This window comes from Collinsella sp. AF31-11 (genome assembly GCF_003475605.1).
In the GTDB taxonomy this organism is placed as follows: Bacteria; Actinomycetota; Coriobacteriia; order Coriobacteriales; family Coriobacteriaceae; genus Collinsella.
Map to the genome: position 1 here is coordinate 19,712 of NZ_QRQS01000001.1, position 57,671 is coordinate 77,382.

Here is a 57,671-nt window from a genome sequence, read left to right on the forward strand (position 1 = left end):
CCCCGCCCGCCGACCTCAAGGCCGTAAACGCAGGGAATCCGCAGGGCGTGACGGGGCTTCTCTCCGGAACATTCCGCAGGACGCAAAGAGGCTCCGCAGCGCGAAGCGCGATGCGGAGCCTCTTTGCATGTCCGAGGACGTTCCGGAGAGAAGCCCCGTCACGCCCTGCGGATTCCCGGTGGGAGTTCTAGACCTTGTCGGCCTTAGTACATACCGCCGCCCTGCTGACCAGCGGTAGCAGCAGCGATAGCGTCCTCAAGCTGAGTGTTCTTGGGCACATCGGAGACGGTGGCCTCGGTGATGAGGATCAGGCTGGCGACAGAAGCAGCGTTCTGCAGGGTGACGCGGCTGACCTTGACGGGGTCGAGGACGCCCATCTCGATCATGTCGCCCCACTCGCCGTTGGCAGAATTTAGACCCTGGCCAGCGGGCAGCTCGGCAACCTTGTCGACCACGACAGCGCCCTCAAAGCCAGCGTTCTTGGCGATGGTGGCGACCGGAGCGGTCAGAGCCTTCTTGACGATGTCGACGCCGATCTTCTCCTCAGGGTCGTCGATCTCGACAGCATCGAGCGCAGGAGCAGCGTCCATGAAGGCGACGCCGCCACCGGCGACAATGCCCTCCTCGACAGCAGCGCGGGTAGCCTGCAGGGCGTCCTCGACGCGATGCTTGATCTCCTTGAGCTCGGACTCGGTAGCAGCGCCGACCTTGATGACGGCAACGCCACCGGAGAGCTTGGCCAGGCGCTCCTGGAGCTTCTCGCGGTCGAAGTCAGAGGTGGTGTTCTCCATCTCACCCTTGATCTGAGCGATACGGGCGTCGATGGCCTCCTTGGAGCCAGCGCCGCCGACGATGACGGTGTTGTCCTTGGAGATGGTGACGGACTTAGCGGTACCGAGCATATCGGCGGTGATATCAGCGACCTTCACGCCCAGCTCGTCCAGAGCGGCCTGGCCACCGGTGAGGACGGCGATGTCCTCGAGGATGCGCTTGCGGCGATCGCCGTAGCCCGGGGCCTTGACGGCGCAGACGTTGAGGGCGCCACGGATCTTGTTGAGGACCAGGGTAGGCAGAGCCTCGCCGTCGATGTCCTCAGCGATGATGAGCAGGCCGCGGCCAGCGCGCTGGACAGCCTCGAGAACGGGCATGATGTCCTGAACGCTGGAGATCTTCTGGTCGGTGATGAGGATGAACGGATCCTTCATCACGGCCTCCATGCGGTCGTTGTCCGTGACGAAGTAAGCGGAGACGTAGCCCTTGTCGAACTGCATGCCCTCGACGGTGTCGATGGTGATGTCGAACGTCTGGGAATCCTCGACGGTGATGACGCCGTCCTTGCCCACGACCTCCATGGCCTCGGCGATCTTCTCGCCGACCTCGGGGTCACCGGCAGAGATGGTACCGACGGAAGCAATCTGCTCCTTGGTCTCGACCGGCTTGGCCTGCTTCTTCATCTCGGCGACGGCGGCGTTGACGGCCTTGTCGATGCCGCGACGGATGGCCAGCGGGTTGGCGCCGGCGGCGACGTTGCGCAGACCGTCGTTGACGATGGCCTGGGCGAGCAGGGTTGCGGTGGTGGTACCGTCACCCACGGTGTCGTTGGTCTTGGTGGCGACCTCCTTCACCAGCTGAGCACCCATGTTCTCGATGTTGTCCTCGAGCTCGATCTCCTTGGCGACGGAAACGCCGTCGTTGGTGATGGTCGGGGCACCGAACGTGCGCTGCAGCGCAACATAGCGACCCTTGGGGCCCATGGTGACGGTAACGGCGTCGGCCAGAGTGTTGACGCCCTTGGCAAGCTTAGCGCGGGCATCGGTGTTAAACGTAATGTTCTTTGCCATGGTAGGTAATCCTCCAAAAGAAATGCGACTCGCGTCGCCGCTTCCGAGTCCTATGCGGCGGGCGCGTTCAAAGACGAATCAGAGATTCTGACGAGACTAGGCCTCGACGACGGCGTAGATGTCGTCGGCGCGCATCAGCAGATACTTCTCGCCGTCGACCTTGACCTCGTTGCCACCGAACTTGCCGTAGATGACAACGTCACCGACCTTGACGTCCATGGGGATGCGCTCACCCTTGTCGTTGACCTTGCCGGCGCCAACGGCAACGATGGTGCCGCGCTGCGGCTTCTCCTGAGCGTTGCTGGCGATATACAGACCAGAAGCGGTCTTCTGCTCGGCCTCGTCGGGCTTGACCAGAACACGATCTGCAAGCGGCTTCAAAGACGACATGCTTGTCTCCTCCTTTTTGGGCCGCGCGGTTATGCCACGCGAATTAACCCTTTTTGTTTGCGTACGCGTTGAATGGTACCCACGAATGGCGGGTTATACAACACGGAGTCAAAAAATCTTATTTTTTGGCACTTAGATTTTCTGAATGCCGGGGGATAACTTAGCAGTGGCTCCCGGGGCGGACCGGAGGGCATGAAGTTTGCTGCTCTACAGTCCTGCGCAAGACGGAAAGCACATTAAGTGCTTTCCTTTGCGTGCGGAACTCGCGACAAACTTCATGCCCTCCGGTCCGCCCCGGGAGCTGGGGTAACTTATCCGGGCCCGGCGTTCAGAAAAGTCAGTGCAGCAAAATGGCGATGCGGATGGGGTTAGTGCTCGTAGATCAGGTTGCCTGCCAGGTAGGTGGCCTGAACCTTGGTGGCTTGGAGTTCTTGGGGGTCGATGGTAAGCGGGTTTTGGTCCAGGACTACTAGGTCGGCATACTTGCCGGGCTCCAAGCTGCCGAGGTTTTGCTCGTCGCCCGCTGCATAGGCGCTGCCCAGGGTGTAGTTGCGCAGAGCCGTGGCCGCATCGATGCGCTCGCTCGGCAGCCAGCCACCCTCGGGCCAGTGGCTTTTGGGGTCCTGGCGCGTGATAGCCGTGTAGAGCACGTTCATGCTGGTAACGGGCGTGATAGGGCTGTCGGTACCGAAGGCTTGGCGAATACCGCGCTGCTTATAGGTCGCGAACGGCCACATGATGCGGCTGCGTTCCAGGCCCAGGTCGCGCTCCGGACCACCTGGGTCGAGCGTGATGTGGCAGGGTTGGCTCGAGGCAATGATGTTGAGCTTGCGCAGGCGATCGATGTCCTGAGGCAGCAAATTCTCCAGATGCTCGAGCGTGTTATGACCGTGCTGGGGCAGGCCGTACAGTTCCGCGGCCTCCTCAAAGATATCGAGCGCGGCATGGATGGCACCGTCGCCGATGACGTGGATGCGCACGGTGTGACCGCGCTCCGCGGCAGCGAGGACCAGCTTGCGCATACGCTCGGCAGGAACCGTCAGACGGCCCTGGTCGCCTGGGAAGCGCGGGTTGGTATAGGGCTCGGTGAGATAGGCCGTGTGTTCGCTCGACACGCCGTCGAAAAACTGCTTAAAACCCGGCGCCGAGAGCAGCGCGTTGTTCGCGTAGCGGGTCTGCAGCTCTTCCAAGCGCGACTGGTCATCCAGCAGCGTGGGGAACAGATGGGCTCGGATGCCCAGCTTGCCGGCTGCCTGCAGTTTGTCGTAGACGTCGTCGCGGATAAAATCGCAGCCCGGCATGGGCATGAGCGACATATCGCAGATTGAGGTGATGCCTTGCTCTGCCATACGCTTCATTTGGTCGGCGTAAGCGCTCGCGATGCGGTCCTCGCCCAGCCACTCCAGGCAGCGCGGCAGCAGCTGCATGGCAGCCGCCTCGTGCGCAATGCCCGTGAGTTCGCCGTTTGCGTCCTTGTCGTAGTTGCCGCCCGCTGGCGGCTCGCTGTCGCGTGAGACGCCGAGCGCCTCGAGCGCGCGGCTGTTGAGCCACAGCGTGTGCCCGTCGCCCGAATACATAACGCAGGGGCGATCGGGGAATGCCGCATCGAGCGACGCCTTGGTAGGATGCTCGGTCGGGTCCCAACGGTAGTCGCGCCAGCCCTGCGTCACAACCCAAGCGTCATCGGGCAGGTCCTGGGAAAACTCGAGCGCGTGCTGTACCAGTGCTGCCTCGGACGTGCCCATATCCATGAGCATGTACGGCGAGGCGCCAACCGAGGTATGGAAGAAGTGCAAGTGCGCATCGTGGAAACCGGGGCAAACAAACTGCTCGCCGTAATCGATAACCGGCGTGACGGCGGGAGCCGCGGCGATCACATCGTCGGGCTTGCCGACCGCGACGATACGGTCGCCCGCGATGGCAATCGCCAGCTCACGGGCATCATCGATGCCGTCTTGTGCGGTAAAGACGTTCTTGGAGCGGATTATCCGATCGATATGTTGCATGGGCATCCCCATCTCTGGCAGGAAATTCAACACCCCCGAGTGTACTCCCCCACTCTTGTTACTAAACCCCAAGCGGCAAACGGCTGCTTTGCCACGCCAAGTGGCAGGTGGCATACTGGAGGCAGCCTGTACGATTTTGCGATCAACCCAGCAAGGAGCAAATCGATCATGACGAAGACCAAGGCACAGCAGATTATGGCAGCGACCGGGGTGCGAGCGGCTGACGACATCACCGCAGCCATCCAAGATATCGCTGCCGAGTTTGAGCCCTACATCATCAAGCAGCGCCGCCACTTCCATAAGCACCCGGAGCTGAGCCTCGCCGAGGAGCGCACGACTTCTGACATCGCCAATCAGCTCGATGCCATGAATATCCCCTATGAGCGCCCCCTTAAGACGGGCCTGGTGGCAACCCTTCGCGGCACCGCGCCCGATGCCTACCGCGAGGACGGCACGCCGCGCCGCCGCATCCTGCTGCGCGCCGACATCGACGCCCTGCCCGTTACCGAGCAGACCGGCGAGGAGTTTGCTAGCGTCAACGAGGGCTGCATGCACGCCTGCGGCCACGACTGCCACATCGCCATGATGCTCGGCACGCTGCAGATTCTGCGCCATATGACCGACGACATCCACGGCGAGATCCGCATCGTCTTCCAGCCCAGTGAGGAAAACGGCCAGGGCGCCAAGCTCATGATCGGCACAGGTGTGCTCGACGGCGTCGATGGCGCCTACGCCGCGCATATCTGGAGCGAGGTCGATGCCGGCACCGTAAGCTGCGAGCCCGGTCCACGCATGGCCAACACCGACTGGTTCCGCATCGACGTACGCGGCACCTCATGCCACGGCGCCATGCCCCAGCGCGGCCACGACGCCGTTATGGTTGCCGCCGAGATTGTCAACGCCTTGCAGACTATCGTTTCGCGCGAGATTAGCCCCTACGAGCCGGCGGTCATCACCGTCGGCGAGCTGCACGGCGGCACCGCGCGCAACGTTATTGCCGGCACGGCCTACCTCGCCGGCACGGTGCGCACCTACGGCGATTCGACCCACGAGGAAATGCCGGAGCTTATGCGCCGCATCGTGGAGCATACTGCGGCAGCCTTGGGCGCCGAGGCAGAGCTCACCGACTACACCATCGCCAACTACAAGGTCGAAAATGACGCGGCCTCGAGCGAGCGCTGCCGTCAGGCTGTAATTAAATGTCTCGGCCCCGCCGGCCAAGGCCATTATCGCGGCACGCTCTCGGGCGAGGATTTTTCGGAGTACCTGCGCCGCGTACCGGGTGTGCTCGCCTTTGTAGGTACGCGCAACCCCAAGATTGGCGCCACGTACGCCCAACATTCCTGCTTTTACAAGATTGACGAGACCGTACTGGCCAAGGGTTCCATGGTGGCCGCCCAGTATGCCATCGACTTTTTGGCCGAGCCCACGCAAGAGGAGCTCGACGGCCCCACGATCGCCGCGGTTGCCGAGACCAACCCCGACTTGGCCGCCAGGCTGCGCTCTGCCAAGGCGACTGCCGCTGAGGCGCGCGACGCCATGCACGATGCTCGCACCGCCCGCCATGCCGCGATCAAGGGCATCCACGAAGCTCGCGCCGCCGCTCGCCGCGAGGAGAAGCACGACGAGTAGTCGATTCGCGACTATCTCGCAGTCATAGCCGCATCGCGATGTCAAAGCGGGGGCGAACGCTATCTCAACGTTCGCCCCCGCTCATTTGTCAGGCTCTATTTCTACCATTTCTCCCCGTCCCCAAATGGCAGGCGGCAGGGCTACTCGTCCTGCAGGTCCTCGTCGGAACTCGACTCGGGTTCGGGTTCGGGCTCAGGTTCAGGCGTTGGCTCGGGCTCGGACTCGGGCGCCGGCTCTGGTGCAGGCGCCGGCTCGGGCGCGGGCGCAGCATCCGGAGCGCTATAGCCCGAAGGAGCGGCCTTCTTCTCAAACGGCAGCACAAACGTCAGGACGTCGTCCTTGTCTTCGTCGGCCCACTCGCTTGCGTAACGCGCCACCCAGTAGCCAACGGCACGATGCTTGAGCATGCTGCCAAAGACCGTAAGAAATACGGTGACGAATGCGATCAGCACCAGAAACGGCACGAGCGTGACGCCGCCGCCGGAAACGATTGCCTCAATAACCGTGGGGCGGTAGTAGTAGCTATACATACCAACAGAGGCAATGGCGCCAAAGACGGCCGTCAAGATCCATGTGATGACGTTGGCGATCAGGCCCGTCAAAAACTCGGGAATAAACGAAGCGCAGAACAGCTTAGTCTTATTGTTCTTAAAGGCCGCCCAGACCTTATCGAGCGAAAACGCGCTCTCAACGCGACCGGTCACCGCAAAGTGCATCACGGCAATGTCGGCGAACATCTTAAAGAAGACGCCCAGGACCGCCGAAGCGATCAGAGCCAGGACAAGCAGGCCCAGCGAGCCAAACAGCGCGGCCTCGAGCGCATAGGAGCCGTAGTAAGAGTACGAACCTGCGGCGCCGAGCGCAACGCCCTCAATTACCGAGAGCACTACACCAATAACGGGAATGGCAGCAATGACCTTGAGCACGCTCGAGATGACGCCCGAAAAGACTCCGAGACCAAACGACGTGGAGCGCATCAACGGACGGTCGATGCCGTCATCGACCTTGAGCGACAGGTCGCGGCCCCATTCGATGCCAAAGCCAGAACCGCACGCGCTTGCCACACAGGCTGCCAAAAAGCCGATAGCAGCCGCGATACCGCCGATAACGGGAATGAACAGCACGAGCACCGACACGACGCAGATAAGCGCCGGCAAAAAGGCGATCTGGCACACGCGCTGTAGTACGCCCGGCATCTTGGTCATATCCTCAAACGCTTGAGCCACACAGCCCTTGGGCACGTTGACCACGGGCGGCTGCGTCATGACCTGCTGAGGCTGCCCCTGAGGAGCCGCACCGGCCGCTGCATTAGGAGCACCACACGCGCCACAGAACTTGTCGTTATCGCCCATGGGAGCGCCACACTGCGAACAGAACATCGAAATCATCCCTTCGTATCTTGAGCGAATCACCTGGATCGCAAACGATGTCTTGTCATCATTATCACCCAGTGTGAGGACAAATTCTCCTAGATGACGTTTTTGCAACGCGCAGGGCGTTATTTGATTGTTAGACGAGCGCGCTCGCGTTAGTTCGTTCCGCGGAAGCCCTTGCCGACGATCTCGGAGCTGTCAACGATCGTGATAAAGGCACCAGGATCGACCTCGCGCGCGTAGCGACGCAGCTGCACGGCCTCGCGGCGGCTTAGCACGCTCATGATCACCGTCACGCACTTGCCCGAGAAGGCGCCGTAGCCGCGGCTGATGGTCGCCGTACGGTTGAGATGCTTGACGATGAACTCCTCGACCTTAAGGGGTTCGGAGCAAATGATCGTGCAGACCTTACGAAGGTGAATGCTCTCGATGGCCTTGTCGACCACAAGCGTCTTGGCAAACAGGCCGAGCACGCAATACAGGCCGACGCGCGGGCCATACAAAAAGGCCGCGATAGTTACGATGCCGATATCGACCAGCAGCAACGCGCGGCCAATCTCGAGCGTGGTGCGGCGTTTGAGGATCATGGCCAGAATGTCCGTGCCACCCGTCGAGGCGCCAATATCGAAGACGATGGCGCTGCCGAGGGCCGGCAGAATCACGGCAAAGCACAGGTCGAGCCACATATCGCCCGTCATCGAGACATCGGTCGGGATAAAGAGCTCAAACAGCGAAACATAGGCGGAAAGCGCAAACGAGGCGAAGACGCTCCACAGGATTGCCTTACGCTCCAAAAAGATAAAGCCCAAGATGACCAGGACCGCGTTGATAATCCACATAAAGACGCCGACGGGCAGAGTCGGGAACAGCGTCGAAAGAATGACCGACACACCCGAGGTGCCGCCGAAGGCAAAGTGATTGGGCGTTTTGAAAGCCACGATGGCAAAGGCCGTGAGGATCAGGCCCAGGTTGAGCTCGGCAAAAAAGCGCGGAAAGCCTGGTTCCTGGCTGCGCTTGCGGCCGGCGCGTTCGCCTTGCTCAATAACATCGCGATCGACAACGCGCTCCATCGGCACCACCGGAGGACGATGCACCTCCTCGGCAGCACGCGATGCCGCCTCTGCCGCAGCGGCCTCAATCGCCCATGCCTTGCTTTCTGTTTCGTGCTCGTCAGCCATTACGGCAACTCCTCGTTAACAATTTGGAAACAATGCGCCCATTAGGGTAACGCGGAACGCGGCAATTGCAACCCTTAGTTAGACGAGCGGTATGCCCGCATCGGGGGCATACAAAGAACGGCCGGCCGCGCATGTTCCTGCGCGGCCGGCCGTTTGACGTTTTCGCAGATAAAACCTGCCAAAATAAACCTGTCCCTTTTTGGCAGGTTACTCGTGCTGGTTGGTGCGGCGTTCGTACTCCTCGGGGGTGATGACATCCTCGATGCGTAGGTTGATGCCCGCCACCTCAAGGCCGGTCATCGCGGCGAGGCGCTCGGTCACACGCGCCTTAACGTCGTCGAAAATCGCGGGCGCGTAGGCGCCATACTCGATAATGACGGAAATGTTGACGACCACGCGATTGTCATCGGTGACCTCGACCGTCACGCCCTTGGTCAGGTTCTCGGCACCAAACTGCTCCTGTACAAAGTGCATGAGGTTGCCCTTCATGCCCAAGACGTGCGGCACCTCGCGGGTGGCCATGGCGACGATCTTCTCGATCACACCGTTGGAATAGGTCAACGAGTCCTCGGACTCGTCCGCTTCCTCGTCATCCTCGTCCGCATCATCGGCGGGCTCGGCCTCGACGAGCGCCTCGTCCTCGAGCGTTACGTCCTCGGCCTCGGCGGTGACGGTCTCGTCTGCCTCGAGCTCGGTATCGGTCACATCGACCTTCGTGTTAAAAGCCATGGTTCCTCCTTATGCCCACCGCATACGCGGCGGTCGAATACATGCTAGCGACCGCTAAACAGGCGGCCGAAGAAGTTGACGATCCCGTTTTCGCCATCGCGAATCTGGCCGATCACAGCCCCGATCAGCACGAAGAATGCGATGACCAGCGTGTCCCACAGGCCGAGCGTGAGCACCAGCACCGCGAGCACAAAACCCGCGACGGCGCCGAGCGTGGTGTTGGGATGACGCACAGCATAGCTCCAGATGGCAGCGCCCGTACCCTTGATGAGACCCATAGCCTCGTCAAAATCCGCGGCTGCCGCGTCTTGTAACTCGGTTGCCTCTGCTTTGGAATCAACAGGTTCGTTCGCCGGCGTGGCGCTCTGGTCAATCGTCAGGCGCGGCGTACGAGCGGTCTTATCTTGATTGGTATCACTCACCGGAAACCTCCACGGTCTGGACGGTAGTCTTGGACGGCAAAAAACGGACGCGTGCGGTCGTGCCCGGCGTGCCGAGCATGGTGTCGCAGGCCTCCTCGATACGTTGCTGCATCGCGGCTGCAAGGGAGGCCACGTCCCGGTCGTCAAGCGCGATAGCCTCGACCTTAAAACGGACGTGCGAATCGTCGGAGCCTTGGACGCGGGCCTCGACATGCTCGACCATCACGCGGTCGTCGCGCTCGGCAGCGGCCCTGGCGCACGAAGAAAGCGCCGCAAGGGTAACCTCGATATTGCGCTCCCCCGCCGGATGCACGCAGGACGGTTCGCGACGGGCGAACATCAGGCGGAAGAAGCTTACCAGCACGCCGATCGCCACGACGCCGGCGCACGCCGTGACGACGATGCGCGGCATGGGGTCGCGCATCAGCAACATAAAGCGATACGTATACGGCCCCCAAAACTGGCAGACAAGCGTACCCAGCGCCACGATGGTGGCGGCAAGGTACACGATCGCTAGGGCTCGTTTGAGTACGCGCACGCGGCGCTCCCTTCAAATCTCGGCTCTCGAAATGCAAAACGGTTCGCATCATTATAAAAGAGCCGGGTCCGGTGCTCTACGCACGCGGATCCGGCTCATCTATTCCACGAGGCTTGCATGCTCGCTTCATTATGCCCAGATATGCACGGCTTAACCCGTGCGGGCGCTACTCCTCCTCGAGGGCAGCGATGACCTCGTCGGTCATGTCCATGGTGCTGTAAACATCCTGGACGTCGTCGAGCTCCTCAAGACGGTCGATGAGGCGCTGAACCTTCTTGGCGTCGGCGCCGGAGACCTCGGTCGGGGTGGTCGGGACCATGGTGGTCTCGGAGCCCTTGACCTGGACGCCCTGCTCCTCGAGCGCCTTGGAGACAGCCATGACCTCGTTGGCAGTAGTCCAGACGATCCACTCCTCGCCGGCATCCTCGTAGTCTTCGCCACCGGCCTCGGCGATGGCCATCATGAACTCATCCTCGTCACCGGCAGCACCGTTGGCGATCATGGTCTCCTTCTTGGCGTTCTCGTCCAGGATCTCCTTGGCGACGACGATCTGGCCCTTGCGCTCAAACTGGAAGGCGACGGAGCCGGAGGTGCCCAGGTTGCCACCAGCGTGGGAGAAGGCGGAACGGACATCAGCGGCAGTACGGTTGCGGTTGTCGGTCAGGCAGTCGACGTAGACGGCGACACCGGCGGGACCGTAGCCCTCGTACACGATGTTCTCGTAGACGGCAGCATCGGCGCCCGAACCAAAAGCCTTGTCGATAGCGGACTTGATCTTGTCCTTAGGCATGGACTGAGCCTTGGCCTTGGCAACGGCAGCGGCGAGGCTGGCGTTGTTCTCGGGCAGCGGGTCACCGCCGAGACGGGCAGCAACGGTGATGTTGCGGCTGAGCTTGGAGAAAAGGGCGGAACGCTTGGCGTCCTGCGCGCCCTTACGATGCTTGGTTGTGGCCCACTTAGAGTGTCCGGACATACGTGTCTCCTATCGGTTTCGACCTAAAGCCCAGCGCAGATGCTCGGGCAATATAAACAAACGTCGTTATGATATACCTACTGGCCTGCGAGATAAACCCCAAAATGAAGGCGTCGTGATGATGCCACCCTTTGGTGCAAAGTAACCTGACCCCAATGCACCAAGTTAGGACCAGAGGAAGTCGCTGCGGGTGACGGTGGCGCCGATGGCGAAGGGCATGCAGGCGATGGCCGGATACAGGTAGCGCATGTAGGTCGAGCCGTTGCACGGGCCAATCAGGCACACAGCGAGCACGCCCAACAGCGGCACCCAGATTGCCAGCGCACGCCATGAATGACGACGCAGCAGGTAGACCACCACGACGATCATGATCCACACATAGGTGGCCGAGCTCATGGTGAGCGAGATAAACGGGATGCGCTGCACCGCCACGCGATACAGGTTGATCAGGTGGTCGCACCAGCGCACAACCTTGCTATCGACCGGATGGAAGTCGAAGTACTTGAGATTATCGGGGCGCGCCATAATCTCGGCACTGCGCGCCGTGCTGTAGACCCACGCATCGCGGGCACTCGGATAAAAGTAGCCGTAATAGTTATTGATGAGCGCCGAGATATAGCACTCAGGATCCTTTTTGAACATCTGGGCCCACACCTCAAAATAGGCCTTGATGTCCTCCTGCGAGGCGTATTCGTTAAAGCAATTTTTGACGGCATCCGACTTATCCGGGTTGTAGCGGCGGCCCAGATTCTCGTACTTGAGCACACGGTCGATCACAGCGCGCTCTTCGTCGGTCACCAAGCCGTCGCAAGGAGCCTCCACGATGGTGCCGTCCTCCTTAACCGTGGGGTTGACGCCCGAGTTGAGTCCGTCGTGCTTTTGGACGAAACGAGCGGTCTGCTGAAACGGAATCGAGAGGATTTCGCGCTTGGAGCCGGGCGTAATGTCGTGCGTCGGCATAAAGACCTTGGTGAAGTACATATTAAAGGCAAGGCAGAGTGCAAGCACCGCAAGAACTCCCACCCAGCGGAAGCGCGAGATGGCGCCCGAAGGCGCAGCACCAGCCTGCTTGGCTGCACGACGAGCCACATGCGCGTCCCATGCGCAAAACGCCGACGCGATTACGCATGCCGCCAGGGGAAACACCAGGCCGCCGTTGCGCAGAAACGTGGAACCCATGGCGCCCAGAGCGAGCAGCAGCCAGTCGTGGCGCGCAAAGAGCACGGGGGCTTTCTCGCCCGCTCGCTCGACATTGGCATCACGACGGGGCAAGCCACATGCCACGAGCTTGACGGTCTGTACCAGCAGCACCAAAAACGCGTCGGCAAACAGCACATCTTTGGTGAGCAACGCCGCGTAGTTAGAGAACATCGGCATAAACGCAAAGAACAGCAAGATCACGCCGCGGACCGGCAGGCTCACGCCCAGTTTGCGCAGCGACGAAATGGAATAGGCCATGCAGGCAGCCGTGATGACAAATTGAGCGCAGGTATAGATGATGAGGCCCGCGTTAGCGCTGTTGAACAGCGAAAGCCCCAGCTGAACGCACGAGCCGATAATGGCCGTGTGCACCACGGGGTGATGTCCGTTGAGCAGCACGTTGGGGTTGAGTAGGCGCAGGTAGTCGCTCGTGCCGTTGGGATAGTTGAACCACTGGCGAATCTGCGCACCCGTATCTCCCATGAAAAGGCCGGGCAGCGAAGCGATGAGCGTGGGCGCCCAGGCGATCATAAGCACCAGGAAGGGCCCGGCAAAGGGATGGACCGAGAGTACGGCGTGAGCCACACGCCATATGCGGCCAAAGTGCGCTTCGGAAAACGGAATGCGCCGAGAGCTCAGCCAATCTAGACACTCAAAGGCAAGGTAGAAGGCAACGATCGCCAGGAGCATCCAGCCCGCGCCGCCAATCCAGGCGCAGATGATGCGAGCTTTGTCGCCAAGGACGATCTCGGCTGAATCGGTGAAGTCGTAGCTGCGGCCGAACACCATGCAGATGGCGAAAAACAGCGACGGCAGAATGATTGATGGGCGCCAGGTGTCGCCGCGGCCAAAGAACACGTAGCGAAACGGCAGCGTGAGCAGGCAGGCAAGTGCAAGCAGCATGACCGCGTCGGTATGGCCGGCAAACGAGAGGAGCACCTCGTAGCACACGTACAGCATGCCCGAGGCTTTGGGGTCAATCGCCAAGACTGCGTTGCTCGACACCGGCGCGGGATCGATGGAAAACGCCGTGGTCGCCAACAGCGCGAGCAAAAATGCGATGAGCGTCTGCTTGGCGGGATAGCGCTTAAACCAGACGATGCGAGCGGCATCGCGCGCAGCCGTTGTGGAGAGGTCGGAATCCTTCACAGTCCAAAGAGCCTTTCTAGAAACCTATCAAACTCGGCAAAACCACCACAAAGGTGCCTGTCCCCTTTGTGGTGGTTAGGCGTCGAGGTAGATGCGCTGGGGGCGATTGCGGTGTCGGGCGAAGATAATGAGCGCCAGGCCGGCGATCACGAGCGGCAAACTCAGCAGCTGACCCATGGTGATAACGCCACCCAGCAGATAGCCCAACTGCGCATCGGGCACGCGCACGAACTCGACGAGGAAGCGGACGATGCCGTAACCCATCACGAACACGCCCATAAACGTGCCTTGGGGCAGTAGCGGCTTTTTGCGGCTGAGCACCTGCAGAATGCAAAAGAGCACGATGCCCTCAAGAAATGCCTCATAGAGCTGGGAGGGGTGACGCGGCATATTGCCCGCGGTGCCACCGAAGACCACGCCCCAGGGCAGATCGGTCGGCTTACCCCACAGCTCACCGTTCACGAAGTTGGCGCAACGTCCCAGGCACAGCGCCAGCGGCGCGCCGATGACGGCAAGGTCGGCGATGGTCCAGGCGTCGAGCTTATACATGCGGCACACGATGATGCCGCCCAAGATGCCGCCGACCAGGCCACCGTGGAAACTCATGCCGCCCTCGTTGGTGGCAAAGATCTCGAGCGGGTGGGCCCAATAGTAACCATCACCGTAAAATACGACGTAAAACAGGCGCGCGCCGATGATGAGGCCAAAGACCGCGCCGACCACGACGCTCGTCAGGTCATCAATCGTGATGTCAAAGCCCCAGCGACGCTGCGTGCGGTACATGACGACCGCCGTGAGCAGGGCGCCGACCACATAGGCCAGACCGTACCAGTAGATCGTGATGGGCCCCGCCGAAATCGCGACGGGATCAAGCATATGGTAGAAGTCGTTGAGCATGTCGATCCCCCTGCTCCCTACATACAAATGCGGCCGCGGGCCTTGCGCTCGCAGCCGCAAATTTGGGCGCAACGTCTATGCGGAGTATGCCGTCCGCAGCTTTCGCATCTTAGAACGGCGCGTACTCGTCGTACAGGTCCTCGGCATCGCCGGAAGCATTGACCTGCTCAACGCGGGTAACGCCGGGCACATGCTCCTTCAGGATGCGCTCGATACCCATGGAAAGGGTTAGCGAGCTCATGGGGCAGCCGGCGCAGGCGCCCTGCAGCTCCAGCTTGACAACGCCCTCATCGTCGACGCCCACATACTCCATATCGCCGCCATCGGCCTGCAGGTTGGGGCGGATCTCTTCAAGAACCTTCTTAAGCAGCTCTTCGTTAACAGCCACAGGGGCTCCTTTCTCACAATAACGCGGGCACGCCCGCGGACAGGGGCTATGTTACTACAGCCATGTACCCGCTTAGGCGCCAGCCATGCGTGCGGACACGACTTTCACGAGCAGTCAATTTGGGACGGGGCCATTTTAGCTGCTTTTTGTTGCCAGCTGGCGTTGCCACGCGCTACTGCCGAGCCTGCCCCTCGGTGCCGATGTGAACATCGACGATAACCTGGCGATAGCTGATGCCGCAGGAGTCGAGAATGCGGCGGCTGATGCGGCCGTCGTCGGTGTCGGCGTACTTATTGTCCAGGTAGACAACCTCGCCCACGCCCACCTGCGCCAAAATCTTGGCGCAGTCGTGGCACGGGAACAGTGTGACGTAGACCGTGGAACCCTCGAGGTCCTTGAGCGAGCCACGGTAGTTGAGCACGGCGTTGGCCTCGGCATGGACTACATAGTTGTGCTTGTCCTGCAGCGGGTCGTCGCTCGTACCCCACGGGAAAAAGTCGTCGTTGAGCGCCGAGGGTGTACCGTTGTAGCCCACCGAAAGGATGCGGTGGTTGGTGCTGGCGATGCACGCACCCACCTGTGTGTTGGGGTCCTTGCTGCGGCGCTGCGCGGCGATGGCCACGCTCATAAAGAACTCGTCCCAGCTAATGACGTCCAAGCGCTTGCCTGACGAAGTTTGATGAAGATCGTCCGACATGGCAGACACCTCCGTAATCGCAATAGTTTGACCCATTGTAGCAGGTGAAAGGTAGGGCGTTTGTCCCACCGGCGCCCTCACATTTACACGCGGCGGGGCTTTTGGTTGATGCGGTACAGCTCGGCGAGACCCCGCAGCGTCAACGCGTCGTCGACCGTCAGGCTGTGACCGACCAACGCCGCGAGCGGGTCGGCATCGTCGCCGGTGATGACGATGGGCACGTCGCCCTCCCCCGCGGCCTTGGTCGCACGCATCTCGGCGAGCACCATGTCAAGCATGCCGTCGATGCGGGCCACCTCGCCCAAAACCACGCCCGAGCGCATGGCCTCACGCGTGTTGCGACCGATGACGTGCGTTGGCGCCGAGGGCTCGACCTGTGGCAAACGCGCCGCAGCGGCCGAGAGCGAGCGGGCGCCGAGTGCCAGACCAGGCGCGATAACGCCGCCGACAAAGGTTCCGCGCGCATCGATGACCTCGATATTGGTCGTGGTGCCGAGGTCGATCACGATGCACGGAGAGCCGTAGACGGCACGGGCCGCCACGGCGTCGGCGATGCGGTCGGGACCGATCTCGGCCGGGTCATCGTAGTGCACAGGCATGCCGGTCTTGAGGCCCGGTCCCACAGTGAGCACGCGCCCCGTACAGGTGCGAGAAAGCGCCGTCTTCCACGGGCGCTCGAGCGCCGGCACCACGCAGCTCAGCACGGCAGCCGTGGGCACAAGTGTGCCCGGCATGCCCGCATCGGCCGCCAGCGCGGCCATGACTTGAGCGAGACGCATACGCGCTTCATCGGCCGTAATACGGGTCGGCGTCGTGATCTCGCATGTCGCAAGCGGACATTCCTGCGCCGCGGCCGAATCCTCGGCAAACAGGCCAAAGCGAATGAATGTGTTGCCCACGTCGACCGTCAATATATATGCGCACCCATTAAGCATCGTCGGCGCTCCTTTCGTCTGTCCAGCAGTATATCGCCTACCTAAACCAGCCGTCCCAAAATGACTGGCTTGCGGTTATACTGATGCGCGGCCGCGCGCGAGCTCACGCGGCGGCCCTTGGTAACCCGACTTCCCGCGCCGTATCCGTAACGGCGCTCCCGGGGAAGCGGATATACGCAAAGGAGTTTTATATGAGCAATCCCTCGAACCGCGCTTCGATGCGCGGGCAACTCACGCTGCGCGGAGTCGTCATCGGCGTCCTTGGCTGCGTGATCATCACGGCAAGCTCGGCCTACACTGCCCTCAAGATGGGCGCACTCCCCTGGCCGATCGTCTTCGCTGCCGTCATCTCGCTGTTCTTCCTTAAGCTCATGGGCAACGCTAGCCTCAACGAGGCAAACGTCACCCACACCATCATGTCCGCAGGCGCCATGGTCGCCGGCGGTCTGGCGTTTACCATCCCGGGCGCCTGGATGCTGGGCTATGCCGACCAGATCAGCTGGCTCGACATGTTTATCGTGGCACTCGCCGGCACTATCCTGGGCCTGCTGGCCACCGCGCTCATCCATCGTCACTTTATCGTGGACGCCGCGCTGGAGTTCCCCACCGGCAACGCCGCAGCTCAGACCCTGCGCGCCACCGAGGCCGGCGGCAAGACCGGCAAGCAGCTCTTTGGCTCCATGGCCATCGCAGGCATCTACAGCGTGCTTCGCGACGCCCTGGGCGTGGTGCCCAGCATGCTGTGCACGCTCAATATCCCCGGCGTGACCTTTGCCATCTACAACTCGCCCATGCTGCTCTCCGTCGGCTTCCTCGTGGGCTTCGCCCCGGTCGCCTTCTGGTTTGCCGGCGCCCTGCTGGGCAATTTTGGCATCATTGTCGGCGGCACTACTGCCGGTCTGTTTGACGTTATGACCGCACAGGGCATTGTTAAGTCCCTGGGTATGGGCCTCATGATGGGCTTTGGTGTCGCCGTCGTCCTCAAGGACATCCTGCCGCAGGTCGCCGGTATCGTCCGCGGCCTCGCCGCCGACAGCTCCACCGACACCGACGAGCAGTCGCTTATCTCGGGCTCCCTTAAGCTCGACGCCGGTATCATCGGCTTGGGCGCTGCCGCCATCGCCGTGATCATCGCCATCGTGCTCGACCTTGGCCCCGTTCCGGCCGTCATCGTCACGCTGTTCACCTTTGTCACCACCATCATGAGCGCGCAGAGCTGTGGCCAAACCGGCATTGACCCCATGGAGATCTTTGGTCTCATCGTCATGCTCATCGTGGCGGCATTCGCGCAGCTCGCACAGGTCAAGCTGTTCTTTATCGCCGGCATCGTGGCCGTGGCGTGCGGTCTTGCAGGCGATGTCATGAACGACTTTAAGGCCGGCGCCGTGCTGGGCACCAACCCGCGTGCGCAGTGGATCGGCCAGGCCATCGGTGGCATCGTGGGTGCTCTGGTCGCCGCCGCCGTCATGGTCGCGCTCGTTACCGCCTATGGCTCGGATGCCTTTGGCCCCGACAAGAGCTTCGTTGCCGCGCAGGCAAGCGTCGTCGCCACCATGGTCTCGGGCATCCCGAGCGTGCCGTGGTTCGTTGGCGGCTTTATCGCCGGCATCGTTATGTACTGGCTCGGCATTCCGGCCATGATGATCGGCCTGGGCGTGTACCTGCCGTTCTACATGTCGCTCACGGCCTTCTTGGGCTCCTGCGTCAAGCTCGCCTATGACAAGTGGTCCGCCCACCGCGATGCCACTGCCGGTCTTTCGGACGAGGAGAAGGCTGCCAAGGACGCCGCTTTCCAGGAGCAGGGCCTGGTCGTCGCCAGCGGTCTGCTGGGCGGCGAGTCCATCGTCGGCGTTATCCTGGCGTTCATCTCCGTCGGCTTGAGCCTGTTGGGCTAGGCCGAACAACAACGCATCAACACAGAGCGCGGGGTCGGAGTCAATCCGATCCCGCGCTTTTGTATCTGCCGAAGCCCTCGGCCGCAACCGCATTTGGCGCGTCCTCATTTACCCACTCGTCCAAGTTCCACACCAAGATGACCGCGCCGCCTGTCACGGTGTAGAGTACATGCTGCGAACACACCCGCGTTCCTGCGGCAATACGAGGTGAACATGGAACTCGATAAACAACAGATCAAGCGGCTGCGCGAGCGCCATCATCGGCGCCATGGCATCCGCCCCGCCCACAGCGAAGCGGCTGAACAGGCACATAGCTTCCTCAAGCGCGCGTTCAACATTCGCGAGGGGCGCGCGCCCTACCACGTGATCCGCAAGCGTTTTGTAAACGGGGCGCGTCTGACTGGCTCCCACCTATGCATCCTCATCATCGCCATGCTCATCGCGAGCATCGGCCTCGATATCGATTCGGACATTGCCATCGTGGGCGCCATGCTCATCTGCCCGCTCATGGGCTCGGTCCTTGCCATGGCATACGGCATCGCCACGCTCGACCGCGAGATTACCGTCGAGGCCGTCGCAGGCTTGGCTCTTCAGATGGTCTTTTGCCTGGTCACGTCCACGCTGTATTTTAAGCTCTCGCCCCTTGGCACCACCACGGCCGCTATCATCGACAACTCGACGCCCACCGTGTGGGACCTTGCCGTCGCGCTCGCGGGCGGCTTTGCGGGTGGCCTGGGCAACTCGCGCGACCAGGAACCCGCGACGCTTATCGCGGGCGTGGCCGTGGCAACCGCGCTCATGCCGCCCCTGTGCGCGGCGGGCTACGGCATCGCCATCGCAAACGGGTCGCTCTTCCTCTCGGCGCTCTACGAGTTTGGCATCAACGTGGTCTTTATCGCGCTGGCGGCCGAAGCCGTGCTGCTTCTTTTGCGCGTGCCACTCAAGCGCGACCTCAACGGCGACGGCATTGTAACCGCCGAGGAAAATGCCGAGGTCAACGAGCTGTCGCGCAAAGTGCGCCGCCGCATCATTGTGGGCACGGTAGTCTTTGCCATCCCCTGCATCGTTATGACGACGGGGTCTATTGGCTCGGCGCAGGCCGGCGTGCAGGACGGTTACGGCGTCACCGAAACCACGCGCGAGCTTGCCGCGGTGCTGCCGGGCTTTAAGGATTACACCGTTGCCGTCGAGACCTCGGCCACCGAAGACGAGGAGGAGGGCCTTGTCGAGCGCGAGGTTGTCGCCCATGTGACGACAAGCGAGGCGCTTGGGGCACACGACCGCCGTGTAGCCCGCAAGCTCATCGACCTCAATGTGCCCGAGCTCGATCGCGTGGAGTTTGATGTGCAGTAATACGTGACGTGGGATGGATGCGCGCAGCCGCGAGTCACGACATGGCGCAGACGTGACGCGGGCCACGAGAAAATAGCGGGGCGCGGTCCATGGCCGCGCCCCGCTCGCTGTTTTATTGCCGTGAATCAGGCGTCCGCATCGACATCGCCAGACTCCACCGTAAACGCCGGATCGGTGCTCACAAGATAAAATCGGGTCACCTTAGTATTTCTAATTAGGTAAATCTGCCCCTGATTGCGTCGGCGCGATATATACGCAACGTGAACCGTGCCGAATTCTTCGCCGTTTTCCTTCTTTAATACCAGGATATTGGGATCATCCGTACGCTTAAACTGCCCGTCTGTGCAGATTCCGTCTTGGTCGACCAGCTGCCATCGACAGTTGTCCTCCTCAAGAAAAGCCAGGGTTTCCCGACTTGTTTCGTCATCCCGATAGTAACCGTCAATGGCAAAGCCTTCGGAAGCACATTCCTGCATATAGGATGTTTCTCGACTTATAGCGAACTGCCCTATAGCGCCCAGGAGCACAGCTAGGCAAACCACTGCAAGGGTTATCGAAATAACACGGCGATCCATGTTAGCCCAACCGATAGTTGTTTAACGGAGCACGAAACATACCCGGAACCTCCGATATCAGGGGGAACGTCACCTACGGCCTGCCGGTAATCATATGTTTCCAACATCAAACCATATGACTACAACTCGTTGGAGATAGATTCCATAAACGGACAATGATATACGGCGAACGGCTACACTTATCAATAAACCCAGAGTTATGGAGGCCGTTTTTCGTACTGCAAGATCGCAGTTTTCGGAAGTGCGGTGAAAAATCGAGTTCTGCCGACCAGACCGACTTTTTTAGCAACAAAACCGCAGGTCACAAGAGTTCAAAAGAGCAGTGTGCTCGAAGGTTCGGAGTTTTCCCCGCACTTCCGAAATCCGAGTCCACGAAAGGCGTCGGCAAGGCCATTTACGCAACATATGTCCAGCAAAAACGGGTGGTAGCCGGTACAGCCACCACCCGTTTGTCTCATATCTAGCCCATAGCAGGCAAGCTACTTCTTAATGCCGCGTCCCAGACGCTTGGCGACCGATGCAACGGCCTCCTCGCTGGCCGAGCCGCAGCTCACGCAGCCATCGTGGGCGCGCATCTGGCCGGTGACCTCGTCCATCGCGAGCGGCGCCACCTTCTCAAGCTTAAAGCCCTTACCGGCGCGCATGTTTTCCTTGGCCACGCTGATCATGAGCTTAATACGGTTGAGCTGGTTGACCTCGGATGCACCGGGGTCGTAGTCCACCGCGACAATGTTGCTCTCGGGGTGCTGACGGCGCAGCTCCTTGATCACGGCCTTACCCACCACGTGGTTGGGCAGGCACGCGAAGGGCTGCGTGCAGATGATGTTGGGCGCGCCGTGGTCAATCAGGTCGAGCATCTCGGCCGTGAGCAACCAGCCCTCGCCCATGTTGTTGCACACCGAAAGCACCGTGCGGGCCTTGTCGGCCATGGTACCGATGCGCTCGGGCGCCTCAAAGCGGCGGGACTTTTCGAGCATCTCCTCCACCGGCGTACGCATCCAGTCCACAAGCTTAATAAGCGCCTGCATGCCAGCGCGCGTGGTGGCAGAGCTTCCCAGCTCGTCCTTCTGCAGCTCGGCGTTGCTCATGGAGTACAGGAAGAAGTCGAGCAGGCCCGGTACCACGGCCTCGCAGCCCTCACGCTCGATAACATCGACCACGTGGTTGTTGGCTGTGGGGTGGAACTTGACCAAGATCTCGCCAACCACGCCCACGCGCGGCTTGGTACCCTCGCCCACGAGCGGCATAGTATCGAATGCGCGGATGGCCTCGCGGCACAGCTTGGTGTAGTTGTGGCGGTTGAACTTAGGCGCCAGCTTGCGGGCGCGCGCCACGTACTCCTCGTAGAGCGCGTTGGCGGCACCGGGCGTAGCCTCGTACGGGCGGCAACGATAGAGCATCTGCATCATCACGTCACCAAAGAGCACCGCGTAGACTGCTTGCTTGAGCAGCGCCGGCGTAATCTTAAAGCCAGGGTTGTCCTCGCCGAGCGCCACGGCCGAAAGCGAGATCACCGGGATCTCGGGGTGGCCGCTCTCGCGCAGGGCCTTGCGGATGAGCGCGATGTAGTTGGTGGCACGGCAGCCGCCGCCGGTCTGGCTGATAACCACGGCCGTCTTGGACAGATCGTACCTGCCGCTCTCGATGGCCTCCATAATCTGGCCCGTTACCAGGATCGACGGGTAGCAAATGTCATTGTTCACGTAGCGCAGGCCGGCCTCGACGGCATCGTGATCGGTCGAGGGCAGCAGCTCCAGGTTATAGCCAGCACCGCGGAACACCTCTTTGACCAGGTCGAAGTGGATCGGCGCCATCTGCGGGCACAGGATGGTGTAGCCCTCGTCGCGCATCTGCTCGGTAAAGGGCACCTTGGGCCACGCGGTCGAAGCACTCTCACGCTGCGCCTCAAACGTGTACTTGCGGCTCGCGAACGCGGGGGCATCCGTGGAGGGCGCCACCGGCGCGGCGTCACCCTGCTCAAAGACCTCGCCCGCGGCCGTGGCCTCGGCCAAGCGCTCGGCCTCCTGGTCCTTGAGCGCGGCCATGAGCGAGCGGATGCGGATGCGCGCGGCGCCCAGGTTGGACACCTCGTCAATCTTGAGCACGGTGTAGATCTTGCCGCTGGCCTCAAGGATCTCCTGCACCTGGTCGGTAGTCAGGGCATCGAGACCGCAGCCGAAGGAATTGAGCTGGATCAGGTCCAGGTCGTTGCGCATCGTCACAAAACGGGCGACGGCGTACAGGCGGCTGTGGTACATCCACTGGTCAACGACGCGGATGGGGCGCTCGGGCTTCACCAGATGCGCAAGCGAATCCTCGGTAAAGACCGCAAAGCCAAAGCTCGAGATAAGCTCGGGCAGGGCGTGGTTGATCTCAGGGTCGTTGTGATAGGGACGGCCGGCGAGCACAATGCCGTGGCCGCCGTGGTCCTCAACCCACTTAAGAGCCTCCTCGCCCATGGTCTGGATGTCCTCGTGGAAACGCGCATCGGCCTCAAAGGCAGCGTTGACGGCGGCATCGACCTCGGAGCGCGTGATTTTAGGACCGCGCACGCGACCGCGACCAGCCTCGGCATCGGCCACACGGTCGACGGCGAGCACCTGATACAGGCGGCGCTTGAGCTCGGTCTTGTCGTGATAGGGCACAAACGGGTACAGGAACTCGATGTTCTGCTCGCGGATCTCGTCAATATTGAGCGCCAGCGCCGTCGGATAGCTCATGACGATGGGGCAGTTGTAACAGTTGCCAGCCGTCGGATCCTCCTTGCGCTCCCAGCGCACGCACGGCATCCAGATGAAGTCGACATCGCGGTCGATGAGGTTCATCACGTGGCCATGGCTCATCTTGGCCGGATAGCACACGCTCTCGGACGGCATGGACTCGATGCCCGCCTGGTAGGTCTTCTTGCTCGACTGGTCGGACAGCTGCACGCTAAAGCCCAAGCGCGTAAAGAACGCGTGCCAGAAGGGGTAGTTCTCGTACATGTTGAGTGCACGCGGGATACCCACGGTACCACGCGGGGCCTCGTCGGGGCTCAGCACCTCGCGGTTAAAGAGCAGCTCGTTTTTCTTTTTGAAGAGGTTGGGCGCCTCGGTCTTCTGCTTTTTGTGGCCAGCACCCTTCTCGCAGCGGTTACCGGTGATAAAGCGCCTGCCGCCGCCAAAGTCGTTGACGGTAAGCTGGCAGTTGTTAGAGCAACGGCCGCAGCGGACGTGCTTTTGCGTCACAGCGAGGTGCGCGATGTCCTCGGCCGAGAGGATGGCCGAGGTGCCGTCGGCGCCGGCGCGATCGCGGGCGAGCAGGGCCGCACCATAGGCGCCCATGCAGCCGGCGATGTCGGGACGCACGGCATGAACGCCGGTGAGCTGCTCAAACGCGCGCAGCGTGGCGTCGGACATAAAGGTGCCGCCCTGGACGATCACCTGACTGCCGATCTCCTTGGGGTCGCGCAGCTTAATGACCTTGAACAGGGCATTCTTGATGACGGAATAGGACAGACCGGCCGCGATGTCGCCCACCGTGGCGCCTTCCTTTTGCGCCTGCTTGACGCGCGAGTTCATAAAGACCGTGCAGCGACTGCCCAGGTCGACGGGAGCCTTGGCATGGATGGCGGCATCGGCGAACGCGCGCACGTCCATGTTCATAGAGACGGCGAAGCTCTCGATAAAGCTACCGCAACCCGACGAGCAGGCCTCGTTGAGCATGATGTGCTCGATAACGCCGTCCTTGACGCGCAGGCACTTCATGTCCTGGCCGCCAATGTCCAGAATGAACTCGACGCCGGGCAGGAACGCCTTGGCGCCGCGCAGGTGCGCGACGGTCTCGATCTCGCCGGAATCGGCCTTGAGAGCCTCGATGAGCAGCGCCTCGCCGTAGCCCGTGGTGGTCACGTGGCCGATGGTGCAGCCCGCGGGGATGTGGTTGTAGAAATCGGCCATGATGACCTTGGCCGTGCCCAGGATGTCACCGTTGTTGTTGCCGTACCAGGTATGCAACAGCTGGCCGTCCTCGCCCACGAGCGCGGCCTTCATGGTGGTGGAACCGGCGTCGATGCCAATGAACACGCGGCCGGTGTAGCCGTCGAGCTTGCCCTTGGGGACGACTTCTTGGTCGTGGCGACCCTTGAACTCGGCAAAGTCCTCGTCGGTGGCAAAGAGCGGATCCAGGCGCTCGACCTCGGCACCCTGTGTGTCGCCCAGGCTGTCGATAGCCTCGATGAGCTGCGGGAACGTGCTGAGCTTGTTGGACTCGTGCGCCATGGCGGCGCCGCTCGCCACAAACAGGTGGGCGTTTTGGGGCACGATACGGTGCTCCTCATCCAGGTTGAGCGTGAGGTAGAAGCGATGGCGCAGCTCGGAGAGGTACTGCAGCGGGCCGCCCAGGAAGGCAACGTTGCCACGGATGGGGCGACCGCACGCCAGACCCGAGATGGTCTGGGTCACAACGGCCTGGAAGATGGAGGCAGCCACGTCCTCGGGGCGGGCACCTTCGTTGAGCAGCGGCTGCACGTCGGTCTTGGCAAAAACGCCGCAGCGGCTGGCGATGGGATAGATGGTGGTGGCGTTGGCCGCGAGCTTGTTGAGGCCGCTCGCGTCGGTGTGCAGCAGGGTTGCCATCTGATCGATGAACGCGCCCGTGCCGCCGGCGCAGGTGCCGTTCATGCGCTGCTCAATGCCGTTGTCGAAGTAGATGATCTTGGCGTCCTCGCCGCCCAGCTCGATGGCGACATCGGTGGCCGGGATAAGGGTCTCGACGGCGCGTTTGCTGGCGATGACCTCCTGGACAAACTCCAGGTCGAGCCACTGGGACAGCAGCAGGCCGCCCGAGCCGGTAATGGCGCAGGTCATCTGGGCCGTCGGCAGCACGGTCGCGGCACCCTCAAACAGGTCGCGGGCGCAGGCACGGACGTCGGTGTGATGGCGCTGGTACTTGGCGTAGACGATCTGGTTGTCGTCGTTGAGCACGGCGAGCTTGACGGTAGTGGAGCCCACGTCGATGCCCAGGTGCAGGTTGCCGTGGGCGTTGTCGGGGTTGAAGATCGCGCCTTCGGGGGCCTGGGCGGCGGCTACGGGCTCGGCGGCGATGACGGGCTCGCTAGCGATGGACGTCTCCCCTGCCGTGTTCTTGGCATCGGCAACTGCCTCGGCGACCTTCTCGGCAGCGGCAGTCGCTGCCTTCTGCGCGGCATCCACCACGGCGGGCGCGGCCTCGCGTGCGGCAGCGACCACACGGTCCTTAATGCCTTCGACGAGTTTGCTCATTGTCTCTCCTCTTAGTTGTTGGACTCGACGGTTGCGGCGGTGTCGGCCGCATCCTCGAGCTGCAAGTTCAATAGCTTCATGCCGTATTCCGGCACGTTGATATCGATGGGTTGGCCATACAGGTCACCAGGGCGAACAAAAGCGAGCACCGTCATAATGCGCGCCATGGCCTCGGGCGATTCGGTGAGCCCACGCTCAAACCAGCGCTGAATCATGCCGACCTCGGCACTCACGACGTAGGTAACGTAGTAGTCAAAGAACGTGCCCAGCGCCAGGCCCAAAATGCCCGTCTGCGCACGCGGCACCACAGCCTCACGCGCGGTGTCGATAATCCTTTTAATGAAGGCCTGGTCGCCGCCCGGACCCAGCAGCGCACCGATTAAGTCGCGGTTGGCCGCAAGATAACGCAGCAGCTCAACCGAACCGGGCGCCGGCTCGAGCTCATCGATGTTGTGATAGAGATCGGGCAGCTGAGCTGCAGTGATGAGCTCAATGCGCTCACGAATCTCGGCCAGCAAGCCGTCCTCGATTTGATTGATAAAGTCGGGAATATCGCGGTAGTGCGAATAGAACGTGCGACGCGTAAGGCCAGCGCGCTCGGTGAGCGACGCGACATTAATGCGCGAAAGGTCGCCGCTTTCGGCAAGCTCGCTAGCAAGTGCCTGGCGAAGGGCACGCTGCGAGCGAAGGGACCTGCGATCGCATTTCTCGAGCTGGGACAAGCGTCCTCCTTGTTACTCAGCCTGTGCGCTATTGCACAGTGCGAGTATTATTGCACACCGTGTGTATCAACACGTAAAGGCAATATTTAGAATGTGACGAGGGGGCAGTCCCTTTGTCACATCCCACGGCGGCATTACCGATTGTCCAAAATGTCATTCATGGGTAGAATAGTGTTGACGGCAGCCCAAGTTGTAGCTGGCTGGGCAGCGCCGTTGCTTGTTTTAGGGGGTCAACGCCTTAGCGGCGGCGACCCCTTCTGTTACGCTTCGAGCGTTGCTTGAGTACCTCGGAAAGTCCGATAAGCGTCGTAAGAAGCGAGACCAATGCGGTCAGGAGCCTCACGAAATCAATCAAATCGGTCATGGGCATCACCTCCCATCAGATGGAGGGCGCTGCCCGGCACATGGAACTGCCGTCAACGATACCGATTCTATCAAAGCGCAGTTAGATATGCGAATGTTTGTTCGCATTTCAGAAGATCGGAGCTCGGGTATGGCGAAGGAGCAGTTCCTTTGCCATACCCGAGCTTGTCGCCGAACTGCCAACTACATTTTTCGATTTATTCGGCCACGCTACTGGTTTTGTATAAATGCACCGCCGGGATTATCTGAGGGTTTTTGTCCTTATTTGAGCGTATACATGCCCATTTGCGCACTTACGTCACCGAATCAAACACCATTAGAGGCATGAATGTTCCCGAGAGGGCATCTTTAGCCATTTAACGACCTCCGACAGGCCGAATAACTCGAAATTTGTTGGTGGCGAAAGCGTGACAGTCCTATACGCCAAAAGCCGGTATCTCCCATGTGACAAAGGGACAGTCCCTTTGTCACATTATTCAATGATGGTGCGGGAGCTCTGCTTATGCATGGTGGCGAGCATGTGTTTGGGGACGGCGTGGACCATGCAGCTGCCGATAGTTGCGCTCGCAGCAGCCTTAGCTGCATCGCTAGCGTTTTTGGTCGCATAGCTGTGGCGGAAACGCTTGAGCATGGCGATGTCGTTGCCGCCGTCGCCGTAGACCGCGACCTCGTCCTCGGCAATACCGTAGTAGCCCGCCAGCCAGGCCACACTCTCGCCCTTGTTGCACGCCACGTCCGTGATCTCGAACATCACCGGATCGAACGGCGCGTTGACCACATGGTCCGAGCGTTCGGCAAGATAGGCCTTAAGGTCACGCTCCAGCTCGGGCGAGGTCACGCGACAATTGATCTTGCATACATCGTGGCGCAGGATGTCACCGATCGACTGGTCGAAATACTGCTCCTCGTGATACCCACCGCGCGCACGCATGCCGCGCATCACAATACGCTTGATGGGGCTGTCCTTTTTAAAGCCCGCCTGATGCATCTCGAACGAACCGCTCGAGTACATGCCATCGGGCGTGGAGCAATCAAAGCAAATGTCCGGGAACGCCTTGAGCAGTTCCTCAGTGACCTGCGGGTCGATGGTCCAAGTCTTGAGCACCTCGCCATGGCTGTCGCGCACGATGGATCCATTGGAGCAGCAGGCGTCAAGCGCCAAGCCCGTAAAGCCATGCTCGCCGATCGGCAACGTCGAGCGTCCAGTCGCGGGAACCACGTGCAGGCCAGCCTCAGTCAGCTCGCGAATGGCGCGGCGGATGGTCCCATCCGCCTCGTGCAGGGCGTTCAGCAGCGTTCCGTCTAAGTCACTCGCGAACATCTTGATCATGGACATGCCTCTCCTTCGTCTGCCCGATATTGTAGACGAAGGAGAGGCATGTCCAAACAATGCCGTCCCGGCGCGGCGTACCACCGCCTTCACAAATTCACGGTGCCCCAGCGCGTTAAGACAATCGCCGCAATCGATTTTTCAGCCGATAAAACAGAGCCGTCGTCAACGTCAGCACCGCCAACATGGCTGCGAATACAATCGCCGGTGTCCATCGATCATATGCAACCCCGTACGTCAATTGGCCGATAGGCGTTGCGCAGGAAAGGACCATGTAAACGACCGAAAGCACTTTTCCGCAGAGCTCAGTCGGCGCTACCCGCTGAACAAACGCGGTGATTTCAACCGACGTAATGCTCGCCCACACCATGACCCATGCCGAACCAACCGCAAACACGGTGAACACGCATACATCTACGCCGAACAGCAGCGTAACAATAATCGGCGCGACTCCAAAACAGATCATCGCAACATATCGGCATATGCCATTGAAAGAAAAACGATGCGGCCAAATGCCGACCAAGCCACTGCCGGTAAGACCACCCAGGCCCAGAGCAACCTCAACTATCCCAACGCAGGACGATTGCATACCGAGATGCTTTGTAACAATAATGGGAGCGCCAATCGTTAGCCCAACCAACGCAAGGTTCAAAACTGCCGCAAGCAAAATCACAGCGACCAATGATGCATTTTGCAACAGATACCGAATCGACTCCCGAAAATCGTTTCGGCATGTCGTGCGAGTCGCGCCGTCTCTCATCGTTTCAGATGAGGCGTTTTGCTTGAGTGCGACCCCAAACAAGAGAGCTGAAATCGCAAACGCCACCGACGCGGTTGTGCAAAGAGCATCGATGCCAAAGCACCCATAGACTGCCGTCCCGACCACAGGACCCAAGATATTGCTCACCATGGTCATCTGCGAAACCAATGCAGTGGCCCGCTCAACCTTCTCTTCACCCGCCATACGCACCGTCTCAATTTGGAGCATTGGCTTTAGCAGCGATTGAACACCACATTGAACACAAAGTATCGCTACTACGACGACCGCAAGAGGCAACGAGCGCTTCATGGGGATAGACAGCAGTGATGCAGTCATCAGAGCAATGCCGAGGGACACGAGGACCTCGCGGTGTCTTCCCCGATCCGCTAAGATCCCACCAGCCGGAGTTGCGAGTACGCCGGGTATGAACGCCGTCGCCACGACGGCGCCATATAACGTTGACGATCCACTGCAATCGAACAAGTAAAGTGGATACGCAAAGCACAGCGCCGACAGCATCGAATACGTGCACAGCTGCGCAACCAGAAGTTCCGCGAGCCTGATTGACCGCACTGTTTTTGATTTCAACGAGACGCCGACGTCTCTCAGCCCAGCCATAAGCCCACCCCCTATACATACCACTAGTATGTATTTAATGACTTGAAAAGGGCAGCCGTGGCTACCCTCACAAATCAATTACATACCGTTGGTATCTATATTACCACCCGGCGCGGTCCCATACGTCCCAAATCTGCGCCGTTGTCTGAAGCACTTCATTACCCAAATCGAGCCCCACCGCGGCAGCCATCTGCGCCAAACATTGTGCGCGAGCGAGCATTCGCTCCTTGGGCTCGAGCGGACGGAACAATGGCAGCAGCCAAAGATTCGCCAACAACGATACGGCCTCCGCCGCTTCGCGCGGGCATTCGCACGCAATGGAGCCGTCGGCGATGCCCTCCTCGATCACTGGCAAGAGACAGCCATCGGCCGACTCGTCAAATGAGCCCTGGTACTGCATCGCCAGTAGGCGCGAGCTTTTTACCGGATCTGCTGCAGGACGCATACGTGCCCATAGCTCAATTTGTGGAACAACGGACTCGGGAGCGTACAGTCGCTTGAGCTTTTGGGCTCCGGTCATATTACCGACGCCAAGCATCGAGCGGCGGTGCTCAACAATCGGAGTCATCGCCCGATCAAACGCGGCGTTGAAAATCTCTTCTTTGCTCTTGAAGTGATGATAGACAGCGCCCTTGGTCATGCCGTCGAGACGGTCAACGATATCTTGAATACTCGTCCCCTCATAACCCTGTGCGCAGAATAGCTCCAGTGCCGCGTCGAGAATCTTCGCGACCGTCTCCTCGGGATATTTATTGCGACCCATAATCCGCCCATCCGCAACGCAAGTCTTGTGCCTCATTGCAGCATTTTAACGTTGCGGATGGCAGACGGTCGATTCTACACCGCGGCCGGGCCGTGTTCGCCGGTGCGAATGCGGATGACTTCTTCGACCGGCTCGACCCAAATCTTGCCGTCGCCGACGGCACCGGTGCGAGCGGCGTTGCAGATAATGTCAACGATACCGTCGACATGCTCGTCGGCGCAGATGAGGGTGAACTGCACCTTGGGGATCGTGTTGACGAGCAGCTCGTTGCCGCGCACGTATTCCTTCCAGCCATGCTGCGCGCCGCAGCCCTGCACCTGGTTGATGGTCATGCCGCGAACATCAGCCGCAAACAGCGCATCTTTGAGAACCTCAAGCTTCTCGGCACGAACAATCGCTGTAATCTTCTTCATAGTGAATTCCTCTCTTCAATAAAAGAAATTGATTTACCTTCACATGGCACGGGTTTTCCAGGTGCCCGAGATTGCCCCGAAAGAGGAGCGCCGCGTACTTCGGTACGCAAGCGACGGTTTGAGGGGCAAGGTCGGGTGCCTGGGAAACCCGTGCCGCTAATCGAGTCCCGAGAAGGAAGGGTATGCGCTCTCGCCGTGCTGACTCGCATCCAGGCCCAGCGCCTCGTCGGCCTCGTCCACACGCAGGCTGCCGTGGAACAGTGCCTTGACCACCGCGGCGATCACCAAGTCGAGCACCAGCACAATAACGACCGTCACCACAATGCCCAGAACCTGCGAGACAAGCAGCGACACGTCGCCCGTGTAGAACAGGCCGCCCTTACCGGTCCACGAGAGCTCCGGCACGCAGAACAGGCCCGTGAGCACACCGCCCAAGATGCCGCCGATACCGTGGCAACCGAACGCGTCGAGCGCATCGTCGTAGCCAAACTTGGTCTTAAGATGGCTGATGGCCAGGTAACAGACGGGCGAGACGATCAGGCCCATGACCAGCGCTGCCCACGGCTCGACAAAGCCCGCACCCGGCGTGACCACCACAAGGCCCGCAACCAGACCGGTGCTGGCACCCACCAGCGTGGGGCGACCGGTGTGCACGCGCTCGACGACAAGCCACGAGACCATGCCCGCCGCGCTGGCCGTCACGGTGTTGAGGATGGCGAGTGCCGCCACGGCGTCGGCCTTAAACTCGCTGCCGCCGTTAAAGCCAAACCAACCAAACCAAAGTAGACCGGCGCCCAGCGCCACAAACGGCACGTTATGCGGACGGTAGCTCACCATGCCAAAGCCGCGACGACGGCCGAGCATTAAGCAGAGAATCAGGCCCGTGAGACCGGACGAAATGTGTACCACGTCGCCGCCGGCAAAGTCGAGCGCGCCGATGATGTCGCCGATAAAGGAACCATCGCCGCCCCAAACCATGTGGGCGAGCGGCGCATAGACCACGAGCAGCCAAATGCCCAGGAAGGCCGTCATGGCACCAAACTTAACGCGGCCTGCCAGACTGCCCGTAACGATAGCGGCGGTGATCATGGCAAACGCCATCTGGAAGGCGATGTTGATGATCTGAGGGTAGACGGCACCATCCGCAGCATTGCCCTCGGCCGCCTGCAGCACCTGGTTGAGCACCGGCAGGCACAGCAACTGGTCAAAGCCGCCAATAAACGGGCTAGAACCGTCGCCACCGTAGGCCAGCGACCAGCCGGCAACAATCCACAGCACACCAACCAGGCCAATGGCGCCAAAGCACATAAGCATGGTGTTGATGACATTTTTGCGCCTGGACAGGCCGCCATAGAAAAACGCCAGACCCGGTGTCATTAAAAACACGAGCATGGTGCAGATGAGCATAAACGTTGTCGATCCCGTATCGTACATTCGCTCCCCCTTGGTCGCATGAACGTTGTCGGCGCTCATGATGCGGCCGAGGGGCAACTGGTGTAGACCAGATACGGCGTTGTTAAACGCTGCGTTGTCGAATGGAAACGGCACCGCAATCTTGGAAACGGCGCGGCAACGGACGCGAAACGAACGGGAAACGTGCGAACGAGAAGGGCTCGCTTGGCTCCGCTCTGGCTAGCGCCGGAACAGCTCGCGGGCTCGGTCGCGGAGGTCGGTAGCTCGAATGACACCCTCGTAACGATTGATGCGCAGACGCGGGAAGGCGTTAAAGAAGCGTAGGTCGCGGCGGCTGAGTGACACGCTCGGTACCGGGCGGCTCATGCGCTTGCCGGCAAGGCGACGACCGAGCGACGGACGCGGCATACTCGGCGCGGCATCGGCCACGCGGCGGGCAGCGAGCGCCAGGCCGCGAGCACCATCCGAGATAAACGTCGGCATCGAAGTCTTCTCGCGCAGGGCATCGAGCGCCGCGTCGCCCAGCTCGGCCAGCCAAGCGTTAACGGCGCGACCGCGGATATGCGTCTGCGCCACCGAGTCAATCGCCGAATCGGGAATACGTTCGAGCATAGAGTCGGAGGCGTCGGCAAGCGACTCATTGATGCGGTCGGCAAGGTCGGCACGCACACGCTCAAGCTGATCGGACAGACGCCGCCAGCTCGCCAACGAGCACACCGCATCGACCATCATCGCGACCGCGACGATAAAGGCGGCCAAGCGCACGATTAGCACCGGCAGATGGCCAAGCAGCCCCAGCAATGCCGGCTCCACTAAACGGCAAATACACAACGCACCCAAGCCAAACGCGCAGGCCCAGTACAGGCAGATGCGTCCGTGCAGGTTAAACGGCAGATGCGAGTAATCCCAAAACCGGGCACCCGTCGTTTTTTCCAACAGCACGCCCACGCTATATTCGATCACGCTGCATACGAGCGCGGCAGCGACAAACTGGCTCGAGGCGTCTGGGATTCCACGCAGCAGCAACCAGCACGCAATGCCGCCCGCACCGTAGATGGGACAGCACGGCCCTAGCAAAAAGCCGCTGTTGGCAAAGCGTCCGTGGTTGAGCATGGCGCAGACTGTCGACTCCCATACCCAGCCGCAAAAACCGTAGAAGGCAAACGAGAGTACCAGCGCCGAGAGCGGACAGGCGGCAAGCGTCGCGCCGTCAAATGCCATGTCGATCGCGGTTCCCACCGTCTACCCACTCCTCTTTTCGTTCGATTCTTTGCTCGAGCCGTCACTCGGGCCCTCGTTCAAATCGTTCGCGCCGCCTTTGCGCGGCAGACGGCCGGCAATCGTCTCGCGCAGTGCGCACCATTTATCCGCCAGGCACACAATCCATGCCTCACGACACGTCGGCGGCACCGGTACCAGCGGAAACATATGCCGTACGATAATATTCCGCTCGCGCGGCGTCAGCTCAAAATCTTCCTCCGCACGCGCCAAGGCAAAAAACGGGTGACGAAAGCCATGCAGTCGATGGCTTGGGTCGGGATCGTGCCAGTCATAGAGAAAGTAATCGTGCAGCAGGGCCCCGCGCAGCAGCGATAAGCGGTCGACGGAGATACCGACGCGGCCCAGGCGCTCGGCAAAGGACAGACTTGCCCGCGCTACCGAGGTCACATGCGTATAGACCGTCACATCGCCATGTTGGATAAACTCATGCATCAGGTCCAAGCGGCCCGCCTGGGCAAGCTGACGGGCGGCATCGTCGACCTCGCGCGCGATTTTCTCGGCACGAACGGTATCGGACATGCGGCCTCCTTCCGGCGGCGCTCGGCGGCAAGCCGCGGCCTGCGCGCAATGAATAAAATCATCATCGAATTTACCAGTATGGCATCGGACAAAACGTTTTGCCCCACCAGTTGGCGAATTACCGCGCCGCCGTCACATATCAAACGCCAAAATGTGCGAGACTGTCTTGTGCAATTGTGCCGGCCGAGGGAGTGCCGGCGCACGATTCGCATGGAGTAACCCACAACGATGCTGCTTACGCAAACGACAACGCCCGAGGACGTCAAGGCTCTCGATCGCGCCGAGCTTCCGCTGCTCTGCGGCGAGATCCGCCACGCCATCCTCGAAAGCTCCGCCGCCGTCGGCGGGCACGTTGCCCCCAACCTGGGCGTCGTTGAGCTTACGGTTGCGCTCCATCGCGTGTTTAACTCCCCCATCGACAAGATTGTCTTTGATGTTTCGCACCAGACCTACGCCCACAAGGCGCTGACTGGGCGCGCGTACACTTATATCGACCCGGCACGCTACGGCGAGGCCTCTGGTTTTGCCAATCCTGACGAGTCCGAGCACGACCTGTTCGCCATGGGCCACACCTCCACGTCGGTGAGTCTGGGCTGCGGCTTGGCGCACGCTCGTGACCTGGCGGGCGATGCGTACAACGTCATCACCATCATTGGCGACGGTTCGCTTTCGGGCGGTCTGGCGTTTGAGGGCTTTAACAATGCCGCCGAGCTCGACAGCAACCTGATCATCATCGTCAACGATAACGACCAGTCCATCGCCGAAAACCACGGTGGCCTGTATCGCAATCTGGCCGAGCTACGCGCCAGCAACGGCACCTGTGAGCGCAACGTTTTCCGCGCGATGGGGCTCGACTACTGCTATCTGGACACCGGCAACGATGTGTTGGCCCTGGTCGACACGCTGCAGGAGCTGCGCGATATCGATCATCCCATCGTGCTGCACGTCTCCACCGCAAAGGGCAAGGGCTTTGAGCCAGCCCAGAGCGACCCCGAGCGCTGGCATCATGTGGGTCCGTTTGACATGGCGACTGGGCGCAAGCTCTGCCCGGGCCATCCGAGCGAGCCTGCGCCGCGCACCTATGCCGACATTACGGGCGAGGCGCTCAGCGCCGCCATCGAGCACGATCCGCAGGTCGTGGGCATCACGGCCGCCACGCCCTACATCATGGGCTTTACACCCGAGCTTCGCGCCGCCGCCGGCAAACAGTTCGTCGATGTGGGCATTGCCGAGGAGCACGCCGTGACCTTTGCCACCGCGCTTGCGCGCTCGGGTGCCAAGCCAGTCTTTGGTGTGTACGGCACGTTTTTGCAGCGCGCCTACGACGAGCTGTGGCACGACCTGTGCCTCAACGATGTCCCCGCAACCATCCTGGTGTTTGGCGCATCGATCTTTGGCACCACATCCGAGACGCATCTTTCGTTCTTTGATATTTCTATGCTGGGCGCTCTCCCCAATATGCGTTACCTGGCGCCTTCCTGCATGGAGGAATACCTATCCATGCTGAGCTGGTCGCTCGACCACCGCGAGCATCCCGTGGCGATTCGCGTGCCGGGCATTGGCTTGGTAAGCCGCCCCGATCTTGCGCCTGCCGAGGACGCCGATTACGGCGCCGTTCGTTACAACGTGGTGTGCCAGGGTCGCGACGTGGCCGTGCTCGCGCTTGGCGATTTCTTTGAGCTGGGCGAGCGCGTGGCAAACCGTCTGACTGCCGAGTACGGCATCGAGGCCACGCTCGTCAACCCGCGCTATGCAACCGAGCTCGACCGCGAGTTCCTCGACAGCCTTGCCGCCAAGCATCGCGTTGTCGTCACCCTCGAAGACGGCATCTTGGACGGCGGCTGGGGCGAGCGCGTCGCGTGCTACTTGGCCTGCACGCCCGTGCGCACGCGCACCTTTGGCATCGCCAAGGGCTTCCCCGACCGCTACGACCCCAACGAGTTGCTCGCTCAGAACGGCATGACGGCCGAGAACATGGCCGCCGAAGCCGTTAGGCTACTTAACGAGTAAAAAACCTCCGCAAGGGAAGCACCCCTGCGGAGGTTTTTATTTTCGCGCGCGATTATCTCAATCTGTAACATCTAGGGCCCGAATTCCCGTCTAACTGTTACAGATCTAGACAAACCGTCTTTGCCCCTGACCTTTGTCTCAATCTGTAACAGATAGAGACCTTTTGGCCGTCTAACTGTTACAGATCGAGACATTCGAATTCCCCTGAAGAGAAAATCTCAATCTGTAACAGTTAGAACCCATTTCCTCGTCTACCTGTTACAGATTGAGACAAAGCAGCGAGACAGGCCACCACATCTGCAAGAACCACCACAAAGGTGCCTGTCCCTTTATGGTAGGTAGAATAACCCATAAGGTAAGTATGTTTCTGAGTTATTTCGTGTTGACCCATTTGAGCGGGATAGGGTATAACTCTACTCAACCGCTAGGGATTTTATTGAGAAAGGTGTTCTACCATGAGCAAGAACCTCTCCCAGCAGGTCGTTCTCGACCGCCGCGGCTTCGTTGCCGCCACCTTCGCAACCGTTGCCGGCCTTGGTCTTGCCGGCTGCTCCGACACCAGCGCCGAGGCCGACAAGGGTTCCGCCGTCGGCTCCTCCAAGAGCTCCGAAGATACCGAGGCTTCCACCATACTCGATGCCAAGGCATTCGACAAACTCGTCGACAACGGCCCCAAGGCCGATGACGACGCCATCGCCGCCAGCACCTGGGCCACGGCCGTCAAGGACGCCGGTGTCTTTAAGATCGGTGGCGTTCAGACCTCCACACTTTTCTCCCTCCTCAACGAGAAAGACGGTCAGACCCGCGGCTTCGACGCCGGTATCGCACAGCTCCTGTCCAGCTACATTCTGGGCGAGAACAAGGTCGAGATCACCCAGGTGACCTCGGACACGCGCGAGTCCGTCCTGCAGAACGGCCAGGTCGACGCTGTCTTTGCCACCTACACCATCACTGACGAGCGCAAGAAGCTCGTCTCCTTCGCCGGTCCCTACTACTACACCCAGCAGGCTATCCTGGTGCTCGCCGACAACGACGACATCAAGAGCGTCGACGACCTGGCCGACAAGAACGTCGCCGTCCAGTCCGGCTCCAACGGCCCCGCCATCCTGGAGGAGTTCTCCCCCAAGGCCAGCCAACAGGAGTTCAAGACCGACGAGGAGGCCCGCCAGGCACTTCAGCAGGGCCGCGTTGACGCCTACGTCATCGACAACAACATGCAGCAGAGCGCCCTGGTCCGCGAGCCCGGCAAGTACAAGATTGCCGGCAAGCCCTTCGGCAGCAAGGAGCCCTACGGCATCGGCCTGCCGCTCGATTCCGACGGTGTCGCCTTTGTCAACGACTTCCTTAAGAAGATCGAGGACGATGGCACCTGGACCGAGCTGTGGCAGATCTGCATTGGCGACCGTACGGGCGACACCAATGTTCCCGAGCTGCCCGAGATCGGCGCCTAGGCAGCGAGCCTAGTAACGGCCGCTACGAAACCATACGGAAACGCACGATGCGCTTTATTGCGCTAAACTGTTTCCTCACTGAGTTGTCGGGGCTTCCGTACACACGGGAGCCCCTTTCCTTACCGGCGGGAGGTCCGCATGAGTCTCTCCGAGCTCTGGTCGCTCTATGGCCAGAACTATATCGACGCGCTGCTAGCAACCTGGGGCATGACGCTTGAGTCGTTTGCCATCGCCATGGTGCTGGCCGTCGCCGTCACCGTGATGCGCGTGTCGCCGCTCAAGCCGCTGCGCGTCTTTGGCGACCTGTATGTCCAGGTCTTCCGTAACATCCCCGGCATCGCGCTGCTCATTATCGTCGTCTATGCGCTGCCCCCGCTCAAGGTCGTCCTGCCCTACCGCACCTGCGTCATCGTCGCCACAGTGCTCTTGGGTTCTGCCTTTGGCTCCGAGAACTTTATGAGCGGCATCAACACCGTCGGTGTCGGCCAGGTGGAAGCCGCCCGCTCGCTGGGCATGAGCTTCAGCCGTATCCTCGCCAAGATCGTGATTCCGCAGGCGCTGCGCTCGAGCGTGCTGCCCATGACCAACCTCTTTATCGCCGTCATGCTCACCACCGCGCTCGGCAGTCAGGTGCCGCTTAAACCGCAGGAGCTCACCGGCGTGGTGAGCTACATCAACACGCGCTCGCTCGGCGGCGTCGCCGCGTTCTTTATCTCGGCGCTCGGCTACCTGGGCACGGCCTTTGTGGTGAGCCACATTGGCAACTATATCGATAAGAAGGTGAGGATCCTCCGATGAGCAAGCGCTCCACCTCCGCGCTCACCATGCGCGATGCGCTCTACGAGGCTCCCGGCCCCAAGATGCGCGCCAAGATTCGCGTCGGCACCGCCATCTCACTTGTTGCCGTGGCCGCGCTCATCGCTCTGGTACTGCAGCGCTTTTATGTGACCGGCCAGCTTTCGGTCCATTACTGGTACTTCTTTACGCACCTCACCACCTGGAAGTTCCTGCTTGCCGGTTTTGAGGGCACAGTAAAGGTCGCGCTCACCGCCGGCGCCATCGCGCTGGTACTGGGCTTAGCCCTCATGCTCGGCCGTACCAGCGACATCAAGCCGCTGCAGCTGGTCTGCCGCGTGCTCACCGATTTCTTCCGTGGCGTGCCGAGCCTGCTGTTCATCTACTTCTTCTTTTTGGTGCTGCCTCAGTACAAGATTTCACTGCCGTCGTTTTGGATGCTCACGCTTCCCGTCGCGCTCGCTGCAGCCGGCGTACTTGCCGAGATCTTCCGCGCCGGCGTCAACGCCGTGCCGCGTGGTCAGGTCGAGGCAGCCCAGGCGCTCGGTCTCTCCAAGGCCAAAATCACCTTTAAAATCGTATTGCCCCAGGCGATTCGGTTTATCATTCCGTCGTTGATTTCGCAGCTCGTGGTCGTAGTCAAAGACACCACCGTCGCCTATGTGGTGAGCTACCCCGACCTCATGCAAAATGCCCGCGTGCTCATCACCAACTACGACGCGCTCGTATCGGTCTATCTGGTGATCGCGGTCATCTACATCCTCATCAACGTCGCGATCAACAAGGCCGCTGTCTACGTTTCGCACAAGACCGGCGCGACCATCATCCGCTAACGCTTTACCATTTCCAGTCATAAGGAGCCGAGCACCATGGCACAGAGCACTTCTACTTCTGGCAACCAGCCGCTTATCGAGCTCAAGCACGTCGATAAGCACTATGGCGATCTGCACGTCCTCAACGACATCAATCTCTCGGTCGACCGCGGCGAAGTCGTCGTCGTGATCGGCCCCTCGGGCTCGGGCAAGTCGACCATGTGCCGAACCATCAACCGCCTGGAAACCATCGACTCGGGCGAGATCCTCATCGAGGGCGAGCCTCTGCCGCAGGAAGGCAAGGATCTTGCCCGCATGCGCGCCGAGCTGGGCATGGTGTTTCAGCAGTTCAACCTGTTCGCGCATATGACGGTGCTGCAGAACGTCATGCTGGGGCCGGTCGACGTGCTGGGCGTGTCCAAGGAGGAAGCTCGTGAGCGCGCCATGGACCTGCTGAGCCGCGTGGGCGTTGCCGAACAGGCCGACAAGGTGCCCGCTCAGCTCTCGGGCGGCCAGCAGCAGCGCGTGGCCATTGCCCGCTCGCTCGCCATGCAGCCCAAGGCCATGCTCTTCGACGAGCCCACGAGTGCCCTTGACCCCGAGATGATCAACGAGGTGCTCGAGGTCATGGTCCGCCTGGCCCAGCAGGGCATGACGATGATCGTCATTACGCACGAGATGAACTTCGCCCGCCGCGTTGCCGACCGCGTCGTGTTCATGGCCGACGGCCAGATCGTGGAAACCGGCGCGCCCGACGAGTTCTTCGACCATCCCCAGACCAAGCGCGCCCAAGACTTCCTCAACTCCATCAAGGGCCACTAGCCCAATTGCCATATCCGCTCGCCATGACCATCCAAACTCGAAAGCAACACCTATGATCGGAACTCGCACTTCATCGTCATACACCCCGCACGTCAACGTCGACCCCGCCGACCGTCCGCTCATCCTGGTGGCGCCGCGCTGGGAAGAGGCAAAGCCGTTTTTAAGCGAGACACTCTCCCCCAACGAGGAAATCGCAAGTGTCTTTGTCGATGCCATTCTTGCTGCCGGCGGCCTGCCGCTGCAGATGTCCATCACCGAGGACATTGAGGTCATCCGTCATTACGTCGACATCGCCGACGGCATCGCCATCCCCGGCGGCCCCGATGTCAATCCCAAACGTTGGGGCGATGATCGACCCTACGACCCCACCCTCTGCTGCGAAATCCGCGATAGTTTTGAGTTTAAGCTGGTCGACGAGGTACTCCGCGCCAAAAAGCCGCTCTTTACCACCTGCCGCGGCACGCAGCTGCTCAACGTCGCCACCGGCGGCACCCTGTGCATGGACGTGCCGAGCCTGGGCGCGCGCGAGGGCCGCACGCAGTGGCGCCATACCCACGTGCTCAACGACCCTGTGCATCCTGTCGAGGTCGTGCCGGGCTCGCTGCTGGAGCGCGCGGTTGGCGGGCACAGGCTGATCCAGACCAACTCCGCACACCACTGCTGCGTCGATCGTCTGGGTAAAAGCACGCGCTTGGTCGCCAAGGCAACCGACGGCGTGCCCGAGTGCATCGAAGTCGAAGGCCAGCCGTTCTGCCTGGGCGTGCAATGGCACCCTGAGTACACGTGGAAGACGCTCGAGACCGACTTTGACCTGTGGAAGTCGTTTGTCGAGGCAGCGGCCAAGGTTAAGCGGGCTCGCTAGCTCGCGAATCACACAGGCTTAAACCTTCCATGCCAGGGGGGGGCGGACACCAGCTACGGTGCCCGCCCCCCCTGTATTTGATATGCTCGGTATGATTATCCCTCACAAACAATCAGAGAAATCTCGACCGCAATCGGTCGACAGTAAAGCAAATGGCAACAACGCTTGCTACGTTTATGAGACAGTCAATTAAAATCGAAATGCATTGACCATTCCCCAACGGGGTCACGCCGCAAATCCACATGAGCATCGAGGCTGGAAGCGGAAGCATGGAATTGGCCCCGATCTGTATGTAGATCGCTACGACGTTGACAAGCAGCAGCATGCCAATCGGACCGAAGCCGGCCCCAAAATAGGAAACAGCGATCACGCAAGAGACCACATATGCAAGACAGACGGCACTCGCCAGAAGAAGTCGATAGCAAAATACATGCAGGTTGAAATACTGCTGAGCATCCGAAACGATTGCGCAGTTAAGACAGTACAAAACGACACTCGACAGGACAAACGCGCCCAAAAGGGCAAAAGAAGATAGCACCACTCGCGCAACGATAGCGCACACACGCTTCCCTCCCCGAGCCTCCGACAACCCCCACGGTTCCTCGACAAAGCCCGAACTGACAAAGCGCGGCACAATGCAAGCCGCGATGAACGGAAAGAACAATGCATGGGCCAACGGGGCTACGTTGAACAGCAGACCGCGAAAAACCTCTGCATTGCCAAATAGAAGGACATCCTCCGCCGATAGCCGAAGCGTCGGGTCTGGGAAAAAACCCAAGAAACTGTTCTCACGGAGGCTACAGAACCACATCGGGAAAGAATTAAGCTGCAATATCACCATGTACGCATAAATTACCAGGATTAAGGCGTACGCCCATTTGCTCACATGCTTCAATTCTGACTGGAGAAGTCTTTTAATCTGACGAGCCATTGAGCACACCCCCAGCGCGAAAGCTCAAGAGAGCGTAAATCAATACCGATAGACAGCTGGCTGCCACGCCATATCCCAGAAGCGTCAGCTGCCCCATATCGCTATACCCAAGGGCACATCCGACTCCAAGGTACGGCCCCGGAAGGAAGAAGATCCATCGCAAGGATGGTATAGGTGCCTGAAGGAAGGCTCCGTAGAGCGTCAAGCTCATGACAAATCCGACTATCACCACGGCCCCACTCAATACAGCGCTGCCCGTTATCCGATAGATGGTCACCGTCTCCAGCGCAACCGATATCACCAATACGGCGTTGACTATCATTGCAGGCAAAAATACAGTTAGTATGTTGTGCGAGTAGTTATGCCCTCCACGTATTATGGCTATTGCAAAAAGAAGAAGGCAAAGCGCGCTATACGCTGCGCCAATTATTAAAGCAGACGAAAATGCATGGGCTAGAGCCCCATAAAAGCGGTTGAGACCTCTTGCCGAAGAAATTCGGTGCCCCTCTTTATAGCCATGCTCCTGTAAAAGCACCAAACAAACGATGAGTGGAACGAACAGGGATGTACCGGCAAAAGCGCTGCGCGCAAGGGACTCATCAGGCGCAGAAGGATCGATTGCATTCCAGAGGAAACCAATATCCTCCCCACAAACGCCATAGCCAAAGGCGAGCAACGTTGTTCCGTTTTTTAGAAAGATGCCGAAGAGAAGGCCGAACGCCAGCATAAGCGCAAGACCAAACTTCGCCGGAAATATCCTGTGCAAACGCATCATATCTGCCTTTATGGGATGGATCGCCCGCTTCATAGCGAGACCGCCTTCATCAAGCGCCTGTAATACTCTTTTAGGGATGGCGCCTCATCCCTTATGACGTCCATCGATTCCTTTTTTAGCAGTTCACCGTCATGAAGAAACAGGCAGCTTGTTGCAACCGATGCCAGCTCATCCAAGTCGTGGCTAGAGATAAGCATGGTTTTGCCCTGCTCCCGATTCAATCGACCGATAAGGGCCCATATACTCTCGATGCCCAACGGATCCAATCCATTTGCCGGCTCATCGGAAATTAGTACGTCGGTGTCGCCCAATAAAGCCGTAGCTATATCCAGTCGCCGTTTCATTCCCAGAGAAAAACTGCTCACGCTCTTTTTCTCATCGACGTCCAGCCCGACTAGGCCCAAGACGCGAGGAACCTCACGTTTCTCATCGAGTCCCCATTCCGCACATCGGATCCGAAGATTCTCAGCCGCACTGAGGGATTGGTATGCTCCGCAGGAATCTGGCACATAGCCGACACGCGTCCGCATCAAGCTCAGCTCTTTTTTCGACTTGCCTCCAAAGAGCTCCACGCTCCCCGACGATGGCTCACAGAGGCCCAGCACTATTTTAATAAGCGTGCTTTTGCCCGCCCCGTTTGCACCAACAAGGGCGCAAAGCTCAGACTGATCCACCTCGAAGGAAACGTCATGCAAAACGCGGCGCCTCCCATAGCGCTTTGACACCCTTGATAGCCTTATCGTCGATGCGTTCATTGGCCTCCCGTTCCGCTTGATAGCAAAACCGCTCATATCGTTCCTTCTTTACTTTATCGTTTTCCATAGTTGTTATTGTTTTTCGATAACTCATATTTGCCAAGATAATCTAAAAGAAAGAACCCGTGTTAGACACGGGTCCCTTCACGCTGATATTTCGTTTTAGTTGTTCGCCTTAAGCTACTCGTCGCTCAAATCGACAGCAAAGACTGATGTCGGAAGCGACGCCTCATTGCCTCCGCCGTCCCGCATCTGCCTCACAACGTTTTTTGCACGCTCAACAATAAGCTCCTCAAGCTCTTTCTCACTCACGCGCTGAATAATATCTCCCGGTTGACAATCAAGCTCATCACAGATATCGAGGAGCGTCTTTAGGCGAATAGCTTTTATCTTTCCGTTTCTAAGCTTTGAAATATTAGCCGGAGTATGCCCCGTCGCCCGAATCAGATCAGCACTGGTCTTTCCGGTCTTAAGCAGCTGCGTCTCAAGCTCGATGATGAGATAGCTCATGTTTCCTCCTACACAAGCTCGTCAGACTGCTCTTGGAGCAGCGAGGCATAACTCCAGATCGCCGAGATAAATAAACAGACAACTGCGCCGATAAACGACCCCGCATCAAAGGTAGCGCCTTGGCAAATCTCAATAACGAAGGAATGAGGCACGATGTAAAGCTCCAGTCCGCCAATGGTGAGATTGACCGATCCATAGGCACCAACAAGCGAAACCGCGGCGTTAACAGCAAAGGCAAGCGCGAGAACACGGATAAGCCGCACATGCGTCTTGGTAAAGGGCGAGACGCCTCGCGAGATGTTACGGCTGATCCCGCACAGAACGACAAGCGAAATACCCATAACAAGCGCCATGCACAGTCCGCTTGGGATAACGATGCACCCGCCATCGAGAAGCGTCACGACACCGAAAGAATCGACAGAAGCAACGTTTGCAACCGCATACCAGATCACGTAAACAACCAACGCGGCAAAAGCGACGAGCATCCCTGCAAAAACGGCTGCCATGCAAAAACCGAGCTTCCTGATATTTTCGCCCGCCTTGGCCATACGCTGAACGCTGTTGGACATACACTCACCCTCATCGACTCTATCGTTATTCGAACGGTTTATCGAACAACGATATGGATTGCATGCGGAAAGCCCCGACAGTGTGCATAGGCAATTCACTAATCAGAAGAGGTGAGCGTGGATTTTTGGACACGTATCGAACGAGCGTGGATAATCTCCCACTTTGAGGCCGCCACCGGGCCTAAAACGGGAGATTATCCACGCTCATAGTCATCAAGGCTCACAGCCTCTTACTCGGCCGCCTCGCGCAGAGCCGACATCGTAGCCGCATATTGCTGCTGCAACGCATGCATCCCCTCGCGGGCGCCGTCAACGGCATCAGCGCCGCGCAGCGCTTCGGTTACCACGACCGCCGGCTCGTACAGATTATCGAATCCCAGGTTCTGGCTCACGCCCTTGAGCGTGTGCGCTGCCATAAACGCACTCTCGGCGTCTCCTGCCGCCATGGCAGCCTCCAGCTTGTCCATGCTCTCGTCATCCAAAAACTTGAGGGCAAAGCGGGCAAGCATTTCCCCGCCCATCAGCCGAGCGCACGCGTCGTCATAATTAGCGCCGATCTTCTCATACGCCTCACGCATGGAAATCATGGATTAAAAACTCCTTTGGTCAAACTAAATCGTGGGAAACGCGACGACGTCGGCGGGGCGTGCCAACGTCTCGGCAATTTGGTCTTGCACCTCGAGCAGGCAATCGAGCAGCAGCGGGTTAAAGGTGCCGCACTTACCGTCCAGGATCATCTGGATCGCCTCCTCGTGCGGGATAGCGTCCTTGTACACGCGCACGCTCGTCAGTGCATCGTACACGTCAGCCACCGAAACCACCTGCGCGGCGATGGGAATTTCGTCGCCCTTAAGGCCATCGGGATAACCCTTGCCGTCCCAGCGCTCGTGATGCCAACGCGCATTCTGGTACGCATATTCCATAAGCGCATTGCCGGCGTGATGGCTGCCCAGCTCATGCAGCATGTCGGCGCCAATCGTGGTATGCGTCTTCATAATCTCGAACTCCTCGGGCGTGAGGCGCCCGGGCTTGTTGAGAATCGCATCGTCAATCGACATCTTGCCGATATCGTGCAGCGCCGAAGCCAGGGCAATCGTGGAGCGCTCCTCGTTGTCGAGGGAGATGTTGTCGCTACGGTGGGCCAGGCAGCCGAGCAGTAGCTCGGTCAGCTTCTCGATGTTCGTAACGTGCCTGCCGCTCTCGCCATTGCGAAGCTCCATGACGCCGGCCATGATGTCGATGAGCATGCGGCTGTTCTTGACGCGCTCGTTGTACTGTTGGGACAGCAGGCTCGTCAGGCGACGCTGTTTGGCGTACAGGCGGATGGTGTTGCTTACACGGCGGCGCAGGACACGGGAGTCAAACGGGCGGTTGACATAGTCCGAAGCACCCAGCTCGTACGCGCGCAGCACCACATCGTCGGAATCTTCGCTCGAGATCATGATGACAGGCAGATTGTCAATAATCGACCGGCGCGACAGATCGCCCAACACCTCAAAGCCGTTCATGCCCGGCATGACAATGTCCAGCAGCACGAGCGACAGCTCATCGCCACACCGGCCTGCATGCGGGCGCTGCGAAGCTTTTCCTCATAATATCGGCGATTGCGCACGCTCGTCAGCACGTCGGTGTAGACAAGGTCCCCCTCTGCGGCCTCCTGTTCATCAATCGAACGCGCCATCAGCAGGACGTGAGGCTCGCCCTCGACCTTCAGAGGGCGCAGGCGAGCGCGGTACTCAACGCCATCGTTGAGCAGCCGTTCCGACACCTCATCGGAGCCTGCCAAGACCTCCAGACCTGACTGGCGCAGACAGGGACACCGATCGCCGGCGAGCAGGCAGTTGGGATCGCCCTTAATCTGGTCGGCCGACAGCAAACGCACCACGGGGTAGGGCTGAAGCCGCAGACGTTGGGTTTTGAGCACCCTTGTTAACACAGCCGAAACGTCTACGAAAGAAGCCCGTTTGATGATTCGGCCGCTAGAGCCCCAAGATGCCGCGGACAGCCTGGGCGGCCGCTGTCGGGCGATCGCGCAACCCGTTGTGCGCGCCGGGAACTACTACGAGCGGACAATTCAAAAGCTCAGCCGCCGTTCTCGTGCCCGCCTCGCGGGGCGTGCCAATCGAGAGCTCGCCCAGAAACACGGCGGCCACCGTTTTCGAGGCGCGGACGCCATCCCAATCGGGAACGCAGGTCATAGTGATCTCGTATTCGTTTGCCATGAAACTGCGGCCGTTGCGCAGGGCATGCTTGGCTTCTGCCTCGGTTAACTTGGGGGCTTGAGGGTCCGAATCGCCGATGGCGCCCAGGAAGGCCCTTAGCGCCCTCGAGACCTTTCCCGCAGCAATCATCTCGAGTAAAACCGGGGCCGCACCCAGGCCGGCGCCTTCGTTTGTCACGGCGGGTTCATGCAGAATCGCACGCGAGACAATGGTCGGGTTTGTACGTAGAAGCTCCAGGGTCACCAGCGTACCGGCACTATGCGCGAGCACGTTTGCCGGAGCGCCGATATGCTCGATGACGGCCTGCAGGTCGTCGGCCTGGGCGGCGAGGTCGTAGCGCCCGTCCGCGGCGTCGCCGCTCTCGCCGCAGCCGCGGCGGTCGTAGGCAACTACGCGGCACACTTGGCTGAGCTCGCGGGCGATGCCCTCAAAAAATGTGCCATCGACGCAGGCACCGTGCACGCATATCAAGGCAGGCGCATCCGACGGCACGCCCGACTCGGCAAACTCGCGACAGGCAATCGTAGTGCCCGCATTCTCGACCGTAAAATCCATGTTATGCCCCATCGTCTTGTGCCTTATTAACACATGAACTGTACCCGACCCGAAACCTTTCATATCGCAGGCATCAAGGGCAGAATGAAAAAACGAAACCTAAGAGCACAAGCCCAAACCAGACTTTGGCGCCGATGCTATGCTTAGGCACAACTGTCCCAAGGAGCATATGCCTATGTCTACGTTTTTAAATGCCAGCCCCATCTTTGGACCGGTGCGCAGCCGCCGTCTGGGCCTTTCTCTCGGTGTCAACATGATGCCGGCATCGGGCAAGATCTGTACGTTTGACTGCATCTACTGCGAGAACGGCCTCAACGCCGAGCGCCCCTGCCATGAGCCGTACAACACAGCTGCCGTGGTACTCGACGCGCTCGAGGCAAAGCTGCGCGAGATGGCAGCCGAGGGCGAGCTCCCCGATGTGATCACCTTCGCAGGCAACGGCGAGCCCACCGCCGCACCGGAGTTTCCGCAGGCCATCGCCGGTGCTGTCGCGCTTCGCGACCAGCTGGCACCGAACACCAAGATTGCCGTGCTTTCCAACGGCACGCGCGCCGATCGTCCCCAGGTGCACGATGCGCTCATGATGGTCGACGACAACATCCTCAAGCTCGATACCGTCGACCCGACATTTATCCAGCTGCTCGACCAGCCTGTTGGCCCCTACGACGTCGAGCACCAGATCGAGACGTTCGCGAGCTTTGACGGTCACGTTATTATCCAGACGATCTTTTTGACCGGCGAGTATCAGGGCAAGTCCCTCGATAACACCGGCGAAGCGTATGTCGGCCCTTGGCTCGCGGCGCTCGAGCGCATTCGCCCACAGGAGGCGACCATCTACACGGTAGCGCGCGAAACACCGATCGCCGGCCTTGCCAAAGCAGCGCCCGAGGCGCTCGATGCGATCGCCGCACGTGTGCGCGCCCTCGGCATTCCCTGCCAGGTGAGCTACTAGCGCGCGGCCACCCGCCAGCAAATCATCCTCAACTGACAGGGTAGCTAAAAAAGCCCCGTCCCAAATGAGCTGGTCTGCGGGTGAGCTATACTAGCTGCAAATGAAAGGAAGTTAGCCATGTATGACAAAGGACCCGTGCCTGGCCGCAACGACGCTTGCTGGTGCGGCAGCGGCAAGAAATACAAGAAATGCCATAGCGCCTTTGATGAGCGCCTCGAGCGCTTGTGGGAAGAGGGCTGGGAGGTTCTGCCCCGCACGCTCTACAAGACGCCCGCCGATATCGAGGGCATTAAGCGCTCGGCCGCCATCAACGTGGGCGTGCTCGACTACGTGGGCGAACACATCGCCGCGGGCATGACCACCAACCAGATCGACCAGATAATCTACGACTACACCGTCGAGCACGGCGGCACGCCGGCCGACCTCAACTACGAGGGCTATCCCAAGAGCGTGTGTACCTCAATCAACGACGTCGTCTGCCACGGTATCCCCTGCGATGCGGATGTGCTGCACGAGGGCGACATCATCAACGTGGACTGTTCCACAATCTTGGACGGCTACTTTAGTGATTCGAGCCGTATGTTCTGCATCGGCGAGGTCTCGGCCGAGCGCCAGCGCCTGGTCGACGTCACCCGCGCCAGCGTGGAGGCGGGCCTTGCCGCCGTCAAGCCGTGGCTGCCGCTGTCCGTGATGGCCGAGGCTGTGCAAAAGACCGTCGAGGACGCCGGCTTTAGCGTGGTGCGCGAGTACGGCGGACACGGAATCGGTAAGGAGTTCCACGAGGACCCGTTTGTGGGCTTTACCACCGAGGCGCCCGATGTGGACACCATCATGGCTCCGGGCATGGTCTTTACCATCGAGCCCATGGTCAATGCCGGAGCGCCCGACATCAAGATTAGCAAGGGCGACGGCTGGTGCGTGCGCACCAAAGACGGTAGCGATTCGGCTCAATGCGAGGTACAGCTCGTGGTGACCGAGGACGGTTACGAGCTGCTGAGCTGGTAACCGTGGATGCGCCGGATGCTGACGGGCACGCTCGTCTTGCATCCGGCGTTTTTATTTGAACGTTTTGCCTGATAAAACCTGACAAAATAAACCTGTCCCTTTTTGGTAGGTCAAGCGGAGAGGACTGCTTGTGAACATCCTAGTTTTGCTGCCCGTCAACGACCGTCATCGAGCGATCCTCGAGTCGAGCGCTCCAGGCGAGGACTTTATCTACACGAGCGCCGACGCCATCACGTGCGAGCAGGTCGCCAACGCCGACGTAATCTTGGGCAACATAGACCCTGCCCTGCTTACCGCATGCGAGCACCTCCAGCTACTGCAACTGCAGACCGCGGGCTATGACGATTACTTGGCCGCCGGCACCGTGCCGGCTGACGCCAAGCTGTCTTGCTCGATCGGCGCCTACGGTCAGGCCGTAAGCGAGCATATGTTTGCCATGGTGCTGTCGATGATGAAGCGCCTGCCCGGCTACCAGGACCTGCAGCGCGAGCATCGCTGGGAGGACTTGGGCCCGGTCACCTCGCTCAAAAATGCCAACGTGCTGGTGCTGGGCGCGGGCGATATCGGCGGCCACTTTGCCACGCTCTGCCGCAGTATGGGCGCGCACGCCCGCGGCATCAAGCGCCATCCACTCGTCTACCCCATCGTGTTTGAGGACATGGACGGCATGGACGCCCTGCCCGAGCGCCTGGCCGAGGCTGACATCGTCGCATCCTTTATGCCCAGCACGCCCGAGACCCGCGGTCTGGCGAACGCCAAGTTCTTTGCCGCGATGAAGCCGGGCGCCTTCTTTGCCAACGGCGGCCGCGGTGACCTTGTGGTTGCCGACGACCTGGTCGCCGCCCTTGAGTCGGGACACCTTGCCGGCGCCGCGATCGACGTCACCGATCCCGAGCCGCTGCCCGCGACAAGCCCCCTGTGGGACGCGCCCAACATGCTCATCACGCCTCATGTCTCCGGCTGGTTCCACCTAGAGGCCACGCTCAATAACGTGGTCGACATCGCCGCGGAGAATCTACGCCATCTTCTGGCTGGCGAGACGCTACGCTGCTGGATTGAGCACTAGGTATTACGCCGTTCTAACGAACGGCGTAATGAGCCGACGCTACGAGCCCGTCTGGACGGCAATCTGCCTTTCAATCGTCGGGCATGGCCAGAAGGCCAATGCCCTCCTCTTTCAAGGCACCTTGCTCGCCCAGACGGGCTCTCGCTGACTTTTTCTCTACCCGCAAAGCTTTAGGGACTCAGCGGCTTGTAATGCCGCTGGCATTCGCCCAGATAAAACCTGCCAAAATTAACATCCCTTTTTGGTAGGTTTTAGAGCTCTACACTTTCGGCGCCGTTGATGTTCAGGTCGCGCTCGTAGAAAGCGGTGAGGGCGCGGATGGCGCACATCACATCGCGCACGCCGCCGGTCTCGTAGCTCGAGTGCATGGCCAGCTGCGGCAGGCCCACGTCCACAGCGTGCATACTCGCCTGCATGTTCGACAGGTTGCCCAGGGTGGAGCCGCCGGCCATATCGCTCTTGTTGGCGAAGGCCTGCGTGGGTACGTCGGCGTCATCGCAAATAGCCTGGAACACCGCGCGGCTAAAGGCATCGGTGCAGTAGTGCTGGTTGGCGGCCTCCTTGATGACGATGCCGCCGTTGAGCACAACCTGATTGCGGGCGTCGCACTTCTCGGCGTGATTGGGGTGCACAGCATGCGCGTTGTCGCAGCTCACGAGCATCGAAGCGGCAAGCGCACGGTGGTACGACTCGTCGTCGAAGCCCAGCGATCCGTTAATGCGGCGCAGCGCGTCGGCCAAGAACGTCGACATGGCGCCTTGCTTGGTCTCGGAGCCAACCTCCTCGTTATCAAAGCAGCAGAAGACCGAAACGTCGTGCGCGTTCTCAGCACCCAAAAATGCCTGCAGCGAGGTGTAGGCGCAGGCCAGGTCGTCGAGTTTGGGCGTCGAGATAAACTCGTCGGCCCAGCCCCAAATGCGCGCATCCTGGCGGTTGACCAGGAACAAATCGCGGCCCAAAATCTGCTCGGGCTCAACATCCAGCTCGTCGGCGATCAGGGCGTCAAAGTCGCCCTGCTTAAGGTCGCCAGCGCTGATGAGAGGGCACAGGTCAACGGCTCGGTTGGGCGCAAAGCCCTCGTTAACGCCGCGGTTCATATGGATGGCAAGGCTCGGGATGATGGCGACTTCGCGCTCGGTAGCGAGCAAACGACTCTCAATACGGTCGCCCTCGCGTACCAACACGCGGCCCGCGAGTGCCAGCGGACGGTCGAACCAGGTGTAGTCGATCATGCCGCCGTAGGCCTCGGTGTTCAGGCGTAGCGTCTCGCCCGCGCCGTCGAGCTCGGGCACGGCCTTAACCTTAAACGTCGGCGAGTCGCTGTGCGACGCCGTCAGCTGAAAATGATAGTCACCGGCAACGCCGTCCTCGCCCCACGTAGCGGCCAGGTCCTCGCCCACTTTAAAGGCAACAACGCTCGAGGTATTGCGCTGCGTGTAATAACGCCCGCCCGGCTCGATGTCCCACGCCGCATTCTCGGGCAGGTAGGTAAAGCCCGCCTCGTCGAGCTCGGCCATAATGGTCGCCGCCGTATGGAACATGCTGGGGCATGCCTCGATAAAGTCGATAAGGTCGTTGGCGGCCTCGATATCGTCGGCCGTCACATGCGCGCGCTCGGGCGTTTCCTGATCAGTCATGCTCTCCCCTTTCACTGGGCTGATGGTCCCCTCCAGCATACCCCGCCGCGCCAGTGCCGTGCCTTTCATTCCATGTTTAATCCCGCGCCGCTCGCCAAGTTGAGCCATCATGCCCGCACTCCTTTTGCGACAATTACGCTAACAGGACGAAAGGAGCCGTCATGAAGCCACGTAACATTGCCATCGCCTGCGGTGTCGCAGGAGTCGCCGTCGGCCTTGCCGCTGCCACCGGCATCGTTTATCACAAACAAATCAAGTCTGCCGCGTCGCTCAAACGCTTGACCGGCTACGCGGATGGCTATGACCTGTACGCAATCGACATTGCCTACGACTACGATCTTGATCGCATCATCGCCACTGGCGTGCGCGACGACCAGGCCTACATCGATGCCGTGGTGGCACAGGTGCTGCCCGGTGTGCCGGCACATGTCCAGGCGCCCCAGTTTGCCTGCAGCGCTTTTGTCGCCGTAGATGCCGAAGGCCGCGTGCGCACCGGTCGCAATTACGACTTTAAGGACGACACCTCGGCGCTGCTGGTGCGTAATCACCCGTGCGACGGCTATGCCTCCATCGGGTTTGCCGCCCTTAACAACCTGGGCGATAACACTCCGCTTGACTCCGTCGGCGGACGCGCTGCGGCGTTGATGGGCCCGTTTGCCCAGCTCGACGGCGTCAACGAATGTGGCGTGTCCATTGCCGTGCTCACCCTGGATTCCAAACCCTGTGACCAGGACACGCAACGCCCCGTCATCAATACCTCGCTCGCCATCCGTCTGGTGCTCGACCGTGCCGCCACCACGCAAGAGGCCGTCGACCTGCTTTCTGCCTACGACATGCACGCCATGGCCGGACGCGACTATCACTTCTTTATCAACGACGCCGCCGGTGACGCGCGGGTGGTGGAGTGGGATCCGCGCGATCCCGACCGTGCATGCAAGGCGACGCCCGTACGCCAGGTCACGAACTTCTACGCCTGCTATGGCGACGAAGTGCTGCCCAACCAAAAGAATGGCGAGCTGGGCCATGGCAAGGAGCGCGCCATCGCCATCGCCGATGTCCTCGACGCCCATACCGGCGCCCAAGACGAGGCAGTCGCTTGGAAGGCCCTACGCGCTGCGGCGCAAGAGCCCAATCCGGAAGACATCACCAGCAACACGCAGTGGTCGGTCGTCTTCGACAACACCGAGCCCGCTGCCGCCATCACGCTGCGCCGCCACTGGGGCGACGTCGACGCCTTCGCGCTGTAAGGAGCTGGCACCGTCGTCCTTACGCTCGCCTGACGTTGCTTACATTTCTATACGCTTGAGCTAACACGTTTTACCCCCGCATCAACAGTGTGCGGGGGTAAACTTATGCGCATGTTATAACTTGCCCGGAAGGATTCATCATGCTCAGGATCGGTCTTCTTACCAGTGGCGGCGACTGCCAGGCGCTCAACGCCACCATGCGCGGCATTGTCAAAACGCTTATGACCAATAGCAAAGAGCCTATCGAAATCTATGGTTTTGAGGATGGCTACCAGGGCCTTATCTACAGCAGGTTCCGCGTCATGACGCCCGCCGATTTTAGCGGCATCCTCACCCGCGGCGGCACCATCCTGGGCACGAGCCGCACGCCGTTCAAGCGCCTGGACATTCCCGAGGCCGACGGCGTCGAGAAGGTGCCCGCAATGGTCCACACCTATCATAAACTGCAGCTCGACTGCCTGTTTATGCTGGGCGGCAACGGATCCACCAAGACCGCCAACCGCCTGCGCGAAGAAGGCCTCAACGTTATCGCCCTGCCCAAGACCATCGATAACGACACCTGGGGCACCGAGTTGACGTTTGGCTTTACGAGCGCCATCGACGTCGCCACCAAGTGCATCGACGACATCCACACCACTGCCTCGAGTCACGGCCGCGTGTTTGTCATCGAGATCATGGGCCACAAGGTCGGTTGGATTCCGCTGTATGCCGGCGTCGCGGGCGGCGCGGACGTCATCTTGATTCCCGAGATCCCCTACGACATGGACAACGTCATCAAGACCATCGAGCATCGCATGGAGACCGGCAGCCGCTTTACCATCGTAGCCGTCGCCGAGGGCGCTATCTCCAAGGAGGACGCAGCGCTGCCCAAGAAGGAGTACAAGAAAAAGCTCGCCGAGCGCACGAGTCCGTCGATCGTCTACGACATCGCCAAGGAGATCGAGGCCAAGACTGGTCGCGAGACCCGCGTCGCCATCCCCGGCCACACGCAGCGCGGCGGCCAACCCGACGCCCAGGACCGCATCTTTGCGACCCAGTGCGGCGTCGAGGCGGCACTGGGGTGCCTACGCGGCGAGTTTGGCTACATGATTGCCCTGCGTGACGGCAAGATGTGCCACATGCCGCTCGAGGAGGTCGCCGGCAAGCTCAAGTTTGTCGACCCCCAGAGCGACCTGGTGCGCGAGGCCAAGGCGCTGGGCATCAGCTTCGGCGACGAATAGCCTCGGCCGAAACTGCTCTCATCGGAGACCCCAGGGCTTACATCCCAAATCGTCCTCGGACATGTCAGGACCCCGCCGTGCGCTTCGCGCGGCGGGGTCCTTCCGTCCTGCGGAAAGATTTGGGATGTAAGCCCTGAGGCCTCCTGCGGTAACTAGGGAGGCCGAGGCTATTCGTCTTCTTGCTGCGGGTGCGTGGGCTGAGATTTTGGGATGTTGCAGGCTCTTAGCTGAGAGTAGCACTGACATTTGTCCTGAAATGGCTGGTCGTTAGGGGTTGCTACCGGTAGTTGCGGTAGGGTTGGGGCAGATTCTAACTAGAAATGGTGGTCGCTACCGGTTGTTCTCGGCATACTCGGCTCATTCGATTACGGTCACCACATGAAAGGAACTGTCATGGATCTTGCGATGGCACAGCGGCTCGTCGATCGCCGCAAGGCTGCTGGGCTTTCTCAGGAGGCGCTTGCCGCCCAGCTGGGTGTGAGTCGTCAGGCTGTCAGTAAATGGGAGCGCAGCGAATCCTCTCCCGATACCGATAACCTTATTGCGCTCGCCGCGCTGTATGGCGTGTCGCTGGATGAGCTGCTGTATGGGGAGGCGGTGGATAGCACTGACGACTCGCAGGCTGATGATGAGGCGCAGAACAGCAACGCCGGCACCAAAGCTTCAGATAAGGCTGAGGAGGCTGAGGCTTCTACTGAACACGCTGATTGCAGCGATAAGCCACTTGTCGATATTTCCCTCGCGCGCGGCATCCACGTTATTGACCCCAACAAAGGCGAAGAGGTTCATGTTGGCTGGAATGGCATCCATGTGGCTAACGAGCGCAAGGGTGAAGAGGTCCATGTGGGGCCAGGCGGATTGCATATCGATACGCTTGAGGACGATGGACATAGTGTGCATACCAATGACGACGGCACCGTCACCATCGACGGCGAGACGTTTTCCAGCTGGAAGGAAGCACACGACAAGCTCGACCATCACGGCAAGCATTTCCACACCAAGGTCGGACGTGCATGGAACAAATTCCCCTTCCCTGTGCTTGTCGCCCTCGCCTATCTGGTGCTCGGCATTGTCTACGGCACATGGGCTACGGGACTCTTCCTCGTCTTTCTGATTCCCGTCTATTACGCGCTTGGCGACTTTATCGACCAACGCCACTTATCTAAGCTGATCGAGGTCATCTACCCGGCAGCCGCCATCGCTTGGTTCCTCTACATGTGGCTCTGTTTGGGACAGCCCCATCCTGCATGGATCATCCTCATCACGATTCCCGTCATCAAAGCGCTCATGCGCTGGTGCCTCAAACAATGGAAGCACCGCCAACAGGCCTAACACGCTCCGACCCACCAGCACCCAACCACCCCCGCCCTTCTCCTAAGTTGCGGTGAGATAGGGACTGTTTTGAAGCTCCAAAGCGCCAAACAGTCCGTATATCACCGCAACCTACAAACAACTGGGTCAGTTCCGGCACGGAGATTAGCATTGAGCTGACCACGCGCCAAGAAAAGGGCCTATTTACTACGTTTAACTCGAGAGGGCCGACCATACCCGCCTTTTCCGAATATTTGCAAGCCCTCTACCTGCGGTTTTAATTTCATAATCTTTGTCATGGTCGAGGGTGTGGTAGCAAACGTAGTAGATAGGCCCGTTTTGCGGCATACGACCCATTCAAGCCCAATCTCGAAGGCTGGAGAAAGCCCTTCATCCACGCCTGTGAGCGAAAACCAAATAGAATGAAAGGCAAATGGAAAAGCCCGTTTAACGAGCGGAGGACATATGCGCGACGTAGCCGAAAGCGACTGGAAGCTGTTTAAGAAAATGCTTCCTCAATGGCAAGAACGTTATATGGAAAAGCTCATCGGCCAGTATGTTGAGATACTGAACGGCGACAGTGAAGCGTCCAGTAGATTTTGGGCACTAGAAGAGCGCCTCAATAGAGACAAGCTGTCCTCAGGCGTAATTGCAAACGACATTCGCCGCAGCACAATGCACCGCGAGATAGCCAATTTGCTTATCGACAGCGTGATCACCCTTGACGACCTTGACGGTTTTACCGAGGACATTAAGAGCTATGCGCAACACTGGATTGGCCAGTAAGAGCACTGAACGACAGACATCCCCAGCAAAACGGGGCAAACGCCGGGCCACCTAATGGTTGTCCGGCGTTTGCGCAGATAAAACCTGCCAAAATAAACCTGTCCCTTTTTGGCAGGTCACTCGGCGCTCTTGAGGGCGCCGACCATGTCGATCTTGTTGAGGGTACGATTGGTGGCTAGGTTGACGATAAACGTAAAGCCAAAGGAAAGCACCACGGCGAGCACGTAGCTTAGCGGCTCGACTTCGACGTCAAAGTACAGCGACGGCATCTGCAAAATGTACGTAAAACTCTCGGCCAGCAAGCCGCCCAGTGGCACGCCCAGCGCGGCGCCAATTGCCGTGAGGATCAACGTCTCCTTGTTGACGTAATGGTGCACCTCGCCACGGCGGAAGCCCAGCACCTTGATGGTCGCCAGCTCGCGTTCGCGCTCGGAGATATTCGTGTTGGACAGCGTAAACACCACCACAAACGACAGGCATGCCGCCATAAAAGTCACGAGCACCACGACCGAATTGATGATCGCAAAGTTCGCCTCGTAGTTCTGCCAATGTTCGGCCGTGCTCGAGATGGTGAGCCAACCGTCGCTCTTAAGCTTCTTGCTAAACGCAATCTGGTCGGCCGACGAGCCCTTAAGCAGCACAAAGACGCCGTTGAGGCGTGCGCTTCGACCGAACGCGCGCTCATAGGTGCCCTGCGTCATGTAAAGCGTGTTGCCAAGATAGTTAAGCGAAATGTCACTGACTTTGACCTTGGCAACATTGAGCGACGAATCCTGGACGTATGCCGTATCGCCCGGCTGAATCCCCAGCACCAGCTGTGAACTCTTACTCAGATACACGTCTCCGTCACGCAAAGACAGCGGCTCTTTGGACTCGTCCTCGAGGCGCACATAGTCGTCCAGGTCGTTCGTGCGGTCATCGGGCACCACGATCAGCTGCACGGTCTCGCTCTTGCCGCCAAACGTAAAGGTGACGTTGTCGGTCATAATCGGCAGCGTCGAAGTCACGGTCACGTTGGAATCATTGGCCGCGCTGCGCTCATCCAACGCCGCGCACGTCTGCGTAAAGTCATCGGGGTTGGCGACCGCCAGCAAGTCATAACGCGTGATATGCCCGTACTGTTTGGGCGAAAGCGCCACCGACGTATCGCGAATACCCATACCGCAGATCACAAGCGCGGTGCAACCCGCGATGCCAAAGATGGTCATAAAGGCACGCTTTTTGTAACGGAACAGGTTGCGCGCAGCCACCTTGTTCAAAAAGCCCATGCGGCGCCAGATAAAGCCGATGCGCTCAAGTAGGATGCGCGAGCCGGCGCGCGGGGCCTTGGGGCGCATGAGCGAGGCCGGGGTCTCGGCCATCTCGTGGCGGCAGGCGATAATTGTGGCGCCCACCACGCCCACGGCAAACAGCGCCACCGAGACGATCGAGGACACGATGTCGTACGAAAGCAGCATCTGGGGCAGCGAGTACATGTCGTCGAACACCGTAAACAGGAACAGCGGCAGGCCCACAAAGCCGATGATATTGCCGAGCACGCCGCCAATCAGGCACGCCCACAGCGCATAGTCCACGTATTTGGACAGGATGCGCTCGCGCGAGTAGCCGAGCGCCTTGTACAGGCCAATGAGCGTGCGCTCCTCCTCGACCATACGCGTGGCGGTGGTGAGGCTGATGAGCACGGCGACGATAAAGAAGATGAACGGGAACACCGTCGCAATAGCCTCAATTGACGAGCTATCGCTCTCCACGCTTGAGTAGCTT

Annotated in this window: 51 protein-coding genes (1 of these 51 cut by a window edge); 16 read left to right on the forward strand and 35 right to left on the reverse strand. The window is 60.0% G+C overall.

What is annotated here, in order from left to right; genetic code table 11:
- Positions 1–203: 203 nt before the first annotated feature.
- From groL to DWZ22_RS00115, 3 genes are all read right to left on the reverse strand, one after another.
- On the reverse strand, positions 204–1,841 hold the full coding sequence (gene groL, locus DWZ22_RS00105) for a chaperonin GroEL (RefSeq protein ID WP_117743821.1): 1,638 nt from the start codon (positions 1,839–1,841) through the stop codon (positions 204–206).
- Between the two features lie 96 nt (positions 1,842–1,937).
- Positions 1,938–2,231: a co-chaperone GroES gene (groES, locus tag DWZ22_RS00110; RefSeq protein WP_022094351.1), complete on the reverse strand. Its 294-nt coding sequence runs from the start codon at positions 2,229–2,231 to the stop codon at positions 1,938–1,940.
- A 368-nt stretch (positions 2,232–2,599) separates the two neighbouring features.
- Positions 2,600–4,237 (reverse strand): amidohydrolase, encoded by a 1,638-nt coding sequence (locus tag DWZ22_RS00115; protein WP_233546408.1) that lies wholly within the window; start codon positions 4,235–4,237, stop codon positions 2,600–2,602.
- A 168-nt stretch (positions 4,238–4,405) separates the two neighbouring features.
- Here DWZ22_RS00115 and DWZ22_RS00120 point away from each other — a divergent pair, with 168 nt between their 5' ends.
- Positions 4,406–5,869, forward strand: coding sequence for a M20 family metallopeptidase (locus DWZ22_RS00120; protein ID WP_117734271.1), 1,464 nt, complete (start codon positions 4,406–4,408; stop codon positions 5,867–5,869).
- Between the two features lie 140 nt (positions 5,870–6,009).
- On the opposite strand, the gene DWZ22_RS00125 is transcribed toward DWZ22_RS00120, so the two are convergent.
- From DWZ22_RS00125 to DWZ22_RS00175, 11 genes are all read right to left on the reverse strand, one after another.
- Positions 6,010–7,248: a zinc-ribbon domain-containing protein gene (locus DWZ22_RS00125; protein WP_158550184.1), complete on the reverse strand. Its 1,239-nt coding sequence runs from the start codon at positions 7,246–7,248 to the stop codon at positions 6,010–6,012.
- Between the two features lie 149 nt (positions 7,249–7,397).
- Positions 7,398–8,420 carry a YitT family protein gene (locus DWZ22_RS00130; RefSeq protein ID WP_117734269.1) on the reverse strand — a complete coding sequence of 341 codons (1,023 nt, stop codon included), beginning with the start codon at positions 8,418–8,420 and terminating at the stop codon, positions 7,398–7,400.
- 207 nt (positions 8,421–8,627) lie between these two features.
- Positions 8,628–9,149 (reverse strand): Asp23/Gls24 family envelope stress response protein, encoded by a 522-nt coding sequence (locus tag DWZ22_RS00135; protein WP_118405143.1) that lies wholly within the window; start codon positions 9,147–9,149, stop codon positions 8,628–8,630.
- A 44-nt stretch (positions 9,150–9,193) separates the two neighbouring features.
- Positions 9,194–9,571 carry a DUF2273 domain-containing protein gene (locus DWZ22_RS10355; RefSeq protein ID WP_233546409.1) on the reverse strand — a complete coding sequence of 126 codons (378 nt, stop codon included), beginning with the start codon at positions 9,569–9,571 and terminating at the stop codon, positions 9,194–9,196.
- The gene (locus DWZ22_RS00145) at positions 9,564–10,109 is read right to left on the reverse strand and encodes a hypothetical protein (protein WP_147347821.1); all 546 of its coding nucleotides are present in this window, start codon (positions 10,107–10,109) and stop codon (positions 9,564–9,566) included. The genes DWZ22_RS10355 and DWZ22_RS00145 overlap by 8 nt, the downstream gene beginning before the upstream one ends.
- Before the next feature lie 166 nt (positions 10,110–10,275).
- The gene (locus DWZ22_RS00150) at positions 10,276–11,082 is read right to left on the reverse strand and encodes a YebC/PmpR family DNA-binding transcriptional regulator (RefSeq protein WP_006234926.1); all 807 of its coding nucleotides are present in this window, start codon (positions 11,080–11,082) and stop codon (positions 10,276–10,278) included.
- Positions 11,083–11,247: 165 nt separating this feature from the next.
- Positions 11,248–13,431 (reverse strand): DUF6020 family protein, encoded by a 2,184-nt coding sequence (locus tag DWZ22_RS00155; RefSeq protein WP_233546410.1) that lies wholly within the window; start codon positions 13,429–13,431, stop codon positions 11,248–11,250.
- A 75-nt stretch (positions 13,432–13,506) separates the two neighbouring features.
- Positions 13,507–14,328 carry a prolipoprotein diacylglyceryl transferase gene (lgt, locus tag DWZ22_RS00160; RefSeq protein ID WP_118405144.1) on the reverse strand — a complete coding sequence of 274 codons (822 nt, stop codon included), beginning with the start codon at positions 14,326–14,328 and terminating at the stop codon, positions 13,507–13,509.
- A gap of 109 nt (positions 14,329–14,437) precedes the next feature.
- Entirely contained in the window at positions 14,438–14,716 is a 279-nt protein-coding gene (locus tag DWZ22_RS00165; protein WP_118405145.1) for a NifU family protein, read from the reverse strand.
- A gap of 172 nt (positions 14,717–14,888) precedes the next feature.
- A complete protein-coding gene (locus DWZ22_RS00170) occupies positions 14,889–15,413 on the reverse strand; it encodes a dCMP deaminase family protein (RefSeq protein ID WP_117763487.1) in 525 nt (174 codons plus the stop codon).
- A gap of 83 nt (positions 15,414–15,496) precedes the next feature.
- Entirely contained in the window at positions 15,497–16,348 is an 852-nt protein-coding gene (locus tag DWZ22_RS00175; RefSeq protein WP_118405146.1) for a type III pantothenate kinase, read from the reverse strand.
- Between the two features lie 191 nt (positions 16,349–16,539).
- Between DWZ22_RS00175 and DWZ22_RS00180 the strand changes: the two genes are divergently transcribed.
- On the forward strand, positions 16,540–18,243 hold the full coding sequence (locus DWZ22_RS00180) for an OPT/YSL family transporter (protein WP_118405147.1): 1,704 nt from the start codon (positions 16,540–16,542) through the stop codon (positions 18,241–18,243).
- A 213-nt stretch (positions 18,244–18,456) separates the two neighbouring features.
- Positions 18,457–19,596 carry a DUF389 domain-containing protein gene (locus DWZ22_RS00185; RefSeq protein ID WP_118405148.1) on the forward strand — a complete coding sequence of 380 codons (1,140 nt, stop codon included), beginning with the start codon at positions 18,457–18,459 and terminating at the stop codon, positions 19,594–19,596.
- Between the two features lie 125 nt (positions 19,597–19,721).
- Here the strand turns inward: DWZ22_RS00185 and DWZ22_RS00190 are convergent, their stop codons facing one another.
- The 10 genes from DWZ22_RS00190 to DWZ22_RS00235 all read right to left on the reverse strand — a co-directional run bounded on the left by DWZ22_RS00190 (position 19,722) and on the right by DWZ22_RS00235 (position 33,614).
- A complete protein-coding gene (locus tag DWZ22_RS00190; protein ID WP_118405149.1) occupies positions 19,722–20,171 on the reverse strand; it encodes a hypothetical protein in 450 nt (149 codons plus the stop codon).
- Positions 20,172–20,650: 479 nt separating this feature from the next.
- Positions 20,651–25,432: a 2-hydroxyacyl-CoA dehydratase gene (locus DWZ22_RS00195; RefSeq protein WP_118405150.1), complete on the reverse strand. Its 4,782-nt coding sequence runs from the start codon at positions 25,430–25,432 to the stop codon at positions 20,651–20,653.
- An 11-nt stretch (positions 25,433–25,443) separates the two neighbouring features.
- Positions 25,444–26,154 (reverse strand): TetR/AcrR family transcriptional regulator, encoded by a 711-nt coding sequence (locus DWZ22_RS00200; RefSeq protein WP_040358972.1) that lies wholly within the window; start codon positions 26,152–26,154, stop codon positions 25,444–25,446.
- An 835-nt stretch (positions 26,155–26,989) separates the two neighbouring features.
- Complete coding sequence (locus tag DWZ22_RS00205) at positions 26,990–27,853, reverse strand: HAD-IIB family hydrolase (RefSeq protein WP_233503174.1); 864 nt, start codon at positions 27,851–27,853, stop codon at positions 26,990–26,992.
- Between the two features lie 109 nt (positions 27,854–27,962).
- A complete protein-coding gene (locus tag DWZ22_RS00210) occupies positions 27,963–29,225 on the reverse strand; it encodes an MFS transporter (RefSeq protein WP_118405151.1) in 1,263 nt (420 codons plus the stop codon).
- 100 nt (positions 29,226–29,325) lie between these two features.
- Positions 29,326–29,988, reverse strand: coding sequence for a TetR/AcrR family transcriptional regulator (locus DWZ22_RS00215; protein ID WP_158549320.1), 663 nt, complete (start codon positions 29,986–29,988; stop codon positions 29,326–29,328).
- Between the two features lie 74 nt (positions 29,989–30,062).
- Positions 30,063–30,401: a P-II family nitrogen regulator gene (locus DWZ22_RS00220; protein ID WP_117629936.1), complete on the reverse strand. Its 339-nt coding sequence runs from the start codon at positions 30,399–30,401 to the stop codon at positions 30,063–30,065.
- Between the two features lie 156 nt (positions 30,402–30,557).
- Positions 30,558–31,835 carry an ammonium transporter gene (locus DWZ22_RS00225; protein WP_118066499.1) on the reverse strand — a complete coding sequence of 426 codons (1,278 nt, stop codon included), beginning with the start codon at positions 31,833–31,835 and terminating at the stop codon, positions 30,558–30,560.
- Between the two features lie 198 nt (positions 31,836–32,033).
- A complete protein-coding gene (locus DWZ22_RS00230) occupies positions 32,034–33,053 on the reverse strand; it encodes a putative ABC transporter permease (RefSeq protein WP_233502699.1) in 1,020 nt (339 codons plus the stop codon).
- Between the two features lie 3 nt (positions 33,054–33,056).
- Positions 33,057–33,614, reverse strand: a complete 558-nt coding sequence (locus tag DWZ22_RS00235; RefSeq protein ID WP_117584135.1) for an HD domain-containing protein — start codon at positions 33,612–33,614, stop codon at positions 33,057–33,059.
- 228 nt (positions 33,615–33,842) lie between these two features.
- Between DWZ22_RS00235 and DWZ22_RS00240 the strand changes: the two genes are divergently transcribed.
- The 6 genes from DWZ22_RS00240 (at position 33,843) to DWZ22_RS00265 (ending at position 40,366) form a co-directional block, all read left to right on the forward strand.
- Complete coding sequence (locus DWZ22_RS00240) at positions 33,843–35,624, forward strand: 1-deoxy-D-xylulose-5-phosphate synthase (RefSeq protein WP_117584136.1); 1,782 nt, start codon at positions 33,843–33,845, stop codon at positions 35,622–35,624.
- Positions 35,625–36,079: 455 nt separating this feature from the next.
- Complete coding sequence (locus DWZ22_RS00245; RefSeq protein WP_118405152.1) at positions 36,080–37,075, forward strand: glutamate ABC transporter substrate-binding protein; 996 nt, start codon at positions 36,080–36,082, stop codon at positions 37,073–37,075.
- Between the two features lie 138 nt (positions 37,076–37,213).
- Positions 37,214–37,873 (forward strand): amino acid ABC transporter permease, encoded by a 660-nt coding sequence (locus tag DWZ22_RS00250; protein ID WP_022094657.1) that lies wholly within the window; start codon positions 37,214–37,216, stop codon positions 37,871–37,873.
- A complete protein-coding gene (locus tag DWZ22_RS00255) occupies positions 37,870–38,703 on the forward strand; it encodes an amino acid ABC transporter permease (RefSeq protein WP_117637641.1) in 834 nt (277 codons plus the stop codon). Before DWZ22_RS00250 ends, DWZ22_RS00255 begins: the two co-directional genes overlap by 4 nt.
- A 36-nt stretch (positions 38,704–38,739) precedes the next feature.
- The gene (locus DWZ22_RS00260) at positions 38,740–39,504 is read left to right on the forward strand and encodes an amino acid ABC transporter ATP-binding protein (RefSeq protein WP_117736130.1); all 765 of its coding nucleotides are present in this window, start codon (positions 38,740–38,742) and stop codon (positions 39,502–39,504) included.
- A gap of 52 nt (positions 39,505–39,556) precedes the next feature.
- Entirely contained in the window at positions 39,557–40,366 is an 810-nt protein-coding gene (locus tag DWZ22_RS00265) for a gamma-glutamyl-gamma-aminobutyrate hydrolase family protein (RefSeq protein WP_117637640.1), read from the forward strand.
- Between the two features lie 112 nt (positions 40,367–40,478).
- Here DWZ22_RS00265 and DWZ22_RS00270 read toward each other — a convergent pair whose 3' ends face one another.
- The 9 genes from DWZ22_RS00270 to DWZ22_RS00310 form a co-directional block, all read right to left on the reverse strand.
- Positions 40,479–41,297 (reverse strand): hypothetical protein, encoded by an 819-nt coding sequence (locus tag DWZ22_RS00270; RefSeq protein ID WP_117637639.1) that lies wholly within the window; start codon positions 41,295–41,297, stop codon positions 40,479–40,481.
- Positions 41,281–42,105: a hypothetical protein gene (locus DWZ22_RS00275; RefSeq protein WP_117584142.1), complete on the reverse strand. Its 825-nt coding sequence runs from the start codon at positions 42,103–42,105 to the stop codon at positions 41,281–41,283. The genes DWZ22_RS00270 and DWZ22_RS00275 overlap by 17 nt, the downstream gene beginning before the upstream one ends.
- Positions 42,102–42,863, reverse strand: coding sequence for an ABC transporter ATP-binding protein (locus tag DWZ22_RS00280; protein ID WP_118405153.1), 762 nt, complete (start codon positions 42,861–42,863; stop codon positions 42,102–42,104). Before DWZ22_RS00280 ends, DWZ22_RS00275 begins: the two co-directional genes overlap by 4 nt.
- Before the next feature lie 144 nt (positions 42,864–43,007).
- Positions 43,008–43,337 carry a helix-turn-helix transcriptional regulator gene (locus DWZ22_RS00285; RefSeq protein WP_089572320.1) on the reverse strand — a complete coding sequence of 110 codons (330 nt, stop codon included), beginning with the start codon at positions 43,335–43,337 and terminating at the stop codon, positions 43,008–43,010.
- 8 nt (positions 43,338–43,345) lie between these two features.
- Positions 43,346–43,885, reverse strand: a complete 540-nt coding sequence (locus DWZ22_RS00290; RefSeq protein WP_147327752.1) for a hypothetical protein — start codon at positions 43,883–43,885, stop codon at positions 43,346–43,348.
- A 251-nt stretch (positions 43,886–44,136) separates the two neighbouring features.
- Positions 44,137–44,493: an Hpt domain-containing protein gene (locus DWZ22_RS00295; protein ID WP_117584145.1), complete on the reverse strand. Its 357-nt coding sequence runs from the start codon at positions 44,491–44,493 to the stop codon at positions 44,137–44,139.
- Between the two features lie 24 nt (positions 44,494–44,517).
- Complete coding sequence (locus tag DWZ22_RS00300; RefSeq protein ID WP_199583397.1) at positions 44,518–45,441, reverse strand: HD-GYP domain-containing protein; 924 nt, start codon at positions 45,439–45,441, stop codon at positions 44,518–44,520.
- On the reverse strand, positions 45,411–45,830 hold the full coding sequence (locus tag DWZ22_RS00305) for a hypothetical protein (RefSeq protein ID WP_147352248.1): 420 nt from the start codon (positions 45,828–45,830) through the stop codon (positions 45,411–45,413). Before DWZ22_RS00305 ends, DWZ22_RS00300 begins: the two co-directional genes overlap by 31 nt.
- 55 nt (positions 45,831–45,885) lie before the next feature.
- Positions 45,886–46,683, reverse strand: a complete 798-nt coding sequence (locus DWZ22_RS00310; protein ID WP_158553177.1) for an alpha/beta fold hydrolase — start codon at positions 46,681–46,683, stop codon at positions 45,886–45,888.
- A 175-nt stretch (positions 46,684–46,858) separates the two neighbouring features.
- Between DWZ22_RS00310 and DWZ22_RS00315 the strand changes: the two genes are divergently transcribed.
- The 3 genes from DWZ22_RS00315 to DWZ22_RS00325 all read left to right on the forward strand — a co-directional run bounded on the left by DWZ22_RS00315 (position 46,859) and on the right by DWZ22_RS00325 (position 49,706).
- Positions 46,859–47,635: a radical SAM protein gene (locus tag DWZ22_RS00315; RefSeq protein WP_118405157.1), complete on the forward strand. Its 777-nt coding sequence runs from the start codon at positions 46,859–46,861 to the stop codon at positions 47,633–47,635.
- Positions 47,636–47,752: 117 nt separating this feature from the next.
- Positions 47,753–48,640, forward strand: coding sequence for a type I methionyl aminopeptidase (map, locus tag DWZ22_RS00320; RefSeq protein WP_117798460.1), 888 nt, complete (start codon positions 47,753–47,755; stop codon positions 48,638–48,640).
- 130 nt (positions 48,641–48,770) lie between these two features.
- Positions 48,771–49,706, forward strand: a complete 936-nt coding sequence (locus tag DWZ22_RS00325) for a D-2-hydroxyacid dehydrogenase (protein WP_118405158.1) — start codon at positions 48,771–48,773, stop codon at positions 49,704–49,706.
- A 251-nt stretch (positions 49,707–49,957) separates the two neighbouring features.
- On the opposite strand, the gene DWZ22_RS00330 is transcribed toward DWZ22_RS00325, so the two are convergent.
- Complete coding sequence (locus DWZ22_RS00330) at positions 49,958–51,343, reverse strand: M18 family aminopeptidase (protein ID WP_233546411.1); 1,386 nt, start codon at positions 51,341–51,343, stop codon at positions 49,958–49,960.
- A 161-nt stretch (positions 51,344–51,504) separates the two neighbouring features.
- Between DWZ22_RS00330 and DWZ22_RS00335 the strand changes: the two genes are divergently transcribed.
- From DWZ22_RS00335 to DWZ22_RS00350, 4 genes are all read left to right on the forward strand, one after another.
- On the forward strand, positions 51,505–52,590 hold the full coding sequence (locus DWZ22_RS00335) for a carcinine hydrolase/isopenicillin-N N-acyltransferase family protein (protein ID WP_118405159.1): 1,086 nt from the start codon (positions 51,505–51,507) through the stop codon (positions 52,588–52,590).
- A gap of 140 nt (positions 52,591–52,730) precedes the next feature.
- On the forward strand, positions 52,731–53,810 hold the full coding sequence (locus DWZ22_RS00340; protein WP_117637633.1) for a 6-phosphofructokinase: 1,080 nt from the start codon (positions 52,731–52,733) through the stop codon (positions 53,808–53,810).
- Between the two features lie 393 nt (positions 53,811–54,203).
- Complete coding sequence (locus tag DWZ22_RS00345) at positions 54,204–55,142, forward strand: helix-turn-helix domain-containing protein (RefSeq protein WP_117637632.1); 939 nt, start codon at positions 54,204–54,206, stop codon at positions 55,140–55,142.
- Positions 55,143–55,586: 444 nt separating this feature from the next.
- Entirely contained in the window at positions 55,587–55,907 is a 321-nt protein-coding gene (locus DWZ22_RS00350) for a multidrug transporter (RefSeq protein ID WP_117635687.1), read from the forward strand.
- Between the two features lie 116 nt (positions 55,908–56,023).
- Here DWZ22_RS00350 and DWZ22_RS00355 read toward each other — a convergent pair whose 3' ends face one another.
- A protein-coding gene (locus DWZ22_RS00355) for an FtsX-like permease family protein (protein WP_233508859.1) crosses the window boundary here: on the reverse strand, positions 56,024–57,671 show its 3' portion. The gene runs 1,118 nt beyond the window's last position; 1,648 of the gene's 2,766 nt are visible here — the last part of the coding sequence; its start codon lies beyond the right edge, outside the window; it ends in the stop codon at positions 56,024–56,026.

Bases quoted from the DNA above. Each gene is read 5' to 3' on its own strand.
- groL (WP_117743821.1), bottom strand. From the start codon at position 1,841: ATGGCAAAGAACATTACGTTTAACACCGATGCCCGCGCTAAGCTTGCC.
- groES (WP_022094351.1), bottom strand. From the start codon at position 2,231: ATGTCGTCTTTGAAGCCGCTTGCAGATCGTGTTCTGGTCAAGCCCGAC.
- DWZ22_RS00115 (WP_233546408.1), bottom strand. From the start codon at position 4,237: ATGCAACATATCGATCGGATAATCCGCTCCAAGAACGTCTTTACCGCA.
- DWZ22_RS00120 (WP_117734271.1), top strand. From the start codon at position 4,406: ATGACGAAGACCAAGGCACAGCAGATTATGGCAGCGACCGGGGTGCGA.
- DWZ22_RS00125 (WP_158550184.1), bottom strand. From the start codon at position 7,248: ATGTTCTGTTCGCAGTGTGGCGCTCCCATGGGCGATAACGACAAGTTC.
- DWZ22_RS00130 (WP_117734269.1), bottom strand. From the start codon at position 8,420: ATGGCTGACGAGCACGAAACAGAAAGCAAGGCATGGGCGATTGAGGCC.
- DWZ22_RS00135 (WP_118405143.1), bottom strand. From the start codon at position 9,149: ATGGCTTTTAACACGAAGGTCGATGTGACCGATACCGAGCTCGAGGCA.
- DWZ22_RS00150 (WP_006234926.1), bottom strand. From the start codon at position 11,082: ATGTCCGGACACTCTAAGTGGGCCACAACCAAGCATCGTAAGGGCGCG.
- lgt (WP_118405144.1), bottom strand. From the start codon at position 14,328: ATGCTCAACGACTTCTACCATATGCTTGATCCCGTCGCGATTTCGGCG.
- DWZ22_RS00170 (WP_117763487.1), bottom strand. From the start codon at position 15,413: ATGTCGGACGATCTTCATCAAACTTCGTCAGGCAAGCGCTTGGACGTC.
- DWZ22_RS00175 (WP_118405146.1), bottom strand. From the start codon at position 16,348: ATGCTTAATGGGTGCGCATATATATTGACGGTCGACGTGGGCAACACA.
- DWZ22_RS00180 (WP_118405147.1), top strand. From the start codon at position 16,540: ATGAGCAATCCCTCGAACCGCGCTTCGATGCGCGGGCAACTCACGCTG.
- DWZ22_RS00185 (WP_118405148.1), top strand. From the start codon at position 18,457: ATGGAACTCGATAAACAACAGATCAAGCGGCTGCGCGAGCGCCATCAT.
- DWZ22_RS00190 (WP_118405149.1), bottom strand. From the start codon at position 20,171: ATGGATCGCCGTGTTATTTCGATAACCCTTGCAGTGGTTTGCCTAGCT.
- DWZ22_RS00195 (WP_118405150.1), bottom strand. From the start codon at position 25,432: ATGAGCAAACTCGTCGAAGGCATTAAGGACCGTGTGGTCGCTGCCGCA.
- DWZ22_RS00205 (WP_233503174.1), bottom strand. From the start codon at position 27,853: ATGTCCATGATCAAGATGTTCGCGAGTGACTTAGACGGAACGCTGCTG.
- DWZ22_RS00210 (WP_118405151.1), bottom strand. From the start codon at position 29,225: ATGGCTGGGCTGAGAGACGTCGGCGTCTCGTTGAAATCAAAAACAGTG.
- DWZ22_RS00215 (WP_158549320.1), bottom strand. From the start codon at position 29,988: ATGGGTCGCAATAAATATCCCGAGGAGACGGTCGCGAAGATTCTCGAC.
- DWZ22_RS00220 (WP_117629936.1), bottom strand. From the start codon at position 30,401: ATGAAGAAGATTACAGCGATTGTTCGTGCCGAGAAGCTTGAGGTTCTC.
- DWZ22_RS00225 (WP_118066499.1), bottom strand. From the start codon at position 31,835: ATGTACGATACGGGATCGACAACGTTTATGCTCATCTGCACCATGCTC.
- DWZ22_RS00235 (WP_117584135.1), bottom strand. From the start codon at position 33,614: ATGTCCGATACCGTTCGTGCCGAGAAAATCGCGCGCGAGGTCGACGAT.
- DWZ22_RS00240 (WP_117584136.1), top strand. From the start codon at position 33,843: ATGCTGCTTACGCAAACGACAACGCCCGAGGACGTCAAGGCTCTCGAT.
- DWZ22_RS00245 (WP_118405152.1), top strand. From the start codon at position 36,080: ATGAGCAAGAACCTCTCCCAGCAGGTCGTTCTCGACCGCCGCGGCTTC.
- DWZ22_RS00250 (WP_022094657.1), top strand. From the start codon at position 37,214: ATGAGTCTCTCCGAGCTCTGGTCGCTCTATGGCCAGAACTATATCGAC.
- DWZ22_RS00255 (WP_117637641.1), top strand. From the start codon at position 37,870: ATGAGCAAGCGCTCCACCTCCGCGCTCACCATGCGCGATGCGCTCTAC.
- DWZ22_RS00260 (WP_117736130.1), top strand. From the start codon at position 38,740: ATGGCACAGAGCACTTCTACTTCTGGCAACCAGCCGCTTATCGAGCTC.
- DWZ22_RS00265 (WP_117637640.1), top strand. From the start codon at position 39,557: ATGATCGGAACTCGCACTTCATCGTCATACACCCCGCACGTCAACGTC.
- DWZ22_RS00270 (WP_117637639.1), bottom strand. From the start codon at position 41,297: ATGGCTCGTCAGATTAAAAGACTTCTCCAGTCAGAATTGAAGCATGTG.
- DWZ22_RS00275 (WP_117584142.1), bottom strand. From the start codon at position 42,105: ATGAAGCGGGCGATCCATCCCATAAAGGCAGATATGATGCGTTTGCAC.
- DWZ22_RS00280 (WP_118405153.1), bottom strand. From the start codon at position 42,863: ATGAGCGGTTTTGCTATCAAGCGGAACGGGAGGCCAATGAACGCATCG.
- DWZ22_RS00285 (WP_089572320.1), bottom strand. From the start codon at position 43,337: ATGAGCTATCTCATCATCGAGCTTGAGACGCAGCTGCTTAAGACCGGA.
- DWZ22_RS00290 (WP_147327752.1), bottom strand. From the start codon at position 43,885: ATGGCCAAGGCGGGCGAAAATATCAGGAAGCTCGGTTTTTGCATGGCA.
- DWZ22_RS00295 (WP_117584145.1), bottom strand. From the start codon at position 44,493: ATGATTTCCATGCGTGAGGCGTATGAGAAGATCGGCGCTAATTATGAC.
- DWZ22_RS00310 (WP_158553177.1), bottom strand. From the start codon at position 46,683: ATGGATTTTACGGTCGAGAATGCGGGCACTACGATTGCCTGTCGCGAG.
- DWZ22_RS00315 (WP_118405157.1), top strand. From the start codon at position 46,859: ATGTCTACGTTTTTAAATGCCAGCCCCATCTTTGGACCGGTGCGCAGC.
- map (WP_117798460.1), top strand. From the start codon at position 47,753: ATGTATGACAAAGGACCCGTGCCTGGCCGCAACGACGCTTGCTGGTGC.
- DWZ22_RS00330 (WP_233546411.1), bottom strand. From the start codon at position 51,343: ATGACTGATCAGGAAACGCCCGAGCGCGCGCATGTGACGGCCGACGAT.
- DWZ22_RS00335 (WP_118405159.1), top strand. From the start codon at position 51,505: ATGAAGCCACGTAACATTGCCATCGCCTGCGGTGTCGCAGGAGTCGCC.
- DWZ22_RS00340 (WP_117637633.1), top strand. From the start codon at position 52,731: ATGCTCAGGATCGGTCTTCTTACCAGTGGCGGCGACTGCCAGGCGCTC.
- DWZ22_RS00345 (WP_117637632.1), top strand. From the start codon at position 54,204: ATGGATCTTGCGATGGCACAGCGGCTCGTCGATCGCCGCAAGGCTGCT.
- DWZ22_RS00350 (WP_117635687.1), top strand. From the start codon at position 55,587: ATGCGCGACGTAGCCGAAAGCGACTGGAAGCTGTTTAAGAAAATGCTT.